Here is a 57,671-nt window from a genome sequence, read left to right on the forward strand (position 1 = left end):
CGCCGTGGGTGTCCTGCTGCTCCTGCGCCGCGGGGTCTGCCCCGGCGGCGCCGCCGCGCCGCGCGGGGGCCCCCCCCGCGGGCGGCCCCCCCCCCCCCCCCCCCCCCCCCCCCCCCCCCGCCCCGGTGCCCGCTTTCCGAAGCACAACACCCGACCGCCCGCTCCCCGACGCACGGCGCGCGCCCCGTTCCCGATGTGCAACGCCGCCGCAGTGCCGCCACGAGCCGTCGCGGCGGCACCCGCTCTGCCCAGCCAGCACCACCAGCCAGGGAGGCAGCCCGTGTCAGCACCCGCCCCACGCACCGGAGTCTGGTTCATCGGAGCGCGCGGCTCCGTCGCCACCACCGCCATCGCGGGATGCGCGGCGCTCGCGGCAGGGCTCCGGCCGGCGACGGGCATGGTCACCGAGACCCCGCCGTTCGCCGACAGCGGGCTGCCCGCCCTGGCCTCGCTCGTCTTCGGCGGACACGACACGGCCGACTGCCCGCTCCCCAAACGCGCCGAGGCCCTGGTCGCCGGGGGAGTGCTGCCGCACGGCCTGCCCTCGGCGATCGGCCGCGAACTCACCATCGCCGACGCGGAGATACGGCCCGGCGGACCGCTCCCGGACGACACCCGCGACGACGAGGAACTCATCGATGCGTTCGCCGCCGACCTCACCGACTTCGGCCACCGCAACGGGCTGACCAGGACCGTCGTGATCAACGTCGCCTCCACGGAGCCCGCCCCCGGCCCCGGGGGACGGCGGCTCCCCGCCAGCTCGCTCTACGCCGCCGCCGCGCTCCGGGCCGGCTGCCCCCACGTCAACTTCACCCCCTCCACCGGACTGCGCGCCCCCGCCCTCCGGGACGCCGTCGCGGCCTGCGGACTTCCTCACGCGGGCCGCGACGGCAAGACCGGCCAGACACTGCTCCGCTCCGTGCTCGCCCCGATGTTCACGCAACGGGCCCTGCCCGTCCGGGCCTGGTCGGGCACCAACCTGCTGGGCGGCGGGGACGGGGCGGCGCTGGCCGACCCCGGCGCGGCGGCGGCCAAGAACGCGGGCAAGGAACGCGTGCTCGCCGACACCCTGGGCACCACCCCCGAGGGCCGGGTCCACATCGACGACGTACCGGCCCTCGGAGACTGGAAGACCGCCTGGGACCACATCGCGTTCGACGGGTTCCTCGGCACGCGCATGGTGCTCCAGACGACCTGGCAGGGCTGCGACTCCGCACTGGCCGCACCCCTCGTCCTGGACCTGGCCCGGCTGGTGGCCCGCGCCCACGAACGCGGCCTGACCGGGCCGCTGCCCCAGCTCGGCTTCTACTTCAAGGACCCGGACGGCGGCCCGGCCGCCCTCTTCGAACAGTACGAGGCGCTGCTCGCCTTCGCCGGGACGCTGCGGGGCGAACGGTGAAGGCCCGCGCCTGGGCGGAACTCCTGCGGGTGTCCGCGCTGTTCACCGTCCCCGGCGACGCGCTCGCCGGAGCCGCCACGACCGGCGGCCGCCCCGACCGCGGCACCGCGCTCGCGGTCGGCGCCTCCCTCTGCCTGTACGAGGCGGGCATGGCGCTCAACGACTGGGCCGACCGGGACGAGGACGCCGTGGACCGCCCGCACCGGCCGATCCCGTCGGGCCGGATCGCACCCGGCGCGGCCCTCGCGGCGGCGGGAGCGCTGACGGCCGCCGGACTGGGGCTCGCCGGGTGCGCGGGCCGCCGGCCGCTCACGGCCGCCACCGCACTGGCGGCGACCGTCTGGGCGTACGACCTCCGGCTGAAGCACACCCCGGCGGGCCCGGCGGCGATGGCGGCGGCCCGGAGCCTGGACCTGCTGCTCGGAGCCACCGCGACAGGAACGGCACGCCGGGACCCCGGACCTCATCGGCGCTTCGGACCCCACCGGGACCCCGGACCCCACCGGGACCCCGGGGCGACCGCCCGTCGTGCGATCGGGGCGGCCGCCGTGCTGGGGGCGCACACCTACGCCGTGACCGCCGTCTCCCGGCACGAGGCACGGGGCGGATCCACCGCCGCACCCCTGGCCGCGCTCGCGGCCGTCGCCGCACTGGGCGCCGCGACCGCACGCGGACAGTGCCGGACACGGGGCGTCACCGCCGTACCCGAATCCGGGCAGCGCCCCCTCACCACCACGGTCCGCCCCCGTCCCCGCGCATCCCGCCCGGCCCCCGCCGCACCCCGCGTCACACCCACCGCTCCCACCGCGCCCCGCCGTCTCCCCACCGCCTCCCGGGTCCTTCCCGCCGTGCTCGGCGCCGCCTACGTCCGTACCGCCGCGGGCCCCCTCGTCCACGCCGCCCTCAACCCGTCGCCCCCGCTCACCCAACGCGCCGTGGGCGGCGGCATCCGGGCGATGATCCCGCTCCAGGCCGCCCTCGCCGCCCGCTCCGGGGCCGTCGGCGCGGCCGTCGCCGTCATGGGACTCGTGCCCCTCGCCCGCGCCCTCGCCCGGAAGGTGAGCCCCACATGACGATCCGCCTCGGCTACGGCACCAACGGACTCACCGACCTCCGCCTGGACGACGCCCTCGGGCTGCTCGCCGACCTCGGCTACGACGGGGTCGGCCTGACCCTCGACCACATGCACCTCGACCCCCTCGCCCCGGGCCTCGCCGCCCGCACCCGGCACGTGGCGGCCGGGCTCCGACGGCGAGGACTCGGCGTCACCGTCGAGACCGGGGCCCGCTACGTCCTCGATCCGCGCCGCAAGCACGGCCCGTCCCTCCTCGACCCGGACCCGGAGGCCCGCGCCGCCCGCACCCGGCTGCTGGTCCGAGCCGTGGACATCGCCGCCGACCTCGGCGCCCACGCCGTGCACTGCTTCAGCGGCGTCACCCCGCCGGACACCGCGCCGGACACCGCGTGGCAGCGGCTCCACGACTCCCTCGCCCCGGTCCTGGAGGCCGCCGACCGGACCGGCGTGCCACTGGCGATCGAACCCGAGCCCGGACACCTCCTCGCGAACCTCGCCGACTTCCACCACCTGCGCGTCCTCAGCGGCGACCCGCCACCGCTCGGCCTCACCCTCGACATCGGCCACTGCCAATGCCTGGAACCCGCCCCGCCCGCCGACTGCGTCCGCGCCGCCGCCCCCTGGCTGCGGCACGTCCAGATCGAGGACATGCGCCGGGGCGTCCATGAACACCTCCCCTTCGGCGAGGGCGAGATCGACTTCCCGCCCGTGCTCGAAGCGCTCGACAGCCTCTCGGACACCGGTTACCGCGGTCTCACCGTCGTCGAACTGCCCCGGCACTCCCACGCCGGACCCGAACTCGCCGCCACCTCCCTCGAATTCCTCCGCACACACGGTCCGTCGAGCCGCTGAACCGGCCGAAGGGAGCAACACCATGCCGACGACCCGGAACACCACCCCGCTGCTCACCCGCGAGGAACTCGACGCACGACTGGGCGGAGCCGCCCGCGCCTGGCTCGACGAGGCGCTCGCCGAGGCCGAACACTGCGCCGCGCACGACGGAACCCCCCGGCCGGACCACTCGTACGCCGTACCGCCCTGGGAGCTGCGGTACGCCGCGGCCGGCCGCCGGTGCGGACCCGAACACGCCGACTCCGTACGCGCGTTGCTGCTCGTGGAAGCCCGCGCCGCGCTGCCCGCCGTCACCAGGCTCTACGAGCAGGGCACCGCCGCCGAACGACGCGCCGTCCTGCTCACCCTGCACCGACTGGACCTCGGCCCCACCGCCCTTCCGCTCGTCGAGGACGCCCTGCGCACCAACGACACCCGGCTGATCGCCGCGGCCGTCGGGCCGTATGCCGCCACCCATCTCGACCCGCACAACTGGCGTCACGCCGTTCTCAAATGCCTCTTCACCGGGGTGCCGGTCGACGCCGTGGACGGGCTGGCACGACGCTCGCGCGGAGACGCCGAACTGGCCCGCATGCTGGGCGACTTCGCGGCGGAACGCAACGCGGCCGGGCGCGGCGTTCCCGACGGTCTCACCCGCGTCCTCGACCTCACCGCCCCCGGCACCGCCCCCACGGAGGAGTCCTGATGCGCATCTTCGACCCCCACATCCACATGACCTCCCGCACCACGGACGACTACCGGGCGATGTACGAAGCGGGCGTCCGCGCACTGGTGGAACCCTCCTTCTGGCTCGGCCAGCCCCGCACCTCGCCCGCCAGCTTCTTCGACTACTTCGACGCCCTGCTCGGCTGGGAGCCCTTCCGGGCCGCCCAGTACGGCATCGCCCACCACTGCACGCTCGCCCTCAACCCCAAGGAGGCCAACGACCCCCGCTGCACCCCCGTCCTGGACGCCCTGCCCCGATATCTCGTCAAGGACTCCGTCGTCGCCGTCGGCGAGATCGGCTACGACTCCATGACCCCGGCCGAGGACACCGCCCTCGCCGCCCAGCTCCAGCTCGCCGCCGACCACGACCTGCCCGCCCTCGTGCACACCCCGCACCGCGACAAGCTCGCCGGACTGCACCGCACCCTCGACGTCATCCGCGAATCCCACCTCTCCCCGGAACTGGTCCTGCTCGACCACCTCAACGAGACGACCGTGAAGGACGCCCTGGACAGCGGCTGCTGGGCCGGTTTCTCCATCTACCCCGACACCAAGATGGACGAGGACCGCATGATCGCGCTCCTCAAGGCCCACGGAACCGAGAAGATCCTCGTCAACTCGGCCGCCGACTGGGGCAGGAGCGACCCGCTCAAGACCCGCAGGGTGGGTGACGCGATGCTCGCCGCGGGCTTCGGCGAGGACGAGGTCGACCGGGTGCTCTGGCAAAACCCCGTCGCCTTCTACGGACGCAGCGGCCGGCTCCAGCTCGACGTCGCCGCGCCGCGGCCCCTCCACGAGGGCAACTCGATCCTGCGCGGCGGGGAGTGAGGCGATGCGCTTCCGCCACCCCGACGGCTCCACCGTCCACCTCGCGTACTGCACCAACGTCCACCCCGCCGAGACGCTCGACGGCGTCCGCGCCCAACTGCGCGACCACTGCGAACCGGTCCGCAGACGCCTCGGCCGCGACCGGCTCGGCATCGGCCTCTGGCTCGCCCGGGACGCGGCCCGCGCCCTCGTCGACGACCCGGTCGCACTGCGGGCCCTGCGCGCCGAACTGGACCACCGCGGCCTGGAGGTCGTCACCCTCAACGGCTTTCCGTACCAGGGATTCGGCGCCGACGAGGTCAAATACCGGGTGTACAAGCCGGACTGGACGGATCCGGAACGGCTCGCCCACACCACCGACCTCGCCCGGCTCCTGACCGGCCTGCTCCCCGACGACGTCACCGAAGGAACCATCTCCACCCTCCCGATCGCCTGGCGCACCCCCTTCGACACGCTCCCCGGAGCAGCCGGTGTCGCACACACCGCCCTCGCCGCACTGGGTGAACGCCTCGACGCCCTCGCCGAACTCACCGGCAAATCCATCCGCATCGGCCTCGAACCCGAACCCGGCTGCACCGTCGAGACCACCACCGACGCCCTCACCCCCCTCACCGCCGTCGGACACCCCCGCATCGGCGTCTGCCTCGACACCTGCCACCTGGCCACCTCCTTCGAGGACCCCGAAACCGCCGTCGACGCACTCGGCGCCGCGGGCGTCCCGATCGTCAAGACCCAGCTCTCCGCAGCCCTGCACGCCGAACACCCCCACCTGCCCGAGGTGCGCACCGCCCTCGCCGCCTTCGCCGAACCCCGCTTCCTGCACCAGACCCGCACCGTCACCGCCGAGGGGCTGCGCGGCACCGACGACCTCGGCGAGGCCGTCACCGGCCGGGCCCTGCCGGACACCGCGCCCTGGCGCGCCCACTTCCACGTCCCCCTGCACACACCTCCCGCACCACCGCTCACCTCCACCCTTCCCGTCCTGCGATCCGCACTGACCCGTCTCGTGGGCGGCGTCCGGCCGCTCACCGGACACCTGGAGGTCGAGACGTACACCTGGCAGGCGCTCCCGGCCGCGCAGCGCCCCCGCACCCGCGCCCAGCTCGCCGACGGCATCGCCGCCGAGCTCACCCTCGCCCGCGACCTCCTGGTCGACCTCGGCCTCAAGGAGCTCCCATGAACCCGGCCGAACCGGCCACCACCCCCCTGCCCATCACCTCGCCCTCACCCGGCTCCCCGGCACCCACTCCTCTCCTGGTCATCGACGTCGTCGGCCTGACCCCGCGGCTCCTCGACCACATGCCCCGCCTCAAGGCCCTGGGCCGGTCCGGTACCGGCGCCCCGCTCGGCACCGTCCTCCCCGCCGTCACCTGCGCGGCCCAGTCCACCTTCCTCACCGGCACCACCCCCGCGGAACACGGCATCGTCGGCAACGGCTGGTACTTCCGCGAACTCGGCGACGTACTGCTCTGGCGCCAGCACAACGGACTGGTCGCCGGGGACAAACTCTGGGACGCCGCCCGCCGCGCCCACCCCGGCTACACCGTCGCCAACATCTGCTGGTGGTACGCCATGGGCGCCGACACCGACTACACCGTCACCCCGCGACCCGTCTACTACGCCGACGGCCGCAAGGAACCCGACTGCTACACCCGTCCGCCGGCCCTGCACGACGAACTCACCGGGAAATTCGGCACGTTCCCCCTCTTCCACTTCTGGGGCCCCGGCGCCGACCTCGTCTCCTCGCAGTGGATCATCGACGCCACCCGCCACGTCCTCGACACCCGCCGCCCCGATCTGGCCCTGTGCTACCTCCCGCACCTCGACTACGACCTCCAGCGGTACGGCCCCGACGATCCCCGCTCCCACCGGGCCGCGGCCGAACTCGACCGCGCCATGGCCCCCCTCCTCGACGACGCGCACGACGAGGGCCGCACCGTCGTCGTCCTCTCCGAATACGGCATCACCCGGGTCGACCGGCCCGTGGACATCAACCGGGCCCTGCGCCGCGCCGGCCTCCTGGAGGTCCACACCCAGGACGGCATGGAGTACCTCGACCCGATGGCCTCCCGCGCCTTCGCCGTCGCCGACCACCAGATCGCCCACGTCTACGTACGCCGCCCCGAGGACCTCGAAGCCGCCCGCGAAGCCCTCCGGGACCTGCCGGGCATCGAGCGGCTCCTCGACGACGAGGGCAAGAAGGCCCACGGCCTGGACCACCCGCGCTCGGGCGAACTGGTCGCCGTCGCGGACCCGGACGCCTGGTTCACGTACTACTACTGGCTCGACGACGACCGCGCCCCCGACTTCGCGCAGCTCGTCGAGATCCACCGCAAACCCGGCTACGACCCCGTCGAACTCTTCCTGGACCCCCAGGACCCCTACGTACGGGTCAAGGCGGCCCTGGCCGTCGCCCGCAAGAAGCTCGGCATGCGCTACCGCATGGCGGTCGTGCCCCTGGACCCGTCACCTGTTCGCGGCAGCCACGGCCGCCTGCCCACGAGCGACGAAGAAGGTCCGCTCATCCTGTGCTCCACCCCCCACGCGTTCACCGGCCCCGTCAAGGCCACCGAAGTGAAGTCCCTGCTCCTCGGGCTCGCCGGACTGCGCTGAGCGCGATCCCCCGATCCGATCCGACACCGGCCCCCTCCGGGCCGATCCGACTGCACTGACAACGTCGCACGCCCAGAAGGAGTTCCACCATGAGCCGCCGAACCCCCGTCGATGCCGAACTCGCCCACAGACTGAGCAGGCGCTCCGTGCTCGGCGTCGCCGCCGGCGCGACCGCCGCCGCCCTCCTCGGCGCCGCGGCCCCGACCGCCTCCGCCCAGGACGAGCCCCGGGACAAGTTCCGGGGCAGGCCCCAGGGCGACCCGCTGCTGCCGCCCGGCCGCCTCGGCATCCAGCTCTACACCCTGCGCGACAAGGTCGCGGCCCTCGGCTTCGACAAGGTCTTCGCCGAACTGGAGGCGTACGGCTACGACGAGGTCGAGTACGCCGGCTACACCCAGGGATCGGCCGGTGCCATCACTCCCGCCCAGCTCCGGCGGCTCACCCGCGACCACGGCCTGCGCGGCATAGGCAGCCACGTCGGCTACTACGACGACAACAACGCGAACGCCTACACCTTCGCGCAGAACCTCACCAAGGTCCTCGACGACGCCCAGACCCTCGGCCTCAAGCACATCGGCACCGCCTCCGGCCCGTTCCGCTACGGCTCGACGGTCGACGCGTGGAAGCGCGCCGCCGCCGACTTCAACGCCTACGGCGCCGCGGCCAAGGAGCGCGGCATGAAGTTCTACCAGCACAACCACGCCGAGGAATTCTCCTTCGCCACCGACCGCCCGGACGTCCGCCTCTACGACGTCCTGCTCGCCGAGACCGACCCCGACCTGGTCTTCCTGGAGATGGACATCTACTGGGCCCACGTCGGCCGGTTCCGGTTCGGCAAGCGGGCCGACGGCACGCCCGACACCTTCGACCCGCTGGAGTACGTGCTCCGGCAGCCCGACCGGTACCCGCTCTTCCACGTCAAGGACGGCGAGCACGACGCCGCGGCCCGTGACGGCTACCGCATGGTGGACGTCGGGGACGGCGACATCGACTACAAGGGATTCCTGAGCGCCGTCACCAGGACCCACGGCGGCCGCCGTGACCACCACTGGCAGGTGGAGCACGACCGGCCGATCGTCGACTCCTTCACCACGGCCCGCCGCTCCGCCGCCCACCTGCACTCCCTGCGCCGGAAGGGCTGCTGACCCCGCGCACCCGACGACTCCTCCCCGCCGCTCCCGCCCGGGCGGGGAGGAGCCGCGGCCGTATGCGCGACGGCACGGACCGTGGCGGGCCGCCACGGCGAATCGCACCGTTCGTGACGGCTCGGCCACGTACAGTGTGCGATACCGGGGGACGCCGGGAAAACAGGCCGTCCGCATTCATCGCACCGCACTGACCACCGGAAACGCGGGTGAGAGCCACCCTGAACCCCTGGTATTGTTTTCCATGTCGCCGCGGGAAACCGGGGCCGACCACCTGGTCCGGGTGGCGGAATGGCAGACGCGCTAGCTTGAGGTGCTAGTGCCCTTTATCGGGCGTGGGGGTTCAAGTCCCCCCTCGGACACCAGCAGGACCCCAGTTCAACTGGGGTCCTTTTGCTTTTCCCGGGACACCGGCCCCGCGTTCCCGGGACGTGCGCGCGGTGTTCGACGTGGCGTCAGCAGCCCCCGGCCGTCGCGGCTTTGGCGTGAGGGTGACGTAGCGTTGCCCTTTTGGTGGTGCTCGGCAGAGCACCGCGGAGCGTCGTTGCGCGTCCTCATCACCCGTGAGGGCGCCGAGGGGTGTTGGGATGAAGCTCTGCTTCCTCGTCGAGGAGCTGTACCGGAATGACGGCATGCCGCTCGATGTGGCCCGGCGATTGTCGTCGTGGGGGCACCAGGTGGACGTGATGCGGCCGGGCGGTTCGCTGTTGCGGGTCTCGGAGGAGGTCCGGGCGGGCACCCACGACGCCTGGGTGCTCAAGACCGTGTCCGGCGGCCCGGGGCTGGCCCTGCTGGAGGCCGCGGCGGCCGTGGGGCTGACCACGGTGAACGACGCGCGGTCGATCCGCGCGGTGCGTGACAAGGTCCTCACCTCGGTCATCGCGCGGCAGCACGGGCTGCCGGTTCCGGTGACCTACTCGGCGCCGCGGGCCGCCATGTTCGCGGACGTTCCCGACGAGCTGTTCCCCCTGGTGGTCAAACCCGCCGACGGCAGCTCGGGGCGCGGGGTGCGGCTGGTGACGGACCCCGGGGGACTGGCCGGGGCGGAGCAGGAGGGCGAGGGTCAGCTGATCGCGCAGCCCTATGTGCCCAACCCCGGTACGGACCTGAAGGTCTACTGCCTCGCGGGTGAGTTCCACGCGACCCTGCGGCGTTCCCCGATCCACCCGGACGGACCGGCCGACGAGGGCCCGGTTCCGCTGTCCGCCGAGGTGGCCGCGGCGGCGGAGGAGGTGGGGAAGGTCTTCGGGCTCGACCTGTACGGCATCGACGTGGTGCTCGGACCCGACGGCCCCGTGATCGTCGACATCAACGACTTCCCGAGCTTCCGGCGGGTGCCCGACGCGGTGACCCGGGTGGCCGGAGCCGTCCTCGACCTGGCCAGGAACGGCGGCGTCGCCAGGACGGGCAGGCCCGCCCGGGCCCCGCAGGTTCCCGTCCAGCCGCAGATTTCCCTCGTACGACCCCGCCCGCAGATCTCTCCGGCTGCCGGGGCGGGCCTGCCGGTGGCCGTGCCGGGAGCCGTCCAGATATGAGGGTGTGCCTGCTGACCGACAAGCCGGATCACCCGATGCTCGCAGCCACCGCCTCCGTACTGGTCCGGGAGGGGCACCGGGTGACGTTCCTGGACCCGGACTCCGGGGACGGGCCCGCGCCGGACCGGGCCGCTTCGGACGACCTCGCCGACACCTATCTCCTCAAGGCCCGCACCCCCGGGGCGCTGGCCCTGGCCCGTTCTCTGGAAGAGCGTGGTGCCCGGGTGGTGAACTCCGCCGCCGCGACGGAGCTGTGCCAGGACCGGAGCCGGCTCGCCGAGGTGGCCGAGGGGGCGGGGCTGCCGATGCCTCGTACCAGGACCCTGGACGCGCTGTCCGAAGTCCTTTCCGGAACGGAGTGGCCCGGGGGCGGCTGTCCGCTGATGGTCAAGAGCCGGCACAGTCGGCGTGCCGACCTGGTGGCCCGTGCGGACGGCCCGGCCGAACTGCGGGAGCTTGCCGCCCGGTGGCCCGACGAGCCGGTCGTCCTGCAGGAGTTCGTCGCGAACAGCGGCTGGGACCACAAGGTGTGGGTGATTGCGGGGAGGGTGTTCACGGCGGTGCGTCCCGCGCCGGTGGGGGCCCCGCCGGACGGCGCCCGGCCCACGCCGCTGGTCGGTGAACTGCCCCGGGCCTGGGCCGGGACGGCCCTCCGGGCGGGGGAGGCGTTCGGTCTGGACGTCTACGGGGTCGACCTGCTGGACCGCGAGGGCGAGCCCGTCGTCGTCGACATCAACGCCTTCCCGGGCATCCGCGGCCCCCAGGACGCCCCCGCCGCCCTGGCCGCCCTGGCGGTGGGACGCCCCCCGACCGGTACTCGCGCCTGAGGATTCGGGCCTCCCGGCCGGCCGGTTCGTGCCGGAGCCGGTGGACCCGCGCTTGAGCGGTGGGGGCCGGGATCGCGGGCCGGGCGTCGCCTCCGGTGGAAAATCGCCGGAGGCGACGCCCGGTCGGCGTCGTGGAGGCGCGGGGATCAGTGGAAGTTCAGGGAGGCGGAGCCGGCCGCGGCGGAGATCGACCCCGGGCAGAGGAAGCTGCCCGAGCTCTTCGACGCGGTGAACGCCTTGTTCTGGTAGGCGCGGGTGGAGCCGTCGCGGGTCCACCCGACGTTCGTGGCCCGGTAGCTGCAGGTGACGATGGACTGCTTCACCGTGATGTCGATGAGGTCCGACGTCGCGATTCCCGCCGCGTCGTCGAAGGTGAGTTTCGGGCTGTTGTTGAGGGTGGCGCTCGCGCCGCCGCTGCAGCTCACGCTGCTGTTGATGGTGGCGCGGTCGATGGTCAGGGTGGTGGGCGGGTTCGCGGTGGCGGTGGCGTTGGCCCAGGTACAGGTGCTGCCCGCGGCGGAGATGCTGCCGTCGACCTGCTGAGAGGCCGCGGGGCCCAGGGCGCTCGCCGCGGTGGACGCTCCCGCGACGACCGCGACGGCCAGGGCGGCGACGCATGAGATTTTCGGTGTGAGCCTCATGTCACTCCTTCGTGCCGCGCCCTTGTGGGGGGACGAGCGGGTGCCTCGTCCGCGTGCGCGGCGGGGGTACGGACGGGCGTGTGTCATGGACGGTCCCAGAAATGCCGATAAATGTCAGGTGCGCGTCAAGAATTGGCCGGATGGCGTCCTCGGGGGCGAGCGGGGCGGGGCCTTCGGCGTGGGCCGGGCAGTGTTTCCGGGTGGGGCGGGCGAGGACCTTCCGGGGTGAGGGCGGTGCGGGGCGCCGATGGGTCCGTGAGGTGTCCGGCTCCGGGGCACCCCGACCCGCATCGCGCTCGTCACAATCCGGCCTCGGAGAGTGGGTGGGGTCTTGATTTCGACCGTGTAATCGTTTCCAATCATGCGTGTAATCGTTTCCATGGCTCCGTTCCACTGGTTTCGAGGCTCACGGAAACCACAAGGAGGTGGTCCGGACATGACGAGCATCAAGGACGTCGCGGCTCAGGCGGGAGTCTCTGTCGCCACGGTCTCCCGCGTACTGAACAGTCATCCCTCCGTCAGCCCGGATGCGCGGACCCGGGTCCTCGCCGCCGTCGAAGCCCTCGGCTACCGGCCCAACGCCGTCGCCCGCTCGCTGCGCACCGACCAGACGCGCACGCTCGGCCTGGTCATCAGCGATGTGCTCAATCCGTACTTCACCGAACTGGCCCGCTTCGTCGAGGAGGAGGCCCGGGCCCTCGGCTACAGCGTCATCATCGGCAACGCCGACGAGCAGCCGGAGATCCAGGACCACCACGTCCGTACACTCCTCGACCGGAGGATCGACGGGCTGCTCGTCTCTCCCGCGGACGGCGACTCCGCGCTGATGGCGGACGTGGCGCGCGGCGGTACCCCGATGGTCTTCGTGGACCGGTGGATGCCCGCCGTCGACGTCCCCGTCGTGCGCGCCGACGGCCGGGGCGCGATCCGGGACCTGGTGGCCCATCTGCACGCGTTGGGCCATCGCAGACTCGCCATCATCGCGGGCCCCGCGGCCACCACCACGGGAGCCGAGCGCGTCGAGGCATTCCGCGAGGCGCTGCACGCGTACGAACTCACCCTGCCCGACGCCTACATCGGCCAGGGCGACTTCCAGGCGGACAGCGGCCGACGCGTCACCGAGGGCTTCCTGGCACTTCCCGAGCCGCCCGAGATCGTCTTCGCCGCCGACAACCTGATGGCGCTCGGCGCGCTGGACGCCATCAGGGCGGCCGGCCTGCGCGTCCCGCAGGACATCGGGCTCGCCGCGTTCGACGACATTCCGTGGTTCGTCCACACCGACCCGCCGATCACGGCGATCGCCCAGCCGACGGGCGACCTCGGCCGCGCCGCCGTCCGCGCGCTCGTCGACATCGTCGACGGCCGGTCCCCGCAGTCCGTCACCCTTCCCGCCCGTCTCGTCGTGCGCCGTTCCTGCGGCGAACCCGCCCCGGACCAGAGGAGCAACCTGTGAGCAATCCGGACGAGTTGCTGCGCATCGAGGGGGTGCGCAAGGCATTCCCCGGCGTGGTCGCCCTGGACGGTGTGGACTTCGACCTGCGCGGCGGCGAGGTGCACGTCCTGCTCGGCGAGAACGGGGCGGGCAAGAGCACGCTCATCAAAATGCTCTCCGGCGCCCACCGCCCGGACGGCGGCCGGATCTTCGTCCGGGGGCGCGAGGTCAGGATCAATGGCGCACAGGATGCCGAACGGCTCGGAATCGCCACGATCTACCAGGAGTTCAACCTGGTCCCGGATCTCACGGTCGCCGAGAACATCTTCCTCGGCCGGCAGCCGCGCCGCTTCGGACTGATCGACCGGCGCCGCATGGAGGCGGACGCCGAGGTGCTCCTGCGCCGCGTCGGCCTGCACGTGTCGCCGAGGGCCAGGATCCGAGAACTGGGCATCGCCCGGCTGCAGATGGTGGAGATCGCCAAGGCGCTCAGCCTGGACGCACGCGTCCTGATCATGGACGAGCCGACCGCGGTCCTCACCTCGGAGGAGGTCGACAAGCTCTTCCGGATCGTCCGGCAGCTGCGTGCGGACGGCGTCGGCGTCGTCTTCATCACCCACCACCTGGAGGAGATCGCGGCGCTCGGCGACCGGGTCACGGTGCTGCGCGACGGGCGGAGCATCGACCAGGTGCCCGCGTCGACGCCCGAGGCGGAGCTCGTGCAGCTGATGGTGGGACGCAGCATCGACCAGCAATATCCCCGTGAACGCCCCGGGGCCGGGGACCCGCTGCTGTCCGTGCGCGGCCTGACCCGCGACGGCGTGTTCCACGACGTCGACTTCGACGTGCGGGCCGGGGAGGTGGTCGGCCTGGCCGGTCTCGTCGGCGCCGGACGCACCGAGGTCGCCCGTGCCGTTTTCGGTGCCGATCCCTACGACCGCGGCACCGTCGAGGTGCTCGGCGAGCGGCTGGCCGGGCACGACGTCCCCGCGGCGATGGACGCCGGAATCGGCCTCGTGCCCGAGGACCGCAAGGGGCAGGGCCTGGTGCTCGACGCCTCGGTGCAGGAGAACCTCGGCCTGGTGACCCTGCGCTCCGCGAGCCGCTCCGGGCTGGTGGACCTCAAGGGGCAGCGCGCGGCCGCCGCCCGGATCGCCGAACAGCTCGGCGTACGGATGGCGGGCCTCGGCCAGCACGTCCGTACGCTCTCCGGCGGCAACCAGCAGAAGGTCGTGATCGGCAAGTGGCTGCTCGCCGACACCCGGGTGCTGATCCTCGACGAACCGACCCGGGGCATCGACGTCGGAGCCAAGGTCGAGATCTACCAGCTGATCAACGAACTGACGGCATCGGGCCACGCGGTACTGATGATCTCCAGTGACCTGCCCGAGGTCCTCGGCATGAGCGACCGGGTGCTGGTCATGTCCCAGGGCCGGATCGCGGGGGAGCTCCCCGCGCACGAGGCGACCCAGGACGCCGTGATGGCCCTCGCCGTCGGCACACCCCCCACGACACCCACGACAGCGGAACCGGCTGCGAACGAAGAGGAGAGCCCCCGTGGCCACTGACACGCTCAAGAGCGATACGGGCGCCGGTGGCGCCGCGGGGCACACGGTCCGCCGGCTCCTGCTCGACAACGGCGCGCTGAGCGCCCTGGTCGTCCTGCTGGTGGCGATGTCGCTGCTCTCCGGCGACTTCCTGACCACCCAGAACCTGCTGAACATCGGGGTACAGGCGGCCGTCACCGCGATCCTCGCGTTCGGCGTCACCTTCGTCATCGTCTCGGCGGGCATCGACCTGTCCGTGGGGTCGGTCGCCGCGCTCTCGGCCACGGTCCTGGCCTGGACGGCGACCTCTGCGGGGCTGCCGGTCTGGCTGGCGGTCGTCCTCGCCGTCGCCACCGGGGCGGCGTGCGGCTTCGTCAACGGGGCGCTCGTCTCGTACGGAAAGCTGCCGCCGTTCATCGCGACCCTGGCGATGCTGTCGATCGCGCGCGGCCTGTCCCTGGTCGTCTCGCAGGGCAAGCCGATCGACTTCCCCGAACCGGTCTCCGTGCTCGGCGACACGCTCGGCGGCTGGCTGCCCGTCCCCGTTCTGGTGATGGTCGTGATGGGGCTGATCGCGGCGCTGATCCTGGCCCGCACCTACATCGGCCGCTCGATGTACGCGATTGGCGGCAACGAGGAGGCGGCCCGGCTCTCCGGACTGCGGGTCAAGCGGCAGAAGCTGGCCATCTACGCCCTGTCCGGTCTCTTCGCCGCGGTCGCGGGCATCGTCCTGGCGTCCCGGCTGACCTCGGCGCAGCCGCAGGCCGCGCAGGGGTACGAACTCGACGCGATCGCCGCCGTGGTCATCGGCGGGGCCAGCCTCGCCGGCGGTGTCGGCAAGGCGTCCGGAACCCTGATCGGCGCACTGATCCTCGCCGTCCTGCGCAACGGGCTCAACCTCCTGTCCGTCTCCGCGTTCTGGCAGCAGGTCGTCATCGGTGTCGTCATCGCCCTCGCGGTGCTGCTGGACACGCTCCGCCGCAAGGCCGGTGCCGGGGCCGCCGCACCGGGCGGTTCGTCCGCCGCGCCGGGCTCGCCGGGATCCGGCCGGAGGGGAGCGGTCAAGTTCGGCATCGCCGCACTCTGCGTGGCCGTCGTCGTGGGCGGGGTGTCCTACTTCAACTCCGGCTCCTCCGGCGGCGGCACCAAGGTCGGCATGTCGCTCTCCACGCTCAACAACCCCTTCTTCGTGCAGATGAAGGCGGGCGCGCAGGCCGAAGCGAAGAAGGCCGGAGTCGACCTCACCGTCACCGACGCGCAGAACGACGCCTCGCAGCAGGCCAACCAGCTCCAGAACTTCACGAGCTCGGGCATGAAGTCGATCATCGTCAACCCGGTGGACTCGGACGCCGCGGGCCCCGCCGTCCGGGGCGCCGACAAGGCGGACATCCCGGTGGTCGCCGCCGACCGGGGCGTCAACGGCGCCCGGACCGCGACGCTCGTGGCCTCCGACAACGTCGCGGGCGGCCGGCTCGCCGCCGAGGCACTGGCCGAGAAGCTCGGCGGCCGGGGCAGCATCGTCATCCTGCAGGGAACGGCCGGCACCTCGGCCAGCCGGGAGCGCGGCGCGGGATTCGCCGAGGGCCTGAAGGCGTACCCGGGCATCAAGGTCGTGGCCAAGCAGCCGGCGGACTTCGACCGGACGAAGGGCCTGGACGTCATGACCAACCTGCTCCAGTCCCACCCCGGCATCACCGGTGTCTTCGCGGAGAACGACGAGATGGCGCTCGGCGCGGTCAAGGCACTCGGCGGCAAGGCCGGGAAGTCGGTGTCCGTCGTCGGATTCGACGGGACTCCGGACGGCCTGAAGGCGGTCGCCGCCGGAACGTTGTACGCGTCGGTGGCCCAGCAGCCGAAGGAACTGGGCCGGATCGCCGTGCGGAACGCGGTGAAGGCGGCAGCGGGCGAGAAGATCGGCGACATGGTGAAGGTGCCGGTCAAGGTCGTCACCGGGAAGAACGTCGCCGACTTCTCCTGAGTACGGCCGGGTCCGCCGGAGCGCGCCGGGTCCGCCCGGGCGCGTTCGGGCGGACCCGGCCGCGACCGGGCGGCAGAAGCGCGCACCGGGCAGTGTCCGATCACGGAAAGCAGGAACCATGTACGACAGCGACCACGACCGGTACGACCTGTTGGTCGTGGGCTCCGCCAACGCGGACCTGGTCGTCGGCGTCGAACGCCGCCCCGCCCCGGGCGAGACGGTGCTCGGCTCCGATCTGGCCGTCCACCCGGGCGGCAAGGGCGGGAACCAGGCGGTTGCCGCCGCCCGCCTCGGGGCCCGGACGGCCCTGCTGGCCCGGGTCGGCGACGACGCGCACGGTCGCCTGTTGCTGGAGTCCCAGCGGGCGGCGGGCGTCGACACCGGCGGCGTGCTCGTCGGCGGGGCCCCCACCGGCGTCGCGCTGATCACCGTGGACCCCTCGGGTGACAACAGCATCGTGGTGTCGCCGGGGGCCAACGCCCGCCTCGCCCCCGAGGACGTCCGGGCGGCCGGTTCCCTGCTCGCCGCCGCCCGGGTCGTCTCCGTACAGCTGGAGATCCCGCTGGAGACGGTCGCCGAGGTGGCTGCCGCGCTGCCGCCCGGCACCCGGCTGGTGCTGAACCCGTCCCCGCCCGCCCCCCTGCCCGACCGGGTGCTGGCCGCCTGCGACCCGCTGGTGGTCAACGAGCACGAGGCGCGCTACATCCTGGGCGGGGCCGCGGGCAGCACACCGGGGGAGTGGGCACGGGCACTGCTCGGACTCGGCCCGAAGTCGGTCGTGATCACGCTGGGCGCGGCGGGAGCGCTCGTCGCGGACGGCCGCACGGGCGATGTCGTGCCCGTGCCGAGCATCGCGGTCGAGGCCGTGGACACGACAGGGGCGGGCGACGCGTTCACCGCGGCCCTGGCCTGGCGGCTGGGCCTGGGCGAGGGACTCGCCGAGGCCGCCGCGTTCGCCGTGCGGGTGGGCGCGGCGGCCGTCACCCGGCAAGGCGCGCAGGCGTCCTTCCCGACCGCGGCTGAAGTCCCGGCCCCGTGAAAAAGGCCGGAATCCTCAACCGGCACCTCGCCGGGGCCCTGGCCGAACTGGGCCACGGCGACGGAGTGCTGATCTGCGACGTGGGCATGCCCATCCCGGCCGGACCCCGCGTCGTCGACCTGGCCTTCCGGGCCGGCGTCCTGTCGTTCGCCGAGGTGCTCGACGGCCTGCTCGCCGAACTCGTGGTGGAGGGCGCGACCGCGGCGCACGAGGTGCGGGCGGCCAACCCGGAGACCGCGAGGCTGCTGGACGACCGCCTCCCGGGCCTCGTCCACGTACCCCACGACGAGCTCAAGGCGCTCTCGGCGGGCGCCCGGCTGGTGGTGCGGACGGGGGAGGCGCGGCCGTACGCGAACGTGCTGCTGCGGTGCGGGGTGTTTTTCTGACGTGAGGATGCGACCGGTGTGTTCCGGGCCGTCCGGAACGAAGTCGGCGCGTCCCCGGATCAGGTGGTGCACGGCCCCGGAGAGCACCCCGGCATCGCAACGGCCCGCCCACGGCGTCCGCCCTTGTGGTCAGGGCCGCCCCTCCGGCCGGCCGCGGTCCGGGTTCCCTCAGCTCCGGTTCGCGTACACGATCAGGTTGTCCACCGGGTGCCCCTGGTCGTCGAAGGCACCGTCGCAGGTGATGAGGCGCAGGGTGCGGGCGTTGGTGGGGCCGTAGACCTTCTCGGTCGGGAACGCCTTCTTGCTGACGGTCTCGGTGGCGGTGACCCTGAAGTGGAGTTCGGCGCCCCGGTCGTTGTGGATCGCGATGTCGGCGCCCTTGCCGATCTTCCGCAGGTCGTGGAAGACGGCCTTCCCGAACCGGGTGTCGTTGTGCCCGATCACGACCGCGGCACCGGGTTCGCCGGGAACGGCGCCGCCCGTGTACCAGCCGGCGGTCATGCCCTTCTCGGCGGGCGGGACCTCGACGGTGCCGTCCGGGTTGAGGCCGAGGCGCATCAGCTCGCTGTCGATCCCGAGCGAGGGGATGTCGATGCGGACGGGGACGGCCGGCGCGGAACGAGACCCTCCGGACCTTCCGGTCCCCACAGTGCTTTTCGACCCCGATTCCTCCGACCCGGCCCGTTCCCGGGTGTCGGAGCGGGTGCTCGCGCCGCTGCCGTCCGCGGCACCCGAGGAACAGCCGGTGAGGACGAGGGCGAGACAGACGAGCGCGGGAAACGCGGCGCGTCGGAGCGGGAGCGGCGTACGGGGCATGGGGGCTCCAGGTCGGGGCGGGGATCGGCAGTGGGGGGGGGGGGGCGGGGGGGCGCGGGGCCGGGGCCCGCCCCCCCCCCGGGGGGGCCCCGCCCGGGGGGGGCGCGGGGGGGGGGCGGGCGCCGCGGGGGGGGGGGGGGGGGGGGGGGGGGCGGGGGGGGGGGGGGCGGGGGGGGGGGGGGGGGGGGGCGGGGCCCCCCCCCCCCCCCCCCCCCCCCCCACGGAGTACGGACGACGGCGGCGGGCGTCCCGGCCGTCTCGGCGGCCGGTCGGCCTTTCGGGCCGTGGGGCGGTGGGTCAGCCGTTGTGCCGGGCGGCCGAGCGGCGGCGCAGCACGACGGTGCCCGCTCCGGCGAGCAGGAGCGCGGCGGTGGCCGAACCGGCGATCGCGGTGGTGTTGTCGCCCGGGGTGCCGGCGATGCGCTCGCCCGCGTCGACACCTCCGCGCGGAGCGGGGGCCGTCTTCCCCGAACCGTCCTCGGCCACAGCGGGGGCCGGGGCGGGGCTGTCACCGGCGGCCACGCCACCGCGGGGCAGCACGGACGGCGGAGTGTCCGCGGCGGGAGCGCTGGAGGGCTCGTCGGAGCGGGCCGCGGCGGACCGCTCGTCGGACGGGGCCGACGGGGAAGGGGTGGCGTCGGCGAAGGCCGAGGCGGACGGTACGAGCACCGCACCCGCCGCGACGGCGGCGAGGACGACGGTGCGCAGGGACAGGCGGTTGGGCATGGGGCAGGACTCCATTCCAGGTCGGCCTCGATGGCGTCCGGAGGCCGGTTGGCACCGGACGCGAGGCATGCCGACAGGCTGGCGTGAAGTTATGAAGAAGCTGTCAGAACGGTGTGGTCATCGCATCAGCCCCGGCCCGTGCCTTCCGGCCTCCTGTCCGATGCCGTGTCCGACGTCCTGTCCATCGGCTCCGGCGGCCCCGTCGGCAGCCGGAGAGTGAACACCGAGCCCTCGCCCTCGACGCTCACCGCGCCCACCGAACCCCCGTGCGCCTCCACCAGCTTCCGTACGATCGCCAGCCCCAGCCCGCTGCCGCCGGTACGGCGACTGCGCGACTTCTCGGCGCGCCAGAAGCGGTCGAAGACATGCGGCAGGTGCTCGGCCGAGATGCCGCTGCCCGTGTCGGCGACCTCGACGACCACGATTTCCCCGCCCAGCCCCTTTCCGCCCGTCGAGGTCCCGTCCGGCGACGCTTCGGAGCCGTACGCGCGCACCGTCACGCGCCCGCCCGCCGGGGTGTGGCGCACGGCGTTGGAGACCAGGTTGCCGATGGCCTGACGCAGCCGTACGGGATCGGCCCACAACACGGGAGCGGGGCCGTCGGCCGCCGACGGTGCCGAGAGCGTGACCCCCGCCGTCTCGGCCCGCGCCTGATGCGCCGCGACCACCTGCGCCAGGACGTCCTCGACGCGTACCGGTTCGGGGTGCAGCCGCAGCGCGCCCGCGTCGGCCGCGGCCAGGTCCTGGAGGTCGTCGATGATGTGCTGCAACTGCACGGCCTCGGTGTGGAGCGAGGAGATGAACGCCGGATCGGGCTCCGCCAGCCCGTCCTGCGCGGCCTCCAGCCAGCCCCGGATGTTGCTCAGCGGCGTGCGCAGTTCGTGGGCGACGTCGCTGACCATGTCCTTGCGCTGCGCCTCCAGCCGCGTGCGGTGGTCCGCCATGTCGTTGAACGCGGCGGCGAGGCGGCCGATCTCGTTGTCGTCGGTGACCAGCACCGGTACGGAGTCCTCGCCGTCCCGCATCCGCTGCGCGGCCCCGGTGAGCGCGTGCAGCGGCCGTACGAGCCGGGAACCGGCGAGGACCGTGGCGCCGACGGTGAGTGCCAGGACGAGGGCCGCCGCCCCCGCGATCTTCGCCGTGTTGGCCGGGGAGAGGTCGAAGCCGGGAACGGTCGCGTCGCCCTCGTCACCGATGAACAGCAGCGCGGGCGAGGCGACGTAGGAGCTGAGCTGCTCGCGGCGGGCCGTGCTCACGCAGGAGGCGGTGGCCCGGTCGTCCTCGCCGGTCCGGACGCTCGGCGCGGGCGACGGGACGGCGGCGGCCCCGGTGGCCGCGGGTGCGGGGCCGCCGCCCCAGGACAGATCCAGATTGAGCTGGATGCCGGTACGGCCCTGACGTTTGAGACAAGCGTTGGCGAGCCGGTTGAGCGCGTCCAGGGCCTTCCGTTCGGTGGCCGTCGGCCCGTTCAGATCCTCGGACGCGCACCGGGCGTCCTGCATGCGGTCCGGGCCGTTGCCCACGATCTGGATGCTCGGGCGCCCGCTCGGGCTCCGGACCACGTCCGCCGCGACCCCGACCTCGTTCAGGCACGCCACGCTCCGGTCGGCGGCCCGCCGCAGCGCCGTGCGTTCGGCCGCGGGCAGCTGGAACGGGCCCACCGCGCGCGGATCCACCCGGTCGGCCGCGGCGCCCGACCGGTCGACGGTCCGGGACAGGGCCGTGTCCACGGAGAGCGGGTCCACGATCGCCGACGCCCGGTGCGGCAGCGCGGGCGGCGACGGCCGGCCGGCGGGGTCGGCGGAGTCGGCGAGGGGCCGTCGTCGCTCGGTGGTGAGCGCGATCCTGCGGCCCGATTGGCGGGCCAGGTCGTGGACGGTGTCCTCGACGCCCTCCCAGGTGGGGTGGCTCGCCGCGTACCCGAGCAGGGTGTTGTAGATCCGGGCGTCGGCGGCGAGGTTCTGGCCCTGTTCCTGCTTGATGGCGCCGGAGGTGGTCTGCACCGCGATCCAGGCGGTGGCGGCCACCGAACAGGCGGCCACCAGCGCGGACACCGTCAGCAACCGGCCGAACAGGCTCTTGCGCAGCGGCAGTCGTGCCCGCTGCCGGTCGCGGCGGACACCGGTGTCGAACCCCTGGTCACCACGGACGGCAGCGTCGTGCCGCTCCCGGTCACGACGACGCACGCGGGGCCTTCCGCGCCGGGTCCGTCAGCTTGTAGCCGACCCCGAAGACGGTGAGCAGCCTGACCGGCCGGCGAGGAGCGGGTTCGAGCTTCTTGCGCAGGTTCATGATGTGCACGTCGACGGTGCGGAAGCTGACGTACCGGTCGAAGCCGTGCAGTTCCTCCAGGAGCCGCTGCCGGGTGAAGACCCGATCGGGCTCGGCCGCCATGGCGGCGAGGATCCGGAACTCCCCGGGCGTGCACTCCACGGCCAGGTCCCCGACCGACACCTCGTGCCGGTCGGGATCGACCGCCAGCGCGCCGACCCGCAGCACCCGGTCCGCGACGGGCCCGGCCACCCCCGCCGGACCCCGCCGGCTGCGGCGCAGCAGGGTCCGTACCCGGGCCATCAGCTCGCGCGGACTGTACGGCTTCGTCATGTAGTCGTCCGCACCGAGGTCCAGCCCCAGCAGCAGATCGTCCTCGGTGCTGCGGGCGGTCAGCATCAGCACCGGCACCTCCCGGTGCTCGGCGCGCAGCACCCGCACCACGTCCAGGCCGTCGGCCCGCGGCATCATCACGTCGAGCACCAGCAGATCGGGCTCCCGGTGCCGGACCTCGGCGAGGGCCGCGAGGCCGTCACCGACGACCCCGACCGTGTGGCCCTCGTGCTCCAGATAGCGGCGTACGAGCTCGGCCTGCTTCTCGTCGTCTTCGGCGACTATGACATGTGCGCACACGAAACGATCGTAGATGAGCTCGTCAGGGGCTTTTCCGGTCACCCGGGACGGTGTACCGGTCGTGGGGCGGGGGACGGTACGCCGTCGGCACCACGCCCCGCCGCACGATCCGCCGCCGTGGCTACCGCGCCGACGCGATCACCGGGTAGTGGTCGGAGAGGTTGGTGTACGTGTAGCTCTTGCCCCAACTGCTGACGGTCCAGGGCGCGCTCCGCTCCTTCACCACCTCGTTCGTCCACCCGGCCGGCTGCGCGTGCCCGGCGCGGTACAGGACGTGGTCGAGGTCCTCCCGGGGGTCGTCGGGGTAGCGGTCGGCGGCGATCGAGTTGTCCTGGGTGTCGAAGGAGTACGGGTGCCCGGTGCGTGCCGAGGCCCGGGCCAGTCCGGCGTCGGTGAGCATCGAGGAGTACTCGGGGGAGTGGAAGTCCACGTTGAAGTCCCCGGCCACGACGACCTGTTCGGATGCCGGAATGTTCTTGGCGTCGAGGAAGGCGTCGAGTTCCTCGAACTGCAGGCTGCGCTTGGCGGCGGCCTCTCCCGCGCCGCAGCCGGGGTCGGTCGACTGCGTGTGGGTGCCCACCACGTGCACCCGCGCACCGTTCACGTTCAGCTCGGCGTAGGCGAAGCCCTTGTTGGACCAGCGGTCGCTGCCGCAGGCGTCCTTGTAGACGTACTGCTCCTTGCGGACGACGGGCCACTTGCTGAGCACGGTGACGCCCCCGTCCTCCGGGGTGAGGGCCGAGTACGCCCCGCCGGTCGCGTCCCAGCCGCTCTTGCTCCGGCCCACCACCGGCGTCCGGTAGGGGTACTGGGCGGCGGCGTTGTTCAGCAGCGCGTCGGACGAGGAGTTGTCGAACGCCTCCTGGAGGACGACGACGTCGTTGCCCCGGAAGAACGACGTCTTCGGTATCTCGGCCGCGCGGTGGTCCTGGCCCCAGTTCGGGTAGAGGGTCTTGCTGAAAAGGAACGTGTTGAACGTCAGTACGCGCAACGACGGGGCGTCCGCCGCCGATGCCTGCGGGGCGTTGGCGGCCAGTGCCGCCGCGGCGAGCGCGGCGGCCAGGGTCGCGCCGGAGACACGGCGGATCGCTGAATGCGGCACAGATACTCCTGGTGCGGAAGGGGGGAAGTGGTGCCGCCCATCAAAGCAGGGGTAGTTACCCGTGGGTAGACGTCGGATGCCGGGAGTCTTTCCGCAACGGTACGAATGGGGTCCGGGGCCGGAAGGACCCGTGACCGGCGGTGTCCTGGTTCCGGGGCCGGCCCCGACTCCTGAACCGGGGCCGGGCCCGGACCGGCGTTCACGCCGCGGGGTCCCCGTGGGACTCCATGAGCTCCTGATGGGCCGCCGCCACGTCCGGGGCGAGCACGGTGACGATCTCCTCCCGGGTGGGCGTCGTGCCCGTCGCGTGCTCGGCGTACAGCCGCAGGTCCCGTTGCGCGGCGGCCTTCTGGCAGAGCTCGCGCGCGAACCGGGCGTTGCCCAGGGTGTCGGCCATGCCGCCGTCCACGGCCGAGGCGAAGATGGCGCCGAGCGCGGCCGCGGCCGCCTCGTCGGGTTCGTCGCCCTGACCGGTCAGGACGGACCGGGCGATCAGGAGCAGCTCCGGCGCCGAGTACGAGGGGAAGTCGACCCGGGTGTTGAACCTGGACACCAGGCCCGGGTTGGCGGCGAGCAGCCCGGTCATCTCCTCGCGGTACCCGGCGAGCACGACGACGAGCCGGTCCCGGTCGTCCTCGGCCCGCTTCAGGAGCACCTGGAGCGCCTCGTCACCGAACGCGTCGCCACCGCTGTACCCGCTGTTGGACAGGGCGTACGCCTCGTCGATGAACAGCACACCGTCCATGGCGGAGTCGATGACCTTGCTGGTCTTGATGGCGGTGGACCCGAGGTGCTGCCCGACGAGATCGACGCGCTGGGCCTCCACGACATGACCGGACCGCAGCAGCCCCAGCCCGGCGAGCACCTTGCCGATGATGCGGGCGACGGTGGTCTTCCCCGTGCCGGGAGGGCCCGCGAAGACGAAGTGCCGGGGCCGGGCCCCGCTCGGCAGCCCCTGCTCCTTCCGCAGTGCCGCCATGCGCAGCTGCGCGATCATCGTGAGCACCTGACGCTTCACCGGCTCCAGGCCGATCATGTCGTCGAGGGCCTGCTGCGCCTCGGCGAGCAGCCGGTCCCGCTCCTCCCGCGACAGCCCGCCCTCGTCGTCCTGGCCGGAACTTTCCGGACTGCCCTGGGCGGCGGTCGGGGCGGTCGTCCCCGCAGAGGGCGCGGGCGTGGGCGTGGACGTGGGGGAGGGCGTGGGCGCGGGGCCGGAGGAAGGGGCGGAGGGGGAGGACACCTCGGCCACCGACGCGGCCGTCGGCGCACTGGAACGCGCCTGGGCGCGCACGTCCACGTCGAAGAGGCCCGGAGCGCACCGGAACGCGTACTGGTACCGCTTCAGCGCCTCGTCCGCCCGGCCCAGCGACTCCAGGGAACGTCCCATGAAGTACTTGACCTCGGCGTCGAAACGGCTCCCGGCCTCCAGCTTCTTCGGCAGCTCCGCCAGCACGTTCAGGGACTCGTGACAGACCCCCTGCGCGAACAGCGAGGCGCCGACGTACAGCTGGGCCTCGTCGTACAGGAACGCGTCCTGGATCCCCGGCGCGAACCGCAGGACCAGTGACCAGTCCTCCTTGAGGAAGGCGTACCGGGTACAGATGAAACGGGTCTCGTCGCAGTCCAGCTGCGCCGCGGAGAGCCCGGCCCACGCCTCGTCGAGCCGGCCCGCGTCCAGCAGCGCCGCCTGGGCCGCCACCCAGAGGTCGCGGGCGTTCTCCAGCCTGAAGGTGACGTAGTGACCGAGCTGGAACCGGGAACGGAGCGGCATCCCGAACTTCGTGCGCAGCGCGCCGAACGAACCGGAGCTGCGGAGCATGCCGTCCAGCGCCTCCTTCTGGCGCTGCCCGGTCGCGTGCAGCCCCAGCCAGGCGTCGGCGGCGAGCGGATCGTGCGTCGTGGCGAGGGAGAACCGCTCGGCCGCGGCGGCCATGTCGCCCTGGTGGAACAGGGCCATCGCCTGCTGCCAGGCCTGTTCGGCCTTCCTGGCCGACCCCCGGTGTGCGGCTGCTCCCTGCACGGCTTCTCCCCTCGACGGCCGTGGGCCCGCGGCGGACGGCCGACGGGGCACGCCGTGATGACCTGGAACAACCGCCAGGATATCCAACCGGACGCCCGCCCCCGCCGAACACATCCGGAGCCGCTCCCCGCACCGGCCGGGGCCGCCCGGACGGGAAGCGCCGACGGCCCCCGCCGACGACTCGAACCAGGAGGGCCGGGGGCGTCGATTTCACTGGAACCTTCACGAAAGGCCGGTGGCCGGGCGTCCGGGGAGGCGATCGGATTCGGACTCCCGACGATCATCATCGCGATGCCCAGGGGATATTGACCCACCGGACGCTAACGTGGGTCCGCACGGCGGCAGCGACGGTGCCGGGGAGGGCGCACCGTGCGAAACGCCGGGAACGAGGAGTGCGCGACATGCTGGATCCCACTTCGGTGGCGGCGATCTCGGCGGTACTCGGCGCGGTCGGCGCGGGGATGGCCAACGAGGCCGGAAAGTGGGCCTGGGAGTCGACCGGTGGCGTCGTACGCAGAATCGTCGGCCGGGAGGTCCCGGCCCCCGCGGCGCAGGACGAGCGGGACGACGTGGCCCGCATGATGCACGAGCGAATCCGTGAGGATCCGCAACTCGCCGAGTACTGGCGTTCGTTCGCGTCCAGGGTGGGCGGCGGGGCGGGCCCGGCCCGGCCGGTGCGGTCGAATCTTCCCGCCTCCATAAGGTTCTTCACCGACCGCAAGGAGGCGATGAAGCAACTCCGGCGGGAGGCGACCCGGCACGCGGACGGGCGGCCCAGGGCCGCACTGGTGCACGGCCCGGACGGCATGGGATCCAGCGCCCTCGCCGTGCACTTCGGCTCACAGTTCGCCAAACTCTTCCCGGACGGCCGGATCTACGCCGACCTGGGCGGCGGCCGGGCGGGTGGTGCCCGCGACTCCGGAACCGTGCTGCGGGTGCTGCTCCGCCAACTGGGAGTGCCGGACGAGGAGATGCCGCCCGCCACCGAACAGCTCGGCGAGTTCTTCCGCCATCGCGTGGCCGACCTCGAACTCCTGGTCGTGCTCGACCACGCCTACTCCGCCTCGCAGGTGCGGCCGTTCCTCACCTCGGCCCCCGGTGTGTTCACCGTCATGGTCGCCCGGAACCCCTTCCCCAACGTCGACGCCGTGCGCGTGCCCGTCGGCCCGCTCACGGACAAGGACGCGAAGCGCCTGCTCACCCACATCACCGACAAGTCCACCGTCGCCGCCGCCCGCGCCACGCTCCCCTCGCTGCTCGCCCGCTGCGGCGGTTCGCCCTACGCCCTGCGGGCCGCCGCCCACCAGCTCTCCGCCCCCACGCTCCCGCCGCGCGGCGCCGGAACGGACGGCGACCCGGTGCGCGGGGCCGCCGAGGACGGCTACCGGCTCCTGGCACCGGAGACCGCCCGGCTGTACCGGCTGATGGCGCTGCGCGGCTGGCCCGCCTTCGACGCCGTGATCGCCGCACGGACCACCGGCGACGACCCCGCGGCCACGGCGGAACGCCTGGAGGACCTCGCGGACCGGATGCTCCTGGAACACCACGGAAGCGGCACCGGCCGCTTCCACTACCGTGCCGGGGTCCGCGCCCACGCCGAGGCGGCGGCGATCCGCGAGGACGGCATCGCCGCGTGCTCTGCCGCCCTCGGCCACACGCTGACCGCGTACGCCGACCTGGCGGCATCGGCCGCCCACCAGGCGCTCCCGGAGAGCTGGCGCGTCCCGGCACCGCCCGAGGACCGGACCGGGCAGCGGCACGAGGACCGGGGCGCCGCCCTCGGCGCGCTGCTCGTGGAAGCGGGCAATCTGGTCGAGGCGGTGCGGTGCGCCGAGGAGTCCGGCGACCCGGCCACCGCCGTACGCCTGTGCCGTGCGCTGTGGCCGCTCCAGCTCAAGGCGGGCCACCACGAGCTGTTGCTGTCGGCGCTCAGGACCGGGGTGCGCCTGGCCGAGGGCCCCGACGCAGGGGCACTCCACGCGCAACTCGCGCACTCCCTCACCGAGACGGGACGCTGGGAGGAGGCCGAGGAGGCGGCGCGGGCGGCGGCGCACGCCGAGGAAGCGACGGGCCACAAGCGGGGCCACGCCTCGGCCGTCGAGTTCCTGGGACTGCTGAGGCTGCGCCAGTGGCGGCACCAGGAGGCGTACGACTGCTTCGAGGAGGCCGCCGGCATCCTGGGCACCATGGGCGCCCGGGACGAGGGGGCGGCCGACGTGCCGCGCGCCGAGGCCCTGCTGGAGCGCCATCGCGGCCGGGCGCTGCGCGGACTGGGACGGCGGGAGGAGGCCCGGCGGCGACTGGAGACCGCGCTGTCGTACTTCCGGCCCGAGGACGGGTCGGGCGGCGACACGTACAACACGGCCCGGACGCTCACGGACCTCGCCGAGACCTGGCTGGACGAGGAGAACACCGGGGCGGCGCTCCCGCTGATCGAGGCGGCGATCACGACGCTCGACGGCCAGCGGGCCGAGTACCACCTCTCGCACCTGCGACACATGCGGGACCGCTGCGCGACGTCGTAGGCCCGGGGCGGCTCCTCAACTCCCCGGCTCCGGCGGCACCGGGGGAGCGACCCGCACGTGCTGGACCCGGCCGCCCGTCCGCAGGACGAGCCCGTCTGCCACCACCCGCGCCAGCCGCGCACGGGCGGTGGCCGGGTCGGGCCCGTCCGCGGCGAGCCAGGCATGCAGGGCGGAGGCGTACGCGGCGGGGTCCGCGGCTCCGGCGCCCTCCGCACCGGCGACGGGCACCGCGGTCAACCGCAGCAGTTCCTCGCCGCGCACCCGCACCACGCACGTGGACGGCCCGGTGACATAGGCCGCCAGGGCGCAGTCCCGGTGGCGGCGGAGCACCTCGGACGTCCAGGCCGAAGGAGACCCGAAACGGGGGTCGTCCGGAGCCCCGTCGCGGAAGACGACATCGGCCAGGTCCAGCCGGTCCGCGTCACGGGTGTCCTCGTGCACCGCGACGTGCAGTTCCCCGCCGTCCTGCGGCCCGGTCGGAGGCCGGGAGCCCGCCCACCGGCTGATCGCCACCTCTCCCGGTCCCAGGACCCGCGACCGGACCAGCAGCGGGACCGTGACCGGCACCGTCTCGTGGCCGGGCAGCGGGAGCGGCGTCAGCGAAGCGGGCCGGCCGGGTTCCGGCTCGCGCATCATCGAGTAGAAGAGCCGCCGCAACCGTGCCGCGGACTCGCCCGGCACGGAGGTGGTGAACTCGGCGGGGCCGGGCAACGGCCGGTGCCGACGGAGGAGTTCCGCGAGCTGCGGGGCGAGCGGCGCACCGGGGTCGAGCTTCGGGGCCTCCCGCATGAACGTGGAGATCGGCGCGTCCGGGTCCAGCGCGTCCAGCGGCGCGGACGCCAGGAGCACGGGAGTGCCGAGGGCGGCCGCGTAGTAGGTGACGGAGCCGTGGTCGCCGATCACGGCGTCTGCGGCCAGCAGGGCCTGCCGCCACCCCGTCAGCGGATCGACCAGTGTCAGCCCGGCGCGATGCGCGCGATCCAGCCAGGCGCGGATCTGGCCGGGGCCGTGCCCGTGCCAGACGTTGGGGTGCAGCACGGCCGCGAACCGGAACTCGTCCACGGGGAACTCGTCCGCGATCCGGTCCAGCAATGCGGCGACCACGTCACCGCCGCCCCCGCCCCCGTCCTCCGCGCCGTCACCGAAGAGGGAGTCGGAATTCCAGGTCGAGTTGAGCAGGACGAGCCGCTGCCCGGGCCGTACCCCCAGCGCACGGCGGAAGCGTTCGCGACGGGGCCGCGCGGCGAGCACGCGGTCGAAGCAGGGATCCCCGGCGAGCACGGCGGTCGGCGCCGCCTTGGGGCAGGCGAGGCGCAGACGCTCGTGCTGTTCGGGGTGGGAGAGGACGAGCGCGTCCGCGACGGGCCTGCCCCGGGACAGCAACCACTCCGGCGCGAGCCCGAAAACGGGCGCGGGCACCGTACCGCTTTCGCCCTCGACCCGGTGTCCGGTGTCCGGTGTCCGGTGTCCGGTGTCCGGTGCTGCCAGCCTTTTAGTGTATCCAATACCGTGCGAAAGAATGACCAACTTCCCTGAGAAAACTTCCAGTTGACCACCGAAGCTGGCCGAGATGACCAGGTCCGCATCCGTCTCGGCGGCCTGCTCCCACGGCAGTACCGGCACCCCGACCTCGGCCAGCAGCTCGGCCGTTCCGGCGGCGAACGCGGAGGAGCCCGTGCAGGTCGCCAGCAGCTGGACGCGCAGGTCGTCGTCGAACAGGGGCAGTACGTCGAGCAGCCGCGTCGCGGAGGTCACGTTGTGCACGACGACGAGGACCCGCAGACACTTCTTCCGCGTCGTCCACCGCGCCGCGTCGTCCCCCACCGGCACCCGAACCCACCCGGTCCGACCGCGCTCCATCCGTACACCCCTCGTCCCTCGCCCGCCCGGCCCGTTCCGGGGAGCCCTGTCGGCCGCCCGGCCGGTCGTGACAGTCAATCAGCACGACGGCCGGACCCACCACCACGGGTCGGGGCGGCAGGTCCGGCGGCGTGCGGGCGGGCCGGTGCGTCGTCCGCGTGCGGGGAGTCGCCGGTGTGCATCCGGTGGGGCCTGCCACGCATGACTCCCGCGACACCCAGGTAGGTTGAGGGCAGAGCTTGATCGCTTTCGCGTCCGGAGGTCCCCCATGAATGAGCGGCAGCCGTCCGTCACCCCTCCCGCCACAGCGGTCTCGGAGAGGATCGACACCACCCGGCCTCATTCCGCCCGCTTCTGGAACTACTTCGTGGGCGGCAAGGACAACTACGAGGTCGACCGCGAGATAGGCGACCAGATCAAGGAGTTCTTCCCGGGGCTCGTGGACGTGGCGGTGGCGGGGCGGCAGTTCCTGCGGCGTTCGGTGCGCCACCTGGTGGAGGACCGGGGCATCCGGCAGTTCCTGGACATCGGTACGGGGCTGCCCACCGCGGACAACACCCACCAGGTGGCCCAGGGCATCGCGCCCGAGGCGCGCATCGTGTACGTGGACAACGACCCGCTCGTGCTGACCCACGCCCGTGCGCTGCTGACCAGCTCCCCCGAAGGCGTCACCGACTACATCGACGCGGACTTCTACGACCCGGACGCCATCCTGGCCGAGGCCGGGAAGACGCTCGACTTCGACCGGCCCGTCGCCCTGATGCTGCTCGGCATCCTCGGCCACGCGGGCGACTTCGAGCAGGCCCGTGAGGTGGTCGGCCGGCTGATGGCGGGACTGCCGTCCGGCAGCCACCTGGTGGTGTACGACGGTACGCGGACCAGCGAGGGCATGATCGCCGCCGAGAAGGCGTACATGGAGAGCGGTGCCGTGCCGTACTACGTCCGCGAACCCGACGAGATCGTCGGGCTCTTCGACGGGCTGCGGATCCTCGACCCCGGATTCGTCCGGCTCAGCGAGTGGCGGCCCGACGCCGACAGCGCGACCGTCCCCGCGGACGTCGACGCCTTCGGCGGGATCGGCGTCAAGGAGTGACCGGTGCGGCACCGCCGGGGTCACCTGCCCCGGTGGTGCCGCACGGCCGTCCGGGTGACCGCTCTTCGAGGCGGCCGGCAAGGAACCGGCCGCCGACGGCACCACCAGCACCAGTATCAGCAGCAGGAGCAACGACAGGACCGGGACCGACCACAGCGACAGGGGGAACGCCGCATGACAGGGCACGAGTCCGGTGCACGACCGGCCGGCGCGCACCACATCGACACCACCAGGCCGCATTCCGCGCGGGTGTACGACTGGTTCCTCGGCGGGAAGGACAACTACCCCGTGGACGAGGAGCTCGGCAGACAGATCGCCGCACTGTCGCCGGACACGAAGCGGATCGCACGCCACAACCGCTGGTTCATGCACCGTGCGATGCGCTGGCTCGCGGGTGAGGAGGGCATCCGGCAGTTCCTGGACATCGGTTCCGGCATCCCGACCGAGCCCAACCTGCACCAGATCGTCCAGGGCGCGGCGCCCGCCGCCCGGGTCGTGTACGTGGACAACGACCCGATCGTCCTGGCCCACGCCGAAGCCCTGCTGAGCGGCACGGGCGAAGGGGCGACGGCGTATCTCGACGCCGACGCGCGGGAGCCGGACCGGATTCTGGAACTCGCCTCCGACGTACTCGACTTCGACCGTCCCGTCGCACTGTCCCTGATCGCCCTGCTGCACTTCGTCGAGGACGGCGACAACGAGGGGAACGGGACGGGCGCCGGGGCGTACGCGCTGGTGGAACGGCTCATGGAGCGGCTCCCCGCCGGGAGCTGTCTCGTCCTGTCCCAGCTCACGGGTGACTTCGACCCCGAGAGCGTGGAGAAGGGGGTGGCCTCGTACGCGGCGGGCGGCGTGACGCTCGTACCGAGGTCGCACCGGGGCGTCAGCCGGTTCTTCGACGGGCTGGACGTGGTGGAACCGGGGGTCGTCCAGGTCGTCGACTGGCACCCGGAGCTCAACGTCGGCGAACTCCCGGTGGAGACCCGGCCCGTGCCCATCTACGGTGCGGTCGCCCGCAAGCCGTAGCGGCAGCCCGTCAACGGTGGCGGTCGCCCGCGAGCAGCGGCGGCCGCCGCACGGACACGTACCGGCAGCGGGTGCGTACGAGGAGCGGGGCGTACGGGGTGCGGGCGGTGCCGGGGAACACGGGGAGAAGGCATCAAAAGCGGTCGTTGTTGATCAAATATGTGAGGGAAATGCTCTCGATTGACTCCTGAAGGCTTACCAAACTTCCCTATAGTGAAGCCGCGTTGATCAACCGATCGCCGCAACGAGCGAAGCCCTCGTCACAGGAGAACCCGTACGATGACGCCGCCCGCATCCGCCGTGCCCGACCACCCGGCCGCGACCGGCGCGACCACCGGCGGTGGCTGCCCGGTGCGCCCCGGCGGGTCCGCCGTCCCGCTCAGCGGACCCGAATTCCACACGGAACCCCACGTCGTCTACCGCGCCATGCGGAACGAGCACGGGCCCGTCGTGCCCGTGGAACTGCCCGGCGGGTTCCCGGCCTGGCTCGTCGTCGGCTACCGCGAACTCCACCAGGTCACCAGCGACGGCGAGTTGTTCCCCCGGGACGTCGGGCTGTGGAACCAGTGGGGCAACGTCCCGGACGACTGGCCGCTGTTACCCATGGTCGGCCGGCCGATGCCGTCCATCTACTTCACCGCCGGGGCCGAGCACCGGCGGCACGCCGCGATGGTGGGACACGCGCTGGAGGAGGTCGAGCACTTCGAACTCCGCCAGGACTGCGAGGAACTGGCGGACCGTCTCGTCGACGGTTTCTGCGAACGCGGCACGGCGGACCTGATCACCGATTTCGCCGTACCGCTTCCGGTCCTCGTCCTCGCCCGGCTGGTCGGCTTCCCCGACGAGGACGGGGCGCAGATCGCCGAGGTGCTCAGGGATCTGGCCGACGGCGGGCCGGGCGCGCAGGAGGCCCATCTGCGGTTCGGGGAGCACATGGGGCGGCTGCTCGCGGCCCGCCGTGCCGTGCCCGGCAGGGACGTGGCATCCCGGATGCTCGCGTACCCCGGCGAGTTCACCGACGAGGAGTACGTGCTCGACCTGATGGCCATCACGGCCGCCGGGCACCTCACCACCGCCGACTGGATCGGCAACTCGCTGCGCCTGATGCTCACCGACGACGAGTTCGCCGTGGCGCTCTCCGGCGGGCGGCACAGCGTCGCCGAGGCCATGAACGAGGTGCTCTGGGAGGAGTGCCCGACACAGATCCTCGCCGGCCGCTGGGCGGCGCGCGACACCAGGCTGGGGGAGCGGAGCATCCGGGCCGGGGACATGCTGCTCCTCGGGCTGGGCGCCGCCAACACCGACCCGCACATCCGGCAGCACCTCTCGACCGCGGGAGGGCCGTCCGGCCGCGGCGGCAACGGCGCGCACATGGCGTTCAGCCACGGCGAGTACCGCTGCCCCTTCCCCGCACAGGAGATAGCCGAGATCATCGCCCGTACCGGGATCGAGGTGCTGCTCGACCGGCTGCCCGACCTGGAACTGTCCGTTTCCGCACGGGAACTGGTCCGGCGACAGTCCGCCTTCCTGCGGGGGATGACCGCGCTGCCCGTCCGGTTCTCCCCCGTACGACCGAGAGGAGACTTCTCTTGAACTGTCCGCACGCCGCCCGGGAAGACGCTTCGAACGGCCCGGTCCTGGTCGTCGACCCGCTGGTCCAGGACCTCGACGGCGAGACGGCGCGCCTGCGCGACGCCGGTCCGCTCGCCAGGATCGAACTGCTCGGCGTACCGGCCCTGGCCGTCACCCGGCACTCCCTGGCCCGCCAACTGCTCGTGGATCCGCGGCTGGTGAAGGACATCGATGTCTGGGGGCTCTGGCAGAGCGGGGAGGTCACGCACGACTGGCCGCTGATCGGCATGATCGACGCCGGGCGCTCCATGTTCACCGTGGACGGCGCGGAACACCGGCGGCTGCGCACCAAGACCTCCCAGGCGCTCACCCCGCGCCGACTGGAGGAGATACGCCCGGAGATAGAGAAGTTCACCGAGGAACTGCTCGACTCCCTCGCCGAGCACGGCGAGCGCAGCGAGGACGGGGTGGTCGACCTCAAGTCCGTGTTCGCGCAGCCGCTGCCCATGCGGGTCGTCGGCATGCTGATGGGCGTGGACGAGGCGGAACATCCCATGCTGATGAAGCGGTACAAGGCGTTCTTCTCCATGCTCACGCCGCAGGAGGAGCGTCTGGCGCTGCTGGCCGAGCTGGACGTCTTCTACACCGCCCTCGTCCGCGAGAAGACCGCGCGGCCGACCGACGATCTCACCAGCGCGCTCATCCTTGCCGAGGAGGGCGGCGAACCGCTCACCGAGGAGGAGGTGGTGGGCAATCTCAAGGCAATGGTGGCGGCCGGTCACGAGACCACCATCGGGCTGATCCTGAACGCCGTGCGGGCCCTGCTCACCCACCCCGACCAGCTGCGCAAGGTGCTCGACGGCGAGATCCCCTGGGAGACGGTGATCGAGGAGACCCTGCGCTGGGACACCCCCACCACCCATCTGCTGATGCGGTTCGCCACCGAGGACATCCAGGTGGGCGACGAGGTGATCCCGAAGGGCGAGGGCGTGGTGATCTCCTACCGCGCCATCGGCCGCGACACCGAGCAGCACGGGGCGGACGCCGACGCGTTCGACATCACCCGGCCGACGCCGATCCGGCACATGACCTTCGGGCACGGGCCGCACATCTGCCCCGGCGCGGCGCTCTCCCGCGTCGAGGCCGGCATCGCCCTGCCCGCGCTGTTCGAGCGTTTCCCCGCACTGCGGGCGGCCGTTCCGGACGAGGAGATCAACAAGCTGCCGGTGATGACGCAGAACGACATGGCGGCCTTCCCGGTCCTGCTGCACGGCTGACGGTTGGCTGCCCGACGACCGGCGGGTGGAGTGGGAGACCGGCGCCCCCGGCCGGTACGGGCCCTGACCACCCGTCGGGCAGCGCCGTCCGTGGGATACAGTCCTCATGGGTCATGAGTTCCAGTGCGAAGCCCCGGCTGACTGGACGGCACCCCGCTCCGCTGCGGGTGCTCCGGGTGAGGACCTGCCCCGCGCGCGGTGTGCGGGGAACAGCGGACCGCCGGGGCAGAGCACCTGAGGTCCACGGTCTCGGGAAGGCGAACACCCATGCTCCCCCACCTCATCCCCGATGACGGCTGCTCCGGTCACGGACCCGGCCACCACGTCCACTGGATCCACGCCAAGAAGTGCCACCAGGAGCCCGGCCAGGCCGTGGAGCTCCTGCTCACCTCGGGCGACGTCGCCGCCGACGGCTGGATCGGGCTGCGCCCCGCCTTCGATCATGCCGGGGAACTGCCGAAGGTGTGGACGCACGCCCCGGCGGCCCTGACGGAACTGCTCGCCGAGCACCGCGGCCGGGTGTTCTGGCTGCCGCGGTGGCACGCCCTGAAGCTGGTGGACTCCGCGGGCCGTGCCACGGCGCTGGTCAACGTGGGGTTCCAGGGCGGCCCGTTGTGCGCGACCAAGGCCCCCGACCCGCGGCGGACCGTCGGCGGCACGGCCCACGGCCTGTAGTCGCGGTTCGTACCGCCGCGTCCGTGGCCGTCCGTCAGCCCACCGCATCCGCCAGGGCGCGGTCCGCGGCGGCGCTCGACTCCTGCCACAGGGTGGTGATCGGCTCCCACACGGGGATGCCCAGGGGCATGCCGACGGGGGCCCCGCTGAAGGTGACGCCCAGGTGGGAGGGGTCGGCCGCCACGGAGAGACTGCCGACGACGTGGCCCTCGGAGGCCGCCGGGTCCGCGGTGCGGACGGCGGCGTGGGCCCGCTCGCCCGCGGAGAGCGTGTAGGGGCCGCTCTCGGCGGGCGGCACGGGCTGGGCGGAGCCGTCCAGCCCTCTGAAGGTGATCGTCGGGATCCGGTCCACCACACAGGCCCGGTTGCCGTGGTTGGTGACGTCGACACGGACGACGTTCCGCTGTCCGCCGGGCGAGGCGTGCACGGTGAGGGCCTTCTCCTGACATGTCGCGAGACGGCTCGCCGTTCCGGCGGACGCGGTGCCGGCCGTCACCGACATCGCGGTGCCGGTCAGCGCCAGGGCTGCCGCGACGGAGAGGGTGGAGGCGAGGGCGGAGCGGAGGCGCATGGTGTTTCTCCCGTTGGATCGACAGCCTGCGGATACGGCCGAACGGCCATGTGGGCCGGGACGGCCGACATGGACAGTGTGGACCGAATGACATGATCCCCGCGACAGATCGGACATATCGGTTCGGTATATCCGATGCGGGGGTGGTGCCCGAACGATGCGTGGGCGGCGCCCGGACGACTCCGTGGGGCCTGGTCACGAGCCCCACGAGCCCCGCGGGCCGCCCTGCGCCCGTCACCGTGCCCGGAGCGTCGCCAGCACCTCCCGGTCCGGCTGCAGGGTCAGACTCGGTACGGGATCGATGGTGCCCGGGTCCACGTCCAGTTCGAAGCGGCGGGCCAGTACGGCCAGGATCAGCACCGCCTCGACCATCGCGAACCGGGTCCCCAGGCAGACCCGGGGGCCGCCGCCGAAGGGGAACCAGGCGTACTCCGCGATGTCGTCGCCCTCCTCGGGGTCCCAGCGCTCGGGGCGGAACTCCTCCGGCTCGGGGAACCACCGCGCGTCGCGGTGCGTCACCCACTGGCTGCTCCACACCCGGGTGCCCCGCGGCATCGGGACGCCGCCGATTCGCGCCCCCTCCTTGGCCACGCCGGTGACCAGCCAGATCGTCGGGTAGAGCCGCAGCGTCTCCTTGACCACGGACTGGGTGTACGTCAGCCGGGCGTAGTCGTCGAATTCCGGCTCCCGGTCGCCGAGGACCCGGTCCAGCTCCTCGGTGAGCGCGGCGCGCGCCCGCGGGTTGCGGGACAGCAGGTACCAGGCCCACACCAGCGTGGAACTGGTCGTCTCGTGCCCGCCGATGTACAGGGTGACCGTCTCGTCCCGGATCTCCTGGTCCGTGAGGTGCGCGCCCGTCTCGTCGATCGCGGTCAGCAGCCGGCTCAGCAGGTCGGGGCGCTCGTCCCCGCCGTCGCGGTGGCGGGCGACGACCCGGGCCACCTCGGCGTCGATGACCGCCGCGGCCTTCTTGATCCGGGCCCGGCCCGGTGTCGGAACCCAGTCCGGCAGCAGTGCGCCGATCCCGGCGAACTCCTTGCCGATCTCCTGCTGCGCCACGTCCATCGCCCGGCCCATGGCCTCGGTGTCGGCCGGGGTGTCCACGCCGAAGATCGTGCGGACGGCGATCCGTTGCGTCAGGGCGGCCATCTCCCGCTTGACGTCGACGCGTCGGCCGTCCGACCAGGTGTCGGCCAGCTCCACCGTGCTGCCCGCCATTGTTGCCGCGTACGACCGCACCTGCTTGGGGCGTACCGAGGGCTGTACCAGGGACCGTTTCCGCCGCCAGTCGGTGCCGCGGGCGACCACCACGCCGTTGCCCATCACGGTGCGGAAGGCGATGCCCAGCGCGGGCTGGTCGAAGGTGCGTTCCGTCTCGGTGAGCAGTTCGCCGATGCAGTCCGGATCGGCTATGTACACGCACGGGTTGGCGCCGAACCGCCAGCCGACCATGTCCCCGTGGCCGCGCAGCCGCTCGAAGAAGGCGAGGGGGTTCTTCGCGAACTGCGGCATGCTCCCGAGGAACGGCAGCCCCTTCGGGCCCGGCACGATCGTGTGGTTCCGCGGCTCGGCGTCGATGGCCGGGCCGGTCTCCGTGGACATGAAGGTCTCCGCTCCCTTGTGGCGCACCCCAGGGGTGCGCAGCGACCTGACTTCAGGGCTCCCGTACCGGTGGCACATGTCATCGGCCCTGTGCGGTACGTGAGTTGACGAGAGTAGCCGGGCCGGGGCACCCGTGGGCGGATGGGCTCGCGAACGGGGAGGGAGAAGGAGAGGAAGCGGGAGGGGGTGAGGGGACGGCGATCCGTTCCCGGTGGACGGGCCCTGCGGGGCCGGGCCCGTCCACCGGGTCGGGAACGCCGTGCGGGGGCGCGGGTCAGGCGCCCGGCGGAACCCTGGACGGGCGGCCGGCGCCACGGGTGAGGGAGTATCCGAAGACCGCCGCGAGCGACCCGAGGATGCCGCCGCCCACCGTCCACAGCCAGCGGTCGGTCCACCAGCCGGAGGACCAGCCGTCCTCGGGCCCGTTGCCGGCCGACGCCTCGTCCGACGCGCCGTCGTCACCGGCGGCCGAGTCGTCGGACGCCTGCGCGACGGAGGACACGCCGGGCACCAGCGGCTCGGAGAGCGTGCCGTCCACGTCACCGGCACCCCCCTTGTCGACCGAGGTGACCTCGACCTCGGTCCGTACCGGCAGACCCAGGTCGGACGGGGGCAGTCCGACGACCGTGAGGCGTACGTAGTAGCTGCCCGGCAGCGGGTCGTCGGCCCACGGCTCGGCCCAGGCGCGGACGGTCCGCAGGACGCAGGCCAGCTCGACCGTCGACGCGTCGGCCGCCGCCTTCCCGGTCTGGCGGCCGTACATGCACGCCTGACGGCGCCGCAGCCCGTCGTACACGTCGACCTGCCACGTCGAGGCACCGTGCCGGGTGGTGCTCTCGGGCAGGGTGATCTTCGCCTTGACGGTGGCCCGCTGGCCCGCGTCGGCGGGGAAGACCCAGTACAGGTAGTCACCCGTGGACGCCTCGGCGGTGGCGGTCCGGCCCTGCTGGATCGCCGTCGCCGTACGGAAGGTGGTGCCCGCCTCGGTGGGGCCGGCCGATTCGTCGGAGGCGCTCGGGCTCGGGCTCGCCGACGGGTCGTCGGCCAGCGCGGCACCCGCCGGGGTCAGCAGGGCGAGCCCGGTCAGCAGCGCGGCCGTGAACGCACGTGTCGTCCGCTTCATCAGTTGGTCCTCCAGACGGCGATGCGCCAGCGCGAGATCCAGCCGAACACCAGGCCCACGACCAGTCCGGTGAGGACCAGTACGCCCAGCAGCCACCAGCCGCGGCCGAGGCCGAAGGCGGCCACGTCGGCCGCGTCGTCCGGGGCGTCCACCAGGTCCACGGTCAGCTCGACCGGCATGCCCGGCGAGGTCTTCACCGAGGCCGGTGCCGAGAAGGAGTTGCCGAGCTGGAGGCACACGGTCTCGGCGGCCGGCTTGTCGTCGCTGTCCGTCTCGGCCGAACCGGCCTTCGGATAGCGCAGGCCGGAGGAGATCGCGTCGGTGCGGCCGGTGCCCGACTCCGAACCCCGCACGATCTCCCGGCCGTGCACGGTCAGCGCCCGCAGCAGCACGCCGTAGTCGTTGTTCACGGCCCGGTCGGCGAAGACGCTGACCGAGGCGCGCAGTTCCTGGCCCGGCAGCACGTCCACCCGGTACCAGCGGTGCTGGCCGAACTTCTGGCGGTCGGTGTACAGACCGGGCTTGAGCTGCGGCGCGGTGGAGCACCGGTCGGTGCCCTCGGTGGCCACCGGTGTGACGACGGGCTCGGCGGCCCGGTCCACCAACTGCTTGACGCGGCCGGAGAGTTCGTCGGTGTGCTGGACGGCGGTGTAGGTGCCGCCGGTGGCCTCGGCGATGCAGGTCAGCTGCTCGCGGATCTTCGCGTTCGGCACCAGGCCCAGGGTGTCGATGACGAGATGGATGCCGCGGGCCGCGATGTCCCGGGCCACCTCGCACGGGTCGAGCGGGCCGCAGGTGTCCTCGCCGTCGCTGATCAGGACGATCCGGCGGGTGGATTCGCCGCCCTCCAGGTCGTCGGCGGCACCCAGCAGGGCCGGACCGATCGGGGTCCAGCCGGTCGGGGCGAGGGTGGCGACGGCCGTCTTCGCCTCGGTGCGGTCCAGCGGACCGACCGGGTAGAGCTGCCTGGTGTCCTTGCAGCCCACCTTCCGGTCGTCGCCCGGGTAGTCGGCGCCGAGCGTCCGGATGCCGAGCTGCACCTGCTCGGGAACCGCGTCCAGGACCTCGTTGAACGCCTGCTTCGCCGCGGCCATCCGGGACTGGCCGTCGATGTCGCGGGTCCTCATGGAACCGCTGACGTCGAGCACCAGCTCGACCTTGGGGGAGGCTTTGGCGGGGGCTTCGTCGGCAGCGGCGGGAATCGCCGAACCGAGCCCGGCGGTCAGGGTCGCGAGCAGGATGCCCACCCCGGCCGTCAGCCTTTTTCTTATGATCATCGCCGGATACTAGTGAAGACCGCTTCGCTTCCCCAAACCGGTCCCGGGGGCGAGGGGGGATCACCGACGGGTACCGGCCGGGCCGGAGTGACGGCCGGTCAGCCCTGCTCGCGGGGCGTACGACGCGGCGCGCGAGAGGGCGCACGGGCGCCCGGAGGCGGGACGCGCGAGACGGGCGGGGAATCCGGGAGACGTGGGGTCAGCGACCGCCCAGCAAGGGGGTCGCGGCCCGTTCCAGTACCGAACCGATCCGGTCCCAGGTGGCCGAGTCCCGCGGGACGGCGGGCAGTCGGACGTCCTCGCCGGTGCCCCAGCCGGTGGCGATCGTGACCGGATCCGCACCACCGGCCGCCGACGCCGCCAGCGCCGCGGCACCGGTCGCCACCAGTTCGCCGCCGCCCGGCACGATCACCGGCCGCCCGGACAGCCGCCGCACCGTCTCCACCCAGGTGCGCCCCCGGGCCCCGCCGCCGATCAGGCGCAGCGGCCGGGTGGCCACCTCGGGGGCGGCCGGGTCGAGACCGCAGGCCCGCAGCAGTTCGTCCAGGGCGCGCAGCACGGTGAAGACGGCGCCCTCGTAGGCGGCGCCGAGCAGTTGCCGGGACGTGGTGTCGTGCCGGAGCCCGGTGAGCAGGCCGGCGGCGGTGGGCAGATCGGGGGTGCGCTCACCGTCGAGATAGGGCAGGAGCACCGCGTCGCCGCCGGGTGCCGCGTCGTCGCGGTCCAGACCGAGCAGCGCGGCCACCTTGTCCACGGCGAGCGTGCAGTTGAGGGTGCAGGCCAGCGGAAGGTACGTGCCGTCCGTCCCGGCGAAGCCGGAGAGGGCCGGTGAGGCGGGCCGGGCCCGGGAGGCGGCGAAGACCGTGCCCGAGGTGCCGAGACTGAGGACCGGATGGTCGAGCAGCCCGGCGCCGCCCAGCCCGAGCCCGACCGCGGCGCTCATGTTGTCCCCGGTCCCCGCCGCCACGGCGATCCCGGCGGGCAGGCCCAGCGCCTCGGCCGCCCGCGCGGTCAGCGAACCGACGCGGGTCGCCCCGGAGTCGGCCGGCTCCGGCAGCAACGCGGAGTCCAGGCCCAGGAGTTCGAGGACCTCGGGATCGTAGGTGCCGGTCGCGGTGGAGTACCAGCCGGAGCCCGAGGCGTCGCCGGGGTCGGTGACGGCGACGCCCGCGAGGCGCTCGGTCAGGAAGTCGTGGGGAAGGCGCACGGCGGCGGCAGCGGCGGCGTGCGCCGGCTCGTTCTCCCGCAGCCACTGCCACTTCGACGCGGTGACGGAGGCCACCGGCACCGATCCGGTCCGGGCGGTCCAGGCGGCCGGGCCGCCCAGCGCCGAGGTGAGCGCGGCGGCCTGCGTGGCGGACCGGGTGTCGTTCCACAGCATCGCGGGACGCAACGGGCGGCCCGAGCGGTCGAGAACGACCAGCCCGTGCTGCTGACCGGCGACCGCGATGCCGGCCACCTCGGATCCCGCGGCCCCCGACTCCGCCAGCCCGGCGGCGACGGCGTCGCACAGCGCCCGCCACCACCCCTCCGGGTCGCTCTCCCGGGCCCCCGCCTCCCCGTCGACGCGGTGCGGTGCGCGGCCGACGGCCAGCAGCCGGCCGCTCCCGGCGTCGACGAAGGCCGCCTTGGTGGACTGGGTGGAGCTGTCCACACCGATGACGACGGTGCGCGGCGGCATGGCGCCCTCATTCCTCTGTCGTGGGTCGGCACATTTGGTCGTGCGCAAAACAAATTACGTGATCGGGTCCGCCCCGCACAGTGGTGGCGCCGCTCCTCGGCGATGCCGTTCCGGGACCGGTTCGGCAGAGTACCGGACTTCGTGGCCGACGGCGCGGGGTTACGTGTTCCGGGGTGGCCGTGCATGATTAGTCATGACACTGAACAAATAGGGTTCGGCCGCATGGAGCCGTGTGGAGCCGCAGGGCTGCGCGCAACCGTGCACCGTCGCGTGCGACGGCCCCGGACCCGGCCCGTACCGAAGGCGGCAGACGATGACGGAACGCTTCACGCCCACCCCCGAGGACAGGTTCACCTTCGGGCTCTGGACGGTCGGTTGGCAGGGACGCGACCCGTTCGGCGACGCGACCCGCGCGGCGGCCGACCCGGTCGACACCGTGCGGTGGCTCGCCGAGCTGGGCGCGTACGGTGTGACCTTCCACGACGACGACCTGATCCCGTTCGGCGCGACGGACACCGAGCGCGAGGGGATCGTGAAGCGGTTCCGGCAGGCCCTGGACGCGGCCGGTCTCGTCGTCCCCATGGCGACGACCAACCTCTTCACGCACCCGGTGTTCAAGGACGGCGCCTTCACCGCCAACGACCGCGACGTACGCCGCTACGCGTTGCGCAAGACCCTGCGCAACATCGACCTCGCCGTCGAGCTGGGCGCCACCACCTATGTGGCCTGGGGCGGACGCGAGGGCTCCGAGTCCGGGGCCGCCAAGGACGTCCGGGTCGCCCTCGACCGGATGAAGGAGGCGTTCGACCTGCTGGGCGACTACGTGACCGAGCAGGGCTACGACCTGAGGTTCGCCATCGAGCCCAAGCCGAACGAGCCGCGCGGCGACATCCTGCTGCCGACCATCGGCCACGCCCTCGCCTTCATCGAGCGCCTGGAACGCCCGGAGCTGGTCGGCGTCAACCCCGAGACCGGGCACGAGCAGATGGCCGGGCTGAACTTCCCGCACGGCATCGCGCAGGCGCTGTGGGCGGGCAAGCTCTTCCACATCGACCTGAACGGCCAGTCGGGCATCAAGTACGACCAGGACCTGCGCTTCGGCGCCGGTGACCTGCGCCAGGCATTCTGGCTCGTGGACCTGCTGGAGACGGCCGGTTACACGGGCCCGCGGCACTTCGACTTCAAGCCGCCGCGCACCGAGGACCACGACGGCGTACGGGCCTCGGCCGCCGGCTGCATGCGCAACTACCTGATCCTCAAGGAGCGCGCCGCGGCCTTCCGCGCCGACCCCGCCGTGCGGGAGGCGCTGCGCGCCTCCCGGCTCGACGAACTGGCCCGCCCCACCGCCGAGGACGGCGTGGCCGGACTGCTGGCCGACCGGTCGGCGTACGAGGAGTTCGACGTCACGGCGGCGGCGGAACGGGGCATGGCGTTCGAGGTCCTGGACCAGCTGGCGATGGACCACCTGCTCGGCGTGCGCTGATCCCACGCCCCGGGGGCGTCGGCGGGGCCGGCCCCCGTACGGCGGAGGACCGGTCCCCGTACGTCAGCGGGCCGGTCCGCCGGGCCGTGCGGGCCGGTCCGCCGCGTGGCCCGCGTACGCCACCGGGTCGGCCAGCACCTCGGTCATCACCAGTGCCGCGGCGCCCCGGGCCGCGTCGCCGGCGGCGGACGAGGCGCGCAGCCGGCCGTTCCCCGGGGACCAGAGCCCCGACACCACCCGGTCGGTCAGCTCCGCGTCGACGGCCGGCGACAGCCACGGCATCAGGTTCCGGTAGATCCCGCCGAGCACCACCGCCTCCGGGTCGAGCAGGTTCACCGCTCCGGACAGCACCCGCCCCAGCATCCGGCCCGCCCGCGCGAGGGCGGCCACCGTCGGCTCGTCCCCGGACCGGGCGCGCCGCTCCAGTTCGGCCACCGCGCCGCCGCCGGACTCCTCGATGCCGGCCGCCCGCAGGAGCGCGGCCTGACCGGCGTACTGCTCCAGACAGCCGCGCGAGCCGCACCGGCACCGCGGCCCCTCCGCCTCCACCACCACGTGCCCGATCTCCCCGGCGAAACCGTGCGCCCCGCGCAGCAGTTCGCCGTTGACGACCAGCGCGCCACCGACACCGGTCTCGCCCGTCAGATGGAGGAAGCTGCGGACCGGGTCGAGCCCGCCGAACCACAGCTCGGCGAGCGCCGCCAGATTGGCCTCGTTCTCCGAACGCACCGCAAGCGCCTCGTGCCCCGGGCGCGCGGCGGCGAACGCGGCGGCGAACAACTCCTCGGCCGGCACCCGGTTCCAGCCCAGATTGGGGGCCTGGCGCACCGTGCCGCCGGACACCAGACCGGGCAGCGCCAACGCCGCCGCGACCGGGCGGAGCCGCTGCTCGCGCGCCGACTCCAGGGTGCGCGCCGCGATGCCGGCGGCCCGTGCCAGGACCTGTGCGGGAGGAGCGCCGCGGTTGTCGAGGTGTTCGGTGAGCCGTACCCGGTCGGTGCCCGCCAAGTCGACGACGCACACCGACACGTAGTCGATGTTGATCTCCACGCCGAGGCCGGCGGGCCCGGAGCGCGCCACTTCGAGCGTGGTGCCGGGCCGCCCCGCCTGCCCGCTGAAGGTCTTGCCGGACTCGGTGAGCAGGCCGATGCCGAGCAGCTGTTCCACGAGCGAGGACACCGCCGCCCGGGTCAGCCCCACTCGCGCGGCGACCCCGGCCCTGGTCGCCCCGCCCGCCCCCTCCTCGCGGACGGCGCGCAGCACCAGACTGAGGTTGCTGCGGCGCACGGTGTCCTTGTCGGCCTTGGGCCCCAGCGGTGCGAGGTTGCTCTTCATCTCGGGGACGAGCCTATGCGATCCCCTGTGCGAACCTCCGTTCCCGGCATCCGGCCGCCGCACGGGAGCGGCCCGTCCACGGGGGAGGAACCCCCGCCGGACGGGCCGCCGGTGGAACCGGGTCAGGCACCCTGCGACCGGGTACCGCGCACCGGTACCGGGTCAGGGCTTCGCGCCGCGCTTTTCGAGCATGTCCGCCATGAGCCCGATCTCCGACTGCTGGCCCCGGACCATGCCCGCCGCCAGGTTCCTGATCAGTTCGGTGTCCGCCGAGGCGGCTGCGGCCCGGGCCATCTCCGCGCCCGCCCGGTGGTGCACGGTCATCAGCTTCAGGAACAGCACCTCGGCCTTCTTCCCCTTCGCCGCCCGCAGCTCGTCCAGTTCGCCGTCGGTCGCCATGCCGGGCATCAGCGAACCGTCGCCCCTGGGGGTGAAGGAGTGCCCCATCCAGGCCATCGGCTCGGCACCGGACGACTTCGCCCGGCCCCAGCCCTCCAGCCAGCCGAGCATCATGCCGCGCTGATTGGCCTGCGTGTTGATGATGTCGTACGCGAGCAGGCGCACCGCCTCGTCGGAGGTGCGGTCCCGGACGATGAACGACATCTCGACCGCCTGCTGGTGGTGGACCGACATGTCGCGGGCGAAGCCGACGTCGACCGAGGAGTCCGGGGGAGCGGTCGCGGCGGGGCCGGAGCCCGCGGACGTGGACGGCCGTACCAGCATCAGCGCGATCAGGCCCAGCGCGAGCAGCAGCACCGTGCCGCCCGCCAGCACCATCGGGCGCGCGGAGCGGAGGGCGGGCGTCATCCGGCGACCCCGCCGGTGCAGGCCGCGCCCGGCTCCGGGGTCTGCGGGCCCTGCACGTACTTGGTGAAGAACTGCTCGACGCGCGCGTCGGTGGCGCTCGCCACCGTGACCTGCTTGCCCCAGGCGCTGAGCATGATCGGTGCGGCCTGGTCCTCGACCGGGCTCATCAGCGAGTAGGGCGTCGCCTTGACCCGGGTGCTGAGCTTCTCGACGTCGGCGGGCTTCGCCTTGTCCGTGTACGTCACCCAGACCGCGCCGTGCTCCAGGGAGTGCACGGCGTTCTCCTTCGGTATGGCCTTGGTGTAGACGTCGGCGTCGCAGTTCATCCAGACCGGGTTGTGGTCGCCGCCGACCGGCGGGTTCATCGGGTAGGAGACCTGCTTCTCCACGTGGTTCTGGGTGAGCTTGTCCCAGGTCCGCTCGCCCTTCACGGGCGAGGACTTGGCCTCGGCCTCGGCCTTCTCCTGGTCCTCGGCCGCGGACATCAGATATCCGCCGCCCGCGACGAGCGCGGCAACCACGGCGACGGACGCGGTGATGGTGATGATGCGGCTGCGCCGCTCGCGGGCCCGCTCCTTGCGGCGGGCCTCCTCCAGCTTGGCGCGGCGCGCGGCGGAGGCGTTCTGGTTCTTGGCGGAAGCCATGGGGGTCCTTCGGTTCGGCAAGACGGGTGGCATCGGGGCATGCGGGAGCCCGCTTTCCGGTTCTCCGGAAAACGGGGGCCTGCCTCTAGACCCGTTGAACCTGCAGACGAAGGTGGTCGACCGCGCGCACGGCGTCGTTGGAGGGGCCGCGGATCGCGGCGGCTCCGGTGAGCGGGGCGACGGGGGCGGCGACGGTGATACCGGGAAGGGCCGCGGGCGCGCTCTGGCCGGGCAGTACGACGGGGGTCGTGTGCTCGACCGTGCCGTGGCAGGAGCTGCCCATGCCCCGGTCCGCGGAGGTGTCGGCCACCACGGACGGCGCGGGCTCGGCGTGCGCCGGGGTGAGGGCCCGGACGGCGACGGAGGTGCTGTGGGCGCCGGGGCCGTGCGAGGACGGAGCCGGGATCGAACAGCAGGTGACCATGGCGAACAGCATGAAGAGCCAGCCGAGGGCGACGGGGGCGCCGATGCCCCGCCTTCCCCGGGGCCGCTGCCCGCCGGGTTCGTTCATTCCGTCATCGTACGTGGTGTGTGAAGTTTCAATGAGGGGTGGATACCGGTACGGACCGACACCCGGGCCTTCTGGTATACCAAATGCTGGCGAGGGTCCGCGGGACTTCCCCGAATCCGCGAGGGCCGCGGCAGCCGTGCCCCGCGTGCTCCCCGCACCTGCCCGTGCGCATCCTCGCGGCGCTTTTGCCCGCGCGCACCGTGCCACGTCCCTCGCCCACCGCCCCGCACCCGAAGGAGACCCCGGCCCCATGGCGACACCCGCCCCCGCCCTTCCCCACGTCCTGTTCACCGCCGTCCGCACCGCCGACGGAAGCGTCCGCGACCTGCTGGTCTCCGACGGCCGGATCGCCGGGTACGACCCGGCGGAAACGCCCGACGGCTGTACGACCGTGGACGCCGCGGGCGCCCTCGTCCTGCCCGCGCCGGTGGACGCGCACATCCACCCCGACAAGACCACCTGGGGCGGGCCCTGGCTCAGCCGGGAGCCCGCCGGGACGCTCCGCGACCTGATCGACGGCGACGTACGGGCCAGGGCGGAATTCACCTCCCCGGTGGAGGAGCGGGCCGGGGCGCTGATGGACCGGGCCATCGCCCGGGGCACCCGCGCCATGCGGGCCCATGTGGACGTCGCCCCCGCGCACGGCCTGCTCGGGGTGCACGGGGTGCGCGCCGCGGCCGACGCCCGCAAGCACCTCGTCGACGTCCAGATCGTCGCCTTCCCCCAGCTCGGCCTGTTGAGCGAGCCCGGCACCGCCGAGCTCATGGAACAGGCCCTGTCCGAGGGGGCCGACATCGTGGGCGGCCTCGATCCCGTCGGCATCGACGGCGACCTGGAGGGCCAGCTGGACTTCGTGTTCGCGCTGGCCGGTCGCAAGGGCGTCCCCCTCGACATCCACCTGCACGACCGCGGGCCCGTCGGCCTGCGCCAGACCGCCGAGATCGCCCGGCGCACCGTCGCCGCCGGGATGCGCGGACGCGTCACGATCGGCCACGCGTTCGCCGTCGCCGAGCTGGCGGGCGACGAACGCGACGCGATGGCCGCACGGCTGGCCGAGGCGGGCGTCGCCCTGGTCACCTGCGCCCTGGGCGACGACCCGGTCCTGGACCCCGCACGGCTCGCCCCGCACGGGGTGCGGATCGCCGTCGGCTCCGACGGGGTGCGCGACGCCTGGTCGCCGTTCGGCGACGGCGACATGCTGGCCCGCGCCCATCTGCTGGCCTACCGCACGGACGCCCGCACCGACGCCGAACTCGCCGCCTGCTACGAAGCGGTGGCCCAGGGCGGCGCCGCGCTGCTCGGACTGCCCGCCTCCCGGCTGGAGCCCGGCGACCCGGCCGACTTCGTCCTCGCCGCCGCCGGTTCGCTGCCCGAGGCCGTCGTGGACCGCCCGGTCCCGTCCCTGGTGGTGCGTGCCGGACGGGTCATCGCCCGCGGGGGCGAACTGGTCTGACCCGGGCGTGGAGGGCGTTCGGGGGAGCGGTCAGCCGCGGTCCAGCGCGCGGTCGGTGAGCGCGCCCGCGCAGCCGGTGTACCGGGCGGGCTCGGTCAGGTCCGCCAGGTCGATCCCCGCCAGCTCGGGTTCCTCGTCGAGTACGTCGGTGAGGACGTCGGACAGGTCCGTGGTCTCCGCGCGGGCCCGGACGGCGGCGCCCGCCAGCACCTCGGCGGCCCGTCTGCGGCCGATCCGTTCCGCGAACGCGGCGGCCAGCCGCTCCGAGACGATCAGCCCGTCGGTGAGCTGGAGGTTCTCCCGCATGGCGTAGGGGACGACGCGCAGGCCCCCGGTCAGTTCGGCGGCGTCCCGCGCGGCGCCGCCGACCAGCCGCAGCAGTTCGCGCAGCGGCTCCCACTCGGCGTGCCAGGCCCCGGCCGGCCGCTCGTCCTCGGCCGTGAGCGAGCCGTACAGGGTCGCGGCCAGACCGGGGGCACGGCGGGCCGCCGCCGCGATCAGCGTGGCGCGCACCGGATCGGCCCGGTGCGCCAGGACGGACGGGTTCTCGCCCTGCGCCTCGGCGACCTCGCCGATCTCGGTACGGGACAGGGTCAGCACATCGGCCGCCGTCTTGCCGAGCGCGCCCGCCGTGAAGGCCAGCGCGCCCGCCAGGTCGGCGATCGGGGTGCGCAGGGTGTGCCAGGGCAGCAGCGGTTCGGCCAGACCGAGTTCGTTCGCGAACATCTGGAGCAGCGGCAGCCCCGGATCGATCCCGTCGGTGTCGGCGTCGGGTGCGTAGGCCCCGAACGACGCCAGGGTTCCCGCCGCGCCGCCCAGCTGGGCGGGCAGCGACTCCCGTACCGCCGAGAGCCGGTCCCGCGCGTCGAGGACCAGCGCGCGCCAGCCGGCCGCCTTCAGCCCGAAGGTGATCGGCGCGGCGTGCTGGGTGAGCGCGCGGCCGGCCATCGGGGTGTTGCGGTGCGCGGTGGCGATCCGGGCCACCGCGTCCGCGGTGCGCGCCAGGTCGTCGAGCACCGGCGCCAGGGTGCGCGCGGCGACCAGCATGGCGGCCGTGTCGAGGATGTCCTGGCTGGTCGCGCCCCGGTGCACGTACGGCCGGAAGTCCTTGGCCACCCTCGCCACCAGGTCCAGGGCCAGGGGGACGACGGGATCGCCGCCCGCGCGGGCGCGCAGCGCGAGGTCCCGCACGTCGAACCGGCTCATGTCGGCCGCCGCCGCGGTCACCGCCTGCCCGGCGCCGGCCGGGGCCAGCCCGCAGTCGGACTGGGCGCGGGTGAGCGCGGCCTCGGCGTCGAGCATCGCCCGCAGGAAGGCGCTGTCGCCGGTGGCCGTCTCGGCGGGGGAGCCGGCCCGCCCGGGGGCGAGCAGTCCGGCATCGCTCTCGTACATCGGCTGGACTCCAGAGGGCCCGCATCGGCGCGCGCCGCGAACGGATGCCGGACCGGGGTGGGGGAGCGGGTGCGTGGGTGCTGCGATCAGTGTGGCCCGGGGCCCGTCGACCGGCGACCCGGAAGAAAATGTTTTACAGGTGTAATACCTGCTAAAGTATTTGAGTGAGTGATGCAACCACCTGGTCCCGGCAGCCCTCCGTCCGCAGACTCCCGCTGGCGGCCCCGCTGCGTCTCGCCCGGCCCTCGGACATGTGGTTCAAACCGGCGCTGAGCGTGGTCGTCGCCACCGCCGTACCGGACCTGGTGCTGCTCGCCGTCGACCGGCTCGACCTGGTGATGTACACGATGGCCGGTTCGCTCTGCGCCCTGTACGGCCACAACCTGCCCTACGCGCGCCGGGCCCGCGCCGTCGCCGGAGTCGTCGTCTCCATGGTCACCGGCCTGGCGATATCGCTGGTCGCGGCCTCCCTCACCGGATCGGTCGCCGTGCTGATCGCGGTGGGGGCCGCCCTCGCGGCCGCGCAGAAGACGCTCTGCGACGCCACCCGCATCGGCCCGCCCGGACCGGTGATCTTCACGTTCGTCACCTCGGCCGCGCTCTTCGCCCCGCAACGACTCGGCCAGGTGCCGGGCCACCTCGCACTGACCCTGGCCGCCGGGGCGGTCGCCTGGCTGGTCGCGGTCGGCCCCGCGCTCATCCGCCGGGAGGGCCCGGAGCGCCGGGCGACGGCCCGCGCCCTCGACGCGGCCGCCACCCACCTGGCCGATCCCGGCCCCCGCACCCGGCACGCGGCGGCCGCCGCCGTGCACGCGGCCTGGCAGTGCCTGCTCGCCGCCGGACGCCCCACCCCCACGCGCCGGGCGCTCGAACGCCTCGTCGTCCACGCCGAGGCGGCGACCGCCAAAGCCGCCCCCGGCGTCCGCCCCGACGCCTCCCCGGCCGCGCCCGCTCCGGACCCCGACCTGCTCCGGACCTGGGCACGGCAGACCCGTGCCCGCGGCCCCGTCCCCACCCCGCCGCCCGCCCCGGGAACCTCGGACGAACTGTTCGGCATCGACTCCGAACGGGCCGCCCGGCGCGGCACGGGCCGGCGCGACGCCCGCCGCGCGCTGCTGCGCGGTCTCGCACCCGGCTCCCCGCTGCTGCCCATCGGCGTCCGCGCGCTCATCGGCTGCGCCCTGGCCGGCTACGTCTCCCAGGCGGCCGGAGTCGGCCGCCCCTACTGGGCCATCGTGACCGCCGCCTCCCTCTACCAGGCCAATGTGACGCTGTCCTGGAACCGGGCCCTGCAACGCACCCTGGGCAATCTGATCGGCGTCCTCGTCTTCGCCGCCATCCTCCCGGTCAGCCGCACCGGACCCCTGGCCCTCATCGGCTTCTGCCTGTTCTTCGGCTTCGCGGCGGAGGCCCTGATCACCCGCAACTACTGGCTCGGCTCCGTCGCCGTCACCCCGATGGCGCTGCTGGTCCTGGAATTCGGCGGCACCCATCCGGCCGGCGAACTCATCGGCGACCGGGTCCTGGACACCGTCATCGGCGCCGGTACGGGCCTGCTCGCCGCCGTCCTGGTGACCAACCGCCGGGCCGGCGGCCGCCTGGAGAAGGCCCTGGCCGCCACCGAACTCGCCCGCGCCCGGGCCGTGAGCGCGCTGGCCGCGCCGCGCACCGACCCCGCGGCCCTGGACGCCGCCCGCCGCGGACTGACCGGGGCGCTCGTCGAACTGCGCGACGCCGACGACACCGCCGCCGGCGAATGGTGGCAGCGCGCCCTGCCCCAGGAGCAGGTCCTCGCGGCCGAACGGGCCGGACACCGTACGCTCGCCGCTACAGCGACACGGCAGGGGCTGCTCGCCCCCGCCCCGGAGAACGGAGCGGTGTGACCGACGACATCGTCGCCTCGGTGGTACGGCAGTGGCAGGCCGTCAACCCGGAGCTGGACACCGGACCGATGGAACTCATCGGCCGCATCAACCGCTGCGCCGCCCTGCTCCAGCAGGCGGAGGACGCCCCGTTGCGCGCCGCCGGACTGACCCGTGCCGAGTTCGACCTGCTCGGGGCCGTGCGCCGCACCGACCGCGAACTGACCCCCGGCGAGCTGGCCAGGGAGACGTTCTCCTCCGGCGCCGCCGTCACCAAGCGCCTGCGGGTCCTCCAGGAGCGCGGCCTCGTCGACCGCCGGGGCGACGACCGCGACCGTCGCGTCAACCACATCCGCCTCACGGAGGAGGGACGCGAGCTGGTGGACATGCTGCTGCCCCGGCAACTGGCGTACGAGCGCACGGTCCTGTCCGGCCTCGACGAGCGCACCCACGCCCAGCTCAGCGCCCAGCTCGGCGAGCTGCTCGTCCAGTTGGAGGGACGGATCGGCGGCACCCGCCGCTGACCCCGGGCCCGGCCCGCGCCCGTGTGGTGGGGGCCGGCGCCCCCGCTCCGGCGTACGCCCGGTACCGCGCGCCCGCGCGGCGCGGGGGACCGGCGCGTCATCGCAGGGGTGTCGCCTCGGAACCCGCGCCGGGCCCGTCCAGCAGCGCGGCGGAGCGGCGGAGTTCCTCGGCACGGCGGACGAGCGCCGCGTCGTCGCCCCGGTCGGCGGGGGCCGAGGCGGTCAGGGCGAGCCGGTCGCGCCAGTTCGACCCGGTCAGGAGGACGGCCACGGCGTACACGCCCCGGACCGATTCCCCGCGGCTGACCGCGTATCCCCGCCCGCGGACCTCGTCGAGCTCGGCGAGCAGCGCGGAACGCGAGGCGAGGGCGTTCGACGAGGTGGCCGGCAGCTCCTCCTGCGGATAGAGGGCGCAGACCTGTTCCGGCGCCATCCGGGAGAGCAGCATCTTGCCGCCCGCCGTGGTGTGGGCGGGGCAGGTGCGGCCGACCCCCGACATCACCCGCACCGGATGCGGGCACTCGCGGCCGTCGGTGATGACGATCCGGTCGCCGATCAACGCCGCGCTCTGCACCGTCTCGCCGGTACGCAGCACCGCGTCCTCCAGCACGGCGCCGAGCCGTTCGCGGACCGCCGCGCCGAAGCCGGCCGGGAGCCCGAGCCGGACCAGCTCGGGGCCCGGCGCGTAACCGCGGCCGGAGGAGTCCCGGACCGCGAAGCCCCGCCCCTCCAGGGTGCTGAGCACCCGGTGCGCGGTGGACCTGCCCACGGAGAGCAGTTCGGCCGCCCGGGAGACGGTCAGCGTGTCGTGGGTGAGGAACAGCCGCATCAACCGGAGTCCGGTGTCGAGCGATTCGATGGTGTAGCTCCGCGTCGGCCCCATGGTGCGTCCGTTCCTCGTCGGTTCCGGTGCGTCTCGTGACGCGACGTACCCGGACATGATCCGGGACGGCGGCCCGCCACGGGCCCGGTCCGCGGTCCAACCGGCCCCGGTCCGGGGGCCGTTCCGCGCAGTGCGAGGGTGCGCGACGGCCCCCGCCCCGATGCCGCCCGCACCGGCCGTCACCCCGGCGCCCCGGAAGGTCACCCTTCCCCGGGCCACGAATATGTTCCTTTCGACCTCTCTCGATTGCATGTACGACTGTCCCTCGATGTGGGACGAAGTGAGGGTGCGTGAGGGGAAAGGGTGAGAGTTGTTGCCCTTCAGGTAGTCAACTCCGCGTTGATTGGCCGTAGTTCGCCCACCTGGTCCCTTCGATCCTGTCCCGCTCTTCGGTACGAATTGCCGCGCGGGGCACTCAATGTCGGCCATGGTCACTCCCCGCGCACGCGCGACGGCGGTGCGTGCAAAAACTCGTGAGTGTATTACCGCCGGAGCGCTCGCGCAGGGGGTTGGGTGAATGTGCCGAAGCCCTGATTCGATCTGACTAAGCTCACGCGCAGTGAAGTCGAGTTGATATGAATTCGAGCGCTTGTTCCCAACTGTCCTGCAGGCGCCTGTACCTCCCGAATCAACCGCCAGAGGTTTTAGATGGTCCGTGTTGAATCACCGCCGACCGACCGGGAAACCCCGGTCGTTCGCGCCGTGTTGCTGCCCGTGCTCCTGATCGGCGGCGCGACCGCCGCCGCGGCGGCGCTGGTCCCCGAGCCCGCGCGGATACCAGTCGTCTGGTGCGGCGTGATCGCCGCCGTCGTGGTCGCCGGACTCGCCGTCCAACTCGCCCGCAGGGCCCGCGACCTGCGTACCCAGCGCGCGGTGTACGAACGCCGCTTCGCCGACCTGGAACGGCGCATCGCCACCCACGACGACGAGACCGTGCGGATCAGCAAGGTGCTCCTGCCGGCCGCCATCCACCGTCTGCGCGTGGGGAATTCGCCCGAGGAGGTGCTCCGCGACGTCGTGGACGCGGACGAGGCGTACCGCGACCTGCCCGACGCCCAGCGCACCCTCGTCTACACGGTGCTCAACATCATCGACAACGAAGAAGCCATGCGTGACTCCGCGCAGCGTGCCTTCGTCAACGTCGCCCGGCGCGTCCAGGCGATCGTCCACCGTCAGGCGAGCGAACTGCGCGAGATGGAGGAGCACCACGGGCGCAACCCCGACGTCTTCGACGACCTGCTCCGCATCGACCACGGCACCGCGCTGATCGGCCGCCTCGCCGACTCCATCGCGGTACTCGGCGGGGCCCGGCCCAGCCGCCAGTGGCCCAAGCCCGTACCGCTGTTCAGCGTGCTGCGCGGCGCCATGTCGCGGATCCTGGAGTACCCCCGCGTCGATCTGCACTCGATCGCCAAGGTCGCCATCATCGGCACGGCCGTCGAACCGCTCATCCACGCCTGCGCCGAGCTCCTCGACAACGCCACCCGCTACTCGCCCCCGCAGACCCGGGTGCACGTCACCGCCGTCGAGGTGCAGACCGGCATCGCCATCGAGATCGAGGACGGTGGCGTCTCGCTCAGCGAGGAGGCCCGCTCGCGGGCCGAGAACATGCTCGCCAGGGCCCAGGCCGGCTCCAACATGAACGACCTCGGCGAGTCCCCGCGACTCGGCATGGCCGTCGTCGGACGCCTCGCCCGGATGTACGACCTCCAGGTCTCCCTGCGGCAGTCCGCGTACGGCGGCGTCCGCGCCGTGCTCATCGTGCCCCGCGCCATGATCACCACCGGACCCGCTCCCGGCATCGCCCACGGCATCGGCGCCACGTCGAGGCCCACCAGCGACATCGACCAGGAGGCCATGAAGCACGTCGTGCCGGCCCGCCGCAAGCCCCGTACCCCCGTGGCCCAGCGCCCCGCCACCGGACCGGTGGCCCCCGTCACCAGGCCGGTCCTCCCCGCGGCCGCCATGGAGGACGAGATCCCCGTGGTGACCGAGTGGACCGCCGGAGGACTCCCGCAACGCCGCAGCCGCGGCCGCGCGCCCCTGGGCTCGCACAACCTCCCCGCCCAGCCCGTCGACCCCACCGCCGGCCGGCGCAACGGCCATGCCAACGGCCACGGACCGGGCGGCGACAACGGCAAGGAGCAGCCGCCCGGACTCTGGCTGGAGGCATTCACCAACGCCGTCAACGGCGTGCCGCAGGACCCGAAGACCGACGAAGACTCCGATGACGCGTGGGACAGGGGAGACCTGAAGTGATCCAGCAGCGGGGAAACATGGACTGGATGCTCAAGCAGCTGGCCGACGACGTACCGGACATCCACCAGATCGTGGTGCTCTCCGCCGACGGTCTGCGCATCGCCCAGCACGGCGGCGACCCCGATGTCGCCGACCGCCTCGCGGCGGCCTGTGCCGGACTGCAGAGCCTGGCCGCCGCCGTCGCCTCCGAAATCCCTTACAGCGACGGGCTCATGCGCCTGGTCGTCATCGAGGTCACCGGTGGCTTCTTCTACCTGATGGCCGCCGGGACGGGCGCGTACCTCGCGGTCCTGGCCGGTGAGACGGTCGACGCCGGCCTCGTCGGATCGCGGATGCGCGACATGGTCGTCAGGATCGGTGCCCATCTGACGAGTCCTCCGCGCCACGACGGGCTGTCCGGATGAGTTCTCCCCGACGAGAGCGCCGAAAAGCCGATCCCGCCCTGAGCGATCCGGAACGGCTGTACGTGATCACCGGCGATCCCGACGGCAGCGAGCGAGCGGCTCTCGACCTGGTCACGATGATCGTCGCGAAGGCACAGCCGACGCCGACGGTCCAGCCCGAGCAGGCGGTGATCCTGCGCCTGTGCCAGGCACCGTTATCCGTCGCGGAGCTCTCCGCGTACCTCGGACTTCCCTTCAGTGTCGTCACGTCGCTCCTCACCGAGCTCCTCGCCGCCGAACTCATCGAATCGCGCGCACCCATCGTGCGCGCCACACTCCCGGACAGGTCCCTCCTCGAAGCGGTGATGCATGGACTTCAGAAACTCTGACACGATCACCGGCCCCCGGCGCGAAGACGTCCTTCCCACCACGGCGACCGCCGCGGTGAAGGTCGTGGTCGTCGGCGGGTTCGGGGTCGGCAAGACGACCATGGTCGGATCGGTCAGCGAGATCCGACCGCTGACCACCGAAGAGACCATGACCCAGGCCGGTGTCGGCGTGGACGACAACTACGGGGTGGAGAGCAAGACCGCCACCACCGTCGCCATGGACTTCGGCCGGATCTCCATCAGCGAGGAGCTGATCCTCTATCTGTTCGGGACACCCGGCCAGGAACGTTTCTGGTTCCTGTGGAACGGACTGTTCGAGGGAGCCCTCGGCGCGGTGGTCCTCATCGACACCCGTCGGCTCGAAGTCAGCTTCGACGTCATCGGGCGGCTGGAGGAGCGCGGCGTACCGTTCGTCGTCGCCATCAACACCTTCCCCGACGCCCCGAAGCACCCCGTCGAGGCACTGCGCAGCGCCCTGGACCTCCCCGAGGAGGTCCCGATGATCGACTGCGACGCCCGGCTGCGCGGCTCCAGCCGCGACGTGCTGATGACCCTGATGCGCTACCTGCACAGTCTGGCGCTCCCGCTCGCCTGACCGTGCTCCCCACCCCCCCCTCACGCATCCCCACCCGTCTGGTCCTTGGAATCCTGATCCCTGGAGCGATCGTGACAACCCCATTTCCCTACGAGTCCGGAGCGGCCCAGGGGTCGTTTCCGCCCCCCGAGTGCCCGGCCCACGGCCTCGGCATCGGGCCCGGCGGACTGCGCCGGTTCTACGGCCCGGAGGCCGAGCGGGACCCCCACGGGCTCTACGAGAAACTGCGCGCCGAACACGGCACCGTGGCCCCCGTGCTGCTGCACGGGGACGTGCCCGCCTGGCTGGTTCTCGGCCACAGCGAGAACCTGCACATGACCCGTACCCCCTCGCAGTTCTCCCGCGACTCCCGACGGTGGCGGGCCCTGCAGGACGGCAGTGTCGCCCCGGACCACCCGCTCGCCCCGATCTTCACCTGGCAGCCGATCTGCGTCTTCGCCGACGGCGCCACCCACGAGCGCCAGCGCGGCGCGGTCACCGACAGCATGGGCCGCATCGACACCCGCGGCGTCCGCCGGCACGTCAACCGCTACAGCAACCGGCTGGTCAACGACTTCTGCCAGGAAGGCCGCGTCGACCTGGTCGGCCAGTTCGCCGAACGGCTGCCGATGATGGTGATGTGCGCGATCATCGGCATGCCCGAGGAGTACAACGACCGGATGGTCCAGGCAGCCCGCGACATGACCCGGGGCACGGCGACCGCCGTCGCGAGCAACGCCTACGTCCTGGAGGCGCTGACCCGGCTCGTCCAGCGCCGCCGCCGCGAACCCGCGGACGACTTCGCCACCTGGCTCATCGAGCATCCCGCGCGGATGAACGACCAGGAGGTCAGCGAGCACCTGCGCCTGATCCTCATCGCCTCCTACGAGGCGACCGCCAACCTGATCGCCAACGTCCTGCGGATGGTGCTCACCGACCCGCGCTTCCGGGCCCGGCTCAGCGGTGGTCACATGACGGTGCCCGAGGCGGTCGAGCAGACGCTGTGGGACGAACCGCCGTTCACCGCGGTCTTCGGCCGTTGGGCGGTCGGCGACACCGAACTGGGCGGCAAGCAGATCAAGGCGGGCGACGCCCTGATCGTCGGCATCGCGCCGGCCAACACCGACCCGGTCGTACGGCCCGACCTGAACGCCGACATGGCGGGCAACCGCGCCCATCTGGCGTTCAGCGGCGGCCCGCACGAATGCCCGGGGCAGGACATCGGCCGCGCCATCGCCGACGTCGGTGTCGACGCCCTGCTGATGCGACTGCCCGACCTCGAACTCGCCGTCGACGAGAGCGAGCTGCAGTGGGTCGGGA

The 57,671-nt window shown here is 73.1% G+C and carries 49 protein-coding genes, 1 tRNA gene and 1 riboswitch (1 of these 51 running past the window's edge); of the genes, 31 read left to right on the plus strand and 19 right to left on the minus strand.

Translation table 11 applies throughout. The features are described from left to right. Positions 1-280: 280 nt before the first annotated feature. From ACFYW1_RS23295 to ACFYW1_RS23345, 11 genes are all read left to right on the plus strand, one after another. Positions 281-1,399, plus strand: coding sequence for an inositol-3-phosphate synthase (locus ACFYW1_RS23295; RefSeq protein ID WP_388996319.1), 1,119 nt, complete (start codon positions 281-283; stop codon positions 1,397-1,399). Further along, entirely contained in the window at positions 1,396-2,472 is a 1,077-nt protein-coding gene (locus tag ACFYW1_RS23300) for an SCO3242 family prenyltransferase (protein WP_388996322.1), read from the plus strand. Before ACFYW1_RS23295 ends, ACFYW1_RS23300 begins: the two co-directional genes overlap by 4 nt. Continuing rightward, positions 2,469-3,326 (plus strand): sugar phosphate isomerase/epimerase family protein, encoded by an 858-nt coding sequence (locus tag ACFYW1_RS23305; RefSeq protein WP_388996325.1) that lies wholly within the window; start codon positions 2,469-2,471, stop codon positions 3,324-3,326. The genes ACFYW1_RS23300 and ACFYW1_RS23305 overlap by 4 nt, the downstream gene beginning before the upstream one ends. A gap of 22 nt (positions 3,327-3,348) precedes the next feature. Further along, positions 3,349-4,011, plus strand: a complete 663-nt coding sequence (locus tag ACFYW1_RS23310; RefSeq protein ID WP_388996328.1) for an EboA domain-containing protein — start codon at positions 3,349-3,351, stop codon at positions 4,009-4,011. Further along, the gene (locus tag ACFYW1_RS23315; RefSeq protein WP_388996331.1) at positions 4,011-4,859 is read left to right on the plus strand and encodes a TatD family hydrolase; all 849 of its coding nucleotides are present in this window, start codon (positions 4,011-4,013) and stop codon (positions 4,857-4,859) included. The genes ACFYW1_RS23310 and ACFYW1_RS23315 overlap by 1 nt, the downstream gene beginning before the upstream one ends. Before the next feature lie 4 nt (positions 4,860-4,863). Beyond that, entirely contained in the window at positions 4,864-6,039 is a 1,176-nt protein-coding gene (gene eboE / locus ACFYW1_RS23320) for a metabolite traffic protein EboE (protein WP_388996333.1), read from the plus strand. Further along, a complete protein-coding gene (locus ACFYW1_RS23325) occupies positions 6,036-7,472 on the plus strand; it encodes an alkaline phosphatase family protein (protein ID WP_388996336.1) in 1,437 nt (478 codons plus the stop codon). Before eboE ends, ACFYW1_RS23325 begins: the two co-directional genes overlap by 4 nt. An 89-nt stretch (positions 7,473-7,561) precedes the next feature. Beyond that, complete coding sequence (locus tag ACFYW1_RS23330) at positions 7,562-8,617, plus strand: sugar phosphate isomerase/epimerase family protein (protein WP_388996339.1); 1,056 nt, start codon at positions 7,562-7,564, stop codon at positions 8,615-8,617. A gap of 277 nt (positions 8,618-8,894) precedes the next feature. Beyond that, positions 8,895-8,982, plus strand: a tRNA-Leu gene (locus ACFYW1_RS23335). Positions 8,983-9,204: 222 nt separating this feature from the next. Continuing rightward, entirely contained in the window at positions 9,205-10,152 is a 948-nt protein-coding gene (locus ACFYW1_RS23340; RefSeq protein WP_388996342.1) for a RimK family alpha-L-glutamate ligase, read from the plus strand. 35 nt (positions 10,153-10,187) lie between these two features. Then, entirely contained in the window at positions 10,188-10,979 is a 792-nt protein-coding gene (locus tag ACFYW1_RS23345) for a RimK family alpha-L-glutamate ligase (protein ID WP_388996345.1), read from the plus strand. 146 nt (positions 10,980-11,125) lie between these two features. On the opposite strand, the gene ACFYW1_RS23350 is transcribed toward ACFYW1_RS23345, so the two are convergent. After that, positions 11,126-11,620, minus strand: a complete 495-nt coding sequence (locus ACFYW1_RS23350) for a hypothetical protein (RefSeq protein WP_388996348.1) — start codon at positions 11,618-11,620, stop codon at positions 11,126-11,128. Positions 11,621-12,056: 436 nt separating this feature from the next. Here ACFYW1_RS23350 and ACFYW1_RS23355 point away from each other — a divergent pair, with 436 nt between their 5' ends. The 5 genes from ACFYW1_RS23355 to rbsD all read left to right on the plus strand — a co-directional run bounded on the left by ACFYW1_RS23355 (position 12,057) and on the right by rbsD (position 18,002). Then, the gene (locus ACFYW1_RS23355) at positions 12,057-13,073 is read left to right on the plus strand and encodes a LacI family DNA-binding transcriptional regulator (protein ID WP_388996351.1); all 1,017 of its coding nucleotides are present in this window, start codon (positions 12,057-12,059) and stop codon (positions 13,071-13,073) included. Continuing rightward, positions 13,070-14,620 carry a sugar ABC transporter ATP-binding protein gene (locus tag ACFYW1_RS23360; RefSeq protein ID WP_388996354.1) on the plus strand — a complete coding sequence of 517 codons (1,551 nt, stop codon included), beginning with the start codon at positions 13,070-13,072 and terminating at the stop codon, positions 14,618-14,620. The genes ACFYW1_RS23355 and ACFYW1_RS23360 overlap by 4 nt, the downstream gene beginning before the upstream one ends. Beyond that, the gene (locus ACFYW1_RS23365) at positions 14,610-16,577 is read left to right on the plus strand and encodes a substrate-binding domain-containing protein (protein ID WP_388996357.1); all 1,968 of its coding nucleotides are present in this window, start codon (positions 14,610-14,612) and stop codon (positions 16,575-16,577) included. Before ACFYW1_RS23360 ends, ACFYW1_RS23365 begins: the two co-directional genes overlap by 11 nt. A gap of 118 nt (positions 16,578-16,695) precedes the next feature. Next, positions 16,696-17,616 carry a ribokinase gene (locus ACFYW1_RS23370; protein WP_388996360.1) on the plus strand — a complete coding sequence of 307 codons (921 nt, stop codon included), beginning with the start codon at positions 16,696-16,698 and terminating at the stop codon, positions 17,614-17,616. Continuing rightward, positions 17,613-18,002 (plus strand): D-ribose pyranase, encoded by a 390-nt coding sequence (gene rbsD, locus ACFYW1_RS23375; protein ID WP_388996363.1) that lies wholly within the window; start codon positions 17,613-17,615, stop codon positions 18,000-18,002. The genes ACFYW1_RS23370 and rbsD overlap by 4 nt, the downstream gene beginning before the upstream one ends. Positions 18,003-18,170: 168 nt before the next feature. On the opposite strand, the gene ACFYW1_RS23380 is transcribed toward rbsD, so the two are convergent. From ACFYW1_RS23380 to ACFYW1_RS23405, 6 genes are all read right to left on the minus strand, one after another. After that, positions 18,171-18,818 (minus strand): class F sortase, encoded by a 648-nt coding sequence (locus ACFYW1_RS23380; RefSeq protein ID WP_388996366.1) that lies wholly within the window; start codon positions 18,816-18,818, stop codon positions 18,171-18,173. A 297-nt stretch (positions 18,819-19,115) separates the two neighbouring features. Further along, positions 19,116-19,544 (minus strand): hypothetical protein, encoded by a 429-nt coding sequence (locus ACFYW1_RS23385; RefSeq protein ID WP_388996369.1) that lies wholly within the window; start codon positions 19,542-19,544, stop codon positions 19,116-19,118. Positions 19,545-19,669: 125 nt separating this feature from the next. Then, on the minus strand, positions 19,670-21,631 hold the full coding sequence (locus ACFYW1_RS23390; RefSeq protein ID WP_388996630.1) for a sensor histidine kinase: 1,962 nt from the start codon (positions 21,629-21,631) through the stop codon (positions 19,670-19,672). A gap of 85 nt (positions 21,632-21,716) precedes the next feature. After that, a complete protein-coding gene (locus ACFYW1_RS23395) occupies positions 21,717-22,448 on the minus strand; it encodes a response regulator transcription factor (protein ID WP_388996372.1) in 732 nt (243 codons plus the stop codon). 121 nt (positions 22,449-22,569) lie between these two features. Then, complete coding sequence (sph, locus tag ACFYW1_RS23400; RefSeq protein ID WP_388996375.1) at positions 22,570-23,550, minus strand: sphingomyelin phosphodiesterase; 981 nt, start codon at positions 23,548-23,550, stop codon at positions 22,570-22,572. A gap of 199 nt (positions 23,551-23,749) precedes the next feature. Then, positions 23,750-25,570: an AAA family ATPase gene (locus ACFYW1_RS23405; RefSeq protein WP_388996378.1), complete on the minus strand. Its 1,821-nt coding sequence runs from the start codon at positions 25,568-25,570 to the stop codon at positions 23,750-23,752. Between the two features lie 401 nt (positions 25,571-25,971). Between ACFYW1_RS23405 and ACFYW1_RS23410 the strand changes: the two genes are divergently transcribed. After that, a complete protein-coding gene (locus ACFYW1_RS23410) occupies positions 25,972-28,095 on the plus strand; it encodes a tetratricopeptide repeat protein (RefSeq protein ID WP_388996381.1) in 2,124 nt (707 codons plus the stop codon). 15 nt (positions 28,096-28,110) lie between these two features. Here ACFYW1_RS23410 and ACFYW1_RS23415 read toward each other — a convergent pair whose 3' ends face one another. After that, entirely contained in the window at positions 28,111-29,925 is a 1,815-nt protein-coding gene (locus ACFYW1_RS23415) for a hypothetical protein (protein ID WP_388996384.1), read from the minus strand. Positions 29,926-30,223: 298 nt separating this feature from the next. Here ACFYW1_RS23415 and ACFYW1_RS23420 point away from each other — a divergent pair, with 298 nt between their 5' ends. The 5 genes from ACFYW1_RS23420 (at position 30,224) to ACFYW1_RS23440 (ending at position 35,598) form a co-directional block, all read left to right on the plus strand. Then, positions 30,224-31,048, plus strand: a complete 825-nt coding sequence (locus ACFYW1_RS23420; RefSeq protein WP_388996387.1) for an SAM-dependent methyltransferase — start codon at positions 30,224-30,226, stop codon at positions 31,046-31,048. Positions 31,049-31,222: 174 nt separating this feature from the next. Further along, complete coding sequence (locus ACFYW1_RS23425) at positions 31,223-32,074, plus strand: SAM-dependent methyltransferase (protein WP_388996390.1); 852 nt, start codon at positions 31,223-31,225, stop codon at positions 32,072-32,074. Positions 32,075-32,353: 279 nt separating this feature from the next. Beyond that, positions 32,354-33,667 (plus strand): cytochrome P450, encoded by a 1,314-nt coding sequence (locus tag ACFYW1_RS23430; protein WP_388996394.1) that lies wholly within the window; start codon positions 32,354-32,356, stop codon positions 33,665-33,667. Next, positions 33,664-34,923, plus strand: a complete 1,260-nt coding sequence (locus ACFYW1_RS23435; protein WP_388996397.1) for a cytochrome P450 — start codon at positions 33,664-33,666, stop codon at positions 34,921-34,923. The genes ACFYW1_RS23430 and ACFYW1_RS23435 overlap by 4 nt, the downstream gene beginning before the upstream one ends. 109 nt (positions 34,924-35,032) lie before the next feature. Next, a riboswitch (SAM riboswitch) is annotated at positions 35,033-35,142 on the plus strand. 48 nt (positions 35,143-35,190) lie between these two features. Beyond that, positions 35,191-35,598, plus strand: coding sequence for a hypothetical protein (locus ACFYW1_RS23440; protein WP_388996400.1), 408 nt, complete (start codon positions 35,191-35,193; stop codon positions 35,596-35,598). 34 nt (positions 35,599-35,632) lie between these two features. Here the strand turns inward: ACFYW1_RS23440 and ACFYW1_RS23445 are convergent, their stop codons facing one another. The 5 genes from ACFYW1_RS23445 to xylB all read right to left on the minus strand — a co-directional run bounded on the left by ACFYW1_RS23445 (position 35,633) and on the right by xylB (position 41,852). Continuing rightward, positions 35,633-36,169, minus strand: coding sequence for a DUF4232 domain-containing protein (locus ACFYW1_RS23445; protein ID WP_388996403.1), 537 nt, complete (start codon positions 36,167-36,169; stop codon positions 35,633-35,635). A gap of 234 nt (positions 36,170-36,403) precedes the next feature. After that, positions 36,404-37,771 (minus strand): cytochrome P450, encoded by a 1,368-nt coding sequence (locus ACFYW1_RS23450; RefSeq protein WP_388996406.1) that lies wholly within the window; start codon positions 37,769-37,771, stop codon positions 36,404-36,406. A 274-nt stretch (positions 37,772-38,045) separates the two neighbouring features. Beyond that, entirely contained in the window at positions 38,046-38,894 is an 849-nt protein-coding gene (locus tag ACFYW1_RS23455) for a hypothetical protein (protein WP_388996409.1), read from the minus strand. Continuing rightward, positions 38,894-40,171, minus strand: coding sequence for a VWA domain-containing protein (locus ACFYW1_RS23460; protein ID WP_388996412.1), 1,278 nt, complete (start codon positions 40,169-40,171; stop codon positions 38,894-38,896). Before ACFYW1_RS23460 ends, ACFYW1_RS23455 begins: the two co-directional genes overlap by 1 nt. A gap of 199 nt (positions 40,172-40,370) precedes the next feature. After that, positions 40,371-41,852 (minus strand): xylulokinase, encoded by a 1,482-nt coding sequence (gene xylB, locus ACFYW1_RS23465; RefSeq protein ID WP_388996415.1) that lies wholly within the window; start codon positions 41,850-41,852, stop codon positions 40,371-40,373. Positions 41,853-42,165: 313 nt separating this feature from the next. Here xylB and xylA point away from each other — a divergent pair, with 313 nt between their 5' ends. Next, complete coding sequence (gene xylA, locus ACFYW1_RS23470; RefSeq protein ID WP_388996418.1) at positions 42,166-43,335, plus strand: xylose isomerase; 1,170 nt, start codon at positions 42,166-42,168, stop codon at positions 43,333-43,335. Between the two features lie 63 nt (positions 43,336-43,398). Here the strand turns inward: xylA and ACFYW1_RS23475 are convergent, their stop codons facing one another. The 4 genes from ACFYW1_RS23475 to ACFYW1_RS23490 form a co-directional block, all read right to left on the minus strand. After that, on the minus strand, positions 43,399-44,670 hold the full coding sequence (locus ACFYW1_RS23475) for an ROK family protein (RefSeq protein ID WP_388996421.1): 1,272 nt from the start codon (positions 44,668-44,670) through the stop codon (positions 43,399-43,401). Positions 44,671-44,832: 162 nt separating this feature from the next. Further along, positions 44,833-45,477 carry a DUF305 domain-containing protein gene (locus ACFYW1_RS23480; protein ID WP_388996424.1) on the minus strand — a complete coding sequence of 215 codons (645 nt, stop codon included), beginning with the start codon at positions 45,475-45,477 and terminating at the stop codon, positions 44,833-44,835. Continuing rightward, positions 45,474-46,121 (minus strand): DUF3105 domain-containing protein, encoded by a 648-nt coding sequence (locus tag ACFYW1_RS23485; RefSeq protein WP_388996427.1) that lies wholly within the window; start codon positions 46,119-46,121, stop codon positions 45,474-45,476. The genes ACFYW1_RS23480 and ACFYW1_RS23485 overlap by 4 nt, the downstream gene beginning before the upstream one ends. Before the next feature lie 85 nt (positions 46,122-46,206). Continuing rightward, positions 46,207-46,632, minus strand: coding sequence for a hypothetical protein (locus ACFYW1_RS23490; RefSeq protein WP_388996430.1), 426 nt, complete (start codon positions 46,630-46,632; stop codon positions 46,207-46,209). 250 nt (positions 46,633-46,882) lie between these two features. On the opposite strand from ACFYW1_RS23490, the gene ACFYW1_RS23495 reads away from it, so the two are divergent. Further along, positions 46,883-48,085: an amidohydrolase gene (locus tag ACFYW1_RS23495; RefSeq protein WP_388996433.1), complete on the plus strand. Its 1,203-nt coding sequence runs from the start codon at positions 46,883-46,885 to the stop codon at positions 48,083-48,085. Between the two features lie 30 nt (positions 48,086-48,115). Here the strand turns inward: ACFYW1_RS23495 and pcaB are convergent, their stop codons facing one another. Continuing rightward, positions 48,116-49,477: a 3-carboxy-cis,cis-muconate cycloisomerase gene (gene pcaB, locus ACFYW1_RS23500; RefSeq protein WP_388996436.1), complete on the minus strand. Its 1,362-nt coding sequence runs from the start codon at positions 49,475-49,477 to the stop codon at positions 48,116-48,118. A gap of 251 nt (positions 49,478-49,728) precedes the next feature. On the opposite strand from pcaB, the gene ACFYW1_RS23505 reads away from it, so the two are divergent. Both ACFYW1_RS23505 and ACFYW1_RS23510 read left to right on the plus strand, forming a co-directional pair. Further along, a complete protein-coding gene (locus tag ACFYW1_RS23505; protein WP_388996633.1) occupies positions 49,729-51,360 on the plus strand; it encodes an FUSC family protein in 1,632 nt (543 codons plus the stop codon). Further along, on the plus strand, positions 51,357-51,863 hold the full coding sequence (locus ACFYW1_RS23510) for a MarR family winged helix-turn-helix transcriptional regulator (protein ID WP_388996439.1): 507 nt from the start codon (positions 51,357-51,359) through the stop codon (positions 51,861-51,863). Before ACFYW1_RS23505 ends, ACFYW1_RS23510 begins: the two co-directional genes overlap by 4 nt. 97 nt (positions 51,864-51,960) lie before the next feature. Here the strand turns inward: ACFYW1_RS23510 and ACFYW1_RS23515 are convergent, their stop codons facing one another. After that, the gene (locus ACFYW1_RS23515; RefSeq protein ID WP_388996442.1) at positions 51,961-52,746 is read right to left on the minus strand and encodes an IclR family transcriptional regulator; all 786 of its coding nucleotides are present in this window, start codon (positions 52,744-52,746) and stop codon (positions 51,961-51,963) included. Positions 52,747-53,394: 648 nt separating this feature from the next. On the opposite strand from ACFYW1_RS23515, the gene ACFYW1_RS23520 reads away from it, so the two are divergent. The 5 genes from ACFYW1_RS23520 to ACFYW1_RS23540 all read left to right on the plus strand — a co-directional run. Then, positions 53,395-55,005 carry a sensor histidine kinase gene (locus ACFYW1_RS23520; protein ID WP_388996445.1) on the plus strand — a complete coding sequence of 537 codons (1,611 nt, stop codon included), beginning with the start codon at positions 53,395-53,397 and terminating at the stop codon, positions 55,003-55,005. After that, entirely contained in the window at positions 55,002-55,409 is a 408-nt protein-coding gene (locus ACFYW1_RS23525; RefSeq protein ID WP_148832530.1) for a roadblock/LC7 domain-containing protein, read from the plus strand. Before ACFYW1_RS23520 ends, ACFYW1_RS23525 begins: the two co-directional genes overlap by 4 nt. Further along, a complete protein-coding gene (locus tag ACFYW1_RS23530; protein WP_148832528.1) occupies positions 55,406-55,777 on the plus strand; it encodes a DUF742 domain-containing protein in 372 nt (123 codons plus the stop codon). The genes ACFYW1_RS23525 and ACFYW1_RS23530 overlap by 4 nt, the downstream gene beginning before the upstream one ends. Further along, a complete protein-coding gene (locus ACFYW1_RS23535) occupies positions 55,758-56,372 on the plus strand; it encodes an ATP/GTP-binding protein (protein WP_148832526.1) in 615 nt (204 codons plus the stop codon). Before ACFYW1_RS23530 ends, ACFYW1_RS23535 begins: the two co-directional genes overlap by 20 nt. A gap of 71 nt (positions 56,373-56,443) precedes the next feature. Then, positions 56,444-57,671, plus strand: the 5' portion of a protein-coding gene (locus ACFYW1_RS23540; protein ID WP_388996450.1) for a cytochrome P450. The gene runs 338 nt beyond the window's last position; 1,228 of the gene's 1,566 nt are visible here — the first part of the coding sequence; it begins with the start codon at positions 56,444-56,446; its stop codon lies beyond the right edge, outside the window.

The organism is Streptomyces sp. NPDC002669, assembly GCF_042889165.1.
GTDB lineage: Bacteria > Actinomycetota > Actinomycetes > Streptomycetales > Streptomycetaceae > Streptomyces.

Coding starts and splice junctions, on each gene's coding strand:
- ACFYW1_RS23305 (WP_388996325.1), top strand. CDS start 2,469: ATGACGATCCGCCTCGGCTACGGCACCAACGGACTCACCGACCTCCGC.
- ACFYW1_RS23310 (WP_388996328.1), top strand. CDS start 3,349: ATGCCGACGACCCGGAACACCACCCCGCTGCTCACCCGCGAGGAACTC.
- ACFYW1_RS23315 (WP_388996331.1), top strand. CDS start 4,011: ATGCGCATCTTCGACCCCCACATCCACATGACCTCCCGCACCACGGAC.
- eboE (WP_388996333.1), top strand. CDS start 4,864: ATGCGCTTCCGCCACCCCGACGGCTCCACCGTCCACCTCGCGTACTGC.
- ACFYW1_RS23325 (WP_388996336.1), top strand. CDS start 6,036: ATGAACCCGGCCGAACCGGCCACCACCCCCCTGCCCATCACCTCGCCC.
- ACFYW1_RS23330 (WP_388996339.1), top strand. CDS start 7,562: ATGAGCCGCCGAACCCCCGTCGATGCCGAACTCGCCCACAGACTGAGC.
- ACFYW1_RS23340 (WP_388996342.1), top strand. CDS start 9,205: ATGAAGCTCTGCTTCCTCGTCGAGGAGCTGTACCGGAATGACGGCATG.
- ACFYW1_RS23345 (WP_388996345.1), top strand. CDS start 10,188: ATGCTCGCAGCCACCGCCTCCGTACTGGTCCGGGAGGGGCACCGGGTG.
- ACFYW1_RS23350 (WP_388996348.1), bottom strand. CDS start 11,620: ATGAGGCTCACACCGAAAATCTCATGCGTCGCCGCCCTGGCCGTCGCG.
- ACFYW1_RS23355 (WP_388996351.1), top strand. CDS start 12,057: ATGACGAGCATCAAGGACGTCGCGGCTCAGGCGGGAGTCTCTGTCGCC.
- ACFYW1_RS23370 (WP_388996360.1), top strand. CDS start 16,696: ATGTACGACAGCGACCACGACCGGTACGACCTGTTGGTCGTGGGCTCC.
- ACFYW1_RS23380 (WP_388996366.1), bottom strand. CDS start 18,818: ATGCCCCGTACGCCGCTCCCGCTCCGACGCGCCGCGTTTCCCGCGCTC.
- ACFYW1_RS23385 (WP_388996369.1), bottom strand. CDS start 19,544: ATGCCCAACCGCCTGTCCCTGCGCACCGTCGTCCTCGCCGCCGTCGCG.
- ACFYW1_RS23410 (WP_388996381.1), top strand. CDS start 25,972: ATGCTGGATCCCACTTCGGTGGCGGCGATCTCGGCGGTACTCGGCGCG.
- ACFYW1_RS23420 (WP_388996387.1), top strand. CDS start 30,224: ATGAATGAGCGGCAGCCGTCCGTCACCCCTCCCGCCACAGCGGTCTCG.
- ACFYW1_RS23425 (WP_388996390.1), top strand. CDS start 31,223: ATGACAGGGCACGAGTCCGGTGCACGACCGGCCGGCGCGCACCACATC.
- ACFYW1_RS23430 (WP_388996394.1), top strand. CDS start 32,354: ATGACGCCGCCCGCATCCGCCGTGCCCGACCACCCGGCCGCGACCGGC.
- ACFYW1_RS23440 (WP_388996400.1), top strand. CDS start 35,191: ATGCTCCCCCACCTCATCCCCGATGACGGCTGCTCCGGTCACGGACCC.
- ACFYW1_RS23445 (WP_388996403.1), bottom strand. CDS start 36,169: ATGCGCCTCCGCTCCGCCCTCGCCTCCACCCTCTCCGTCGCGGCAGCC.
- ACFYW1_RS23450 (WP_388996406.1), bottom strand. CDS start 37,771: ATGTCCACGGAGACCGGCCCGGCCATCGACGCCGAGCCGCGGAACCAC.
- ACFYW1_RS23455 (WP_388996409.1), bottom strand. CDS start 38,894: ATGAAGCGGACGACACGTGCGTTCACGGCCGCGCTGCTGACCGGGCTC.
- ACFYW1_RS23460 (WP_388996412.1), bottom strand. CDS start 40,171: ATGATCATAAGAAAAAGGCTGACGGCCGGGGTGGGCATCCTGCTCGCG.
- xylB (WP_388996415.1), bottom strand. CDS start 41,852: ATGCCGCCGCGCACCGTCGTCATCGGTGTGGACAGCTCCACCCAGTCC.
- xylA (WP_388996418.1), top strand. CDS start 42,166: ATGACGGAACGCTTCACGCCCACCCCCGAGGACAGGTTCACCTTCGGG.
- ACFYW1_RS23475 (WP_388996421.1), bottom strand. CDS start 44,670: ATGAAGAGCAACCTCGCACCGCTGGGGCCCAAGGCCGACAAGGACACC.
- ACFYW1_RS23480 (WP_388996424.1), bottom strand. CDS start 45,477: ATGACGCCCGCCCTCCGCTCCGCGCGCCCGATGGTGCTGGCGGGCGGC.
- ACFYW1_RS23485 (WP_388996427.1), bottom strand. CDS start 46,121: ATGGCTTCCGCCAAGAACCAGAACGCCTCCGCCGCGCGCCGCGCCAAG.
- ACFYW1_RS23490 (WP_388996430.1), bottom strand. CDS start 46,632: ATGAACGAACCCGGCGGGCAGCGGCCCCGGGGAAGGCGGGGCATCGGC.
- ACFYW1_RS23495 (WP_388996433.1), top strand. CDS start 46,883: ATGGCGACACCCGCCCCCGCCCTTCCCCACGTCCTGTTCACCGCCGTC.
- pcaB (WP_388996436.1), bottom strand. CDS start 49,477: ATGTACGAGAGCGATGCCGGACTGCTCGCCCCCGGGCGGGCCGGCTCC.
- ACFYW1_RS23505 (WP_388996633.1), top strand. CDS start 49,729: ATGTGGTTCAAACCGGCGCTGAGCGTGGTCGTCGCCACCGCCGTACCG.
- ACFYW1_RS23515 (WP_388996442.1), bottom strand. CDS start 52,746: ATGGGGCCGACGCGGAGCTACACCATCGAATCGCTCGACACCGGACTC.
- ACFYW1_RS23520 (WP_388996445.1), top strand. CDS start 53,395: ATGGTCCGTGTTGAATCACCGCCGACCGACCGGGAAACCCCGGTCGTT.
- ACFYW1_RS23530 (WP_148832528.1), top strand. CDS start 55,406: ATGAGTTCTCCCCGACGAGAGCGCCGAAAAGCCGATCCCGCCCTGAGC.
- ACFYW1_RS23535 (WP_148832526.1), top strand. CDS start 55,758: ATGGACTTCAGAAACTCTGACACGATCACCGGCCCCCGGCGCGAAGAC.